At 69.1% G+C, this 56,891-nt stretch carries 53 protein-coding genes and 2 pseudogenes (1 of these 55 running past the window's edge); 43 read left to right on the top strand and 12 right to left on the bottom strand.

Annotated elements, in window-relative coordinates:
- Positions 1–79, bottom strand: the start of a protein-coding gene (locus F788_RS0112130; protein ID WP_019570649.1) for a DoxX family protein. Its footprint begins 314 nt before the window's first position; only the first 79 of its 393 coding nucleotides appear in the window; its start codon is at positions 77–79; its stop codon lies off the left edge, out of view.
- A 34-nt stretch (positions 80–113) separates the two neighbouring features.
- Positions 114–1,046, bottom strand: a complete 933-nt coding sequence (locus F788_RS0112125; protein WP_019590329.1) for a phosphate/phosphite/phosphonate ABC transporter substrate-binding protein — start codon at positions 1,044–1,046, stop codon at positions 114–116.
- A gap of 287 nt (positions 1,047–1,333) precedes the next feature.
- Here F788_RS0112125 and F788_RS0112120 point away from each other — a divergent pair, with 287 nt between their 5' ends.
- Positions 1,334–2,416 (top strand): hypothetical protein, encoded by a 1,083-nt coding sequence (locus F788_RS0112120; protein ID WP_019590328.1) that lies wholly within the window; start codon positions 1,334–1,336, stop codon positions 2,414–2,416.
- Positions 2,413–3,222: an OmpA family protein gene (locus F788_RS0112115; protein WP_019590327.1), complete on the top strand. Its 810-nt coding sequence runs from the start codon at positions 2,413–2,415 to the stop codon at positions 3,220–3,222. The genes F788_RS0112120 and F788_RS0112115 overlap by 4 nt, the downstream gene beginning before the upstream one ends.
- On the opposite strand, the gene glnD is transcribed toward F788_RS0112115, so the two are convergent.
- Both glnD and map read right to left on the bottom strand, forming a co-directional pair.
- A complete protein-coding gene (gene glnD / locus F788_RS0112110) occupies positions 3,155–5,860 on the bottom strand; it encodes a [protein-PII] uridylyltransferase (protein WP_019590326.1) in 2,706 nt (901 codons plus the stop codon). The two genes, F788_RS0112115 and glnD, sit on opposite strands and share 68 nt — an antisense overlap.
- A gap of 26 nt (positions 5,861–5,886) precedes the next feature.
- Complete coding sequence (gene map, locus F788_RS0112105) at positions 5,887–6,672, bottom strand: type I methionyl aminopeptidase (protein WP_019590325.1); 786 nt, start codon at positions 6,670–6,672, stop codon at positions 5,887–5,889.
- A 213-nt stretch (positions 6,673–6,885) separates the two neighbouring features.
- Here map and rpsB point away from each other — a divergent pair, with 213 nt between their 5' ends.
- From rpsB to lpxA, 13 genes are all read left to right on the top strand, one after another.
- Positions 6,886–7,650 carry a 30S ribosomal protein S2 gene (rpsB, locus tag F788_RS0112100; RefSeq protein WP_019590324.1) on the top strand — a complete coding sequence of 255 codons (765 nt, stop codon included), beginning with the start codon at positions 6,886–6,888 and terminating at the stop codon, positions 7,648–7,650.
- A 63-nt stretch (positions 7,651–7,713) separates the two neighbouring features.
- A complete protein-coding gene (tsf, locus tag F788_RS0112095) occupies positions 7,714–8,583 on the top strand; it encodes a translation elongation factor Ts (protein ID WP_019590323.1) in 870 nt (289 codons plus the stop codon).
- Between the two features lie 104 nt (positions 8,584–8,687).
- The gene (gene pyrH, locus F788_RS0112090; protein WP_018870731.1) at positions 8,688–9,422 is read left to right on the top strand and encodes a UMP kinase; all 735 of its coding nucleotides are present in this window, start codon (positions 8,688–8,690) and stop codon (positions 9,420–9,422) included.
- Entirely contained in the window at positions 9,419–9,976 is a 558-nt protein-coding gene (gene frr, locus F788_RS0112085) for a ribosome recycling factor (RefSeq protein WP_018870730.1), read from the top strand. Before pyrH ends, frr begins: the two co-directional genes overlap by 4 nt.
- Positions 9,977–9,988: 12 nt before the next feature.
- Entirely contained in the window at positions 9,989–10,741 is a 753-nt protein-coding gene (gene uppS, locus F788_RS0112080; protein WP_019590322.1) for a polyprenyl diphosphate synthase, read from the top strand.
- A complete protein-coding gene (locus tag F788_RS0112075; protein WP_019590321.1) occupies positions 10,734–11,561 on the top strand; it encodes a phosphatidate cytidylyltransferase in 828 nt (275 codons plus the stop codon). Before uppS ends, F788_RS0112075 begins: the two co-directional genes overlap by 8 nt.
- A 41-nt stretch (positions 11,562–11,602) precedes the next feature.
- Positions 11,603–12,805 (top strand): 1-deoxy-D-xylulose-5-phosphate reductoisomerase, encoded by a 1,203-nt coding sequence (gene ispC / locus F788_RS0112070; protein WP_019570659.1) that lies wholly within the window; start codon positions 11,603–11,605, stop codon positions 12,803–12,805.
- The gene (rseP, locus tag F788_RS0112065; RefSeq protein WP_018870726.1) at positions 12,802–14,166 is read left to right on the top strand and encodes an RIP metalloprotease RseP; all 1,365 of its coding nucleotides are present in this window, start codon (positions 12,802–12,804) and stop codon (positions 14,164–14,166) included. Before ispC ends, rseP begins: the two co-directional genes overlap by 4 nt.
- Before the next feature lie 39 nt (positions 14,167–14,205).
- Positions 14,206–16,539, top strand: a complete 2,334-nt coding sequence (gene bamA, locus F788_RS0112060; RefSeq protein WP_018870725.1) for an outer membrane protein assembly factor BamA — start codon at positions 14,206–14,208, stop codon at positions 16,537–16,539.
- A gap of 53 nt (positions 16,540–16,592) precedes the next feature.
- A complete protein-coding gene (locus tag F788_RS0112055) occupies positions 16,593–17,108 on the top strand; it encodes an OmpH family outer membrane protein (protein WP_019022791.1) in 516 nt (171 codons plus the stop codon).
- Positions 17,101–18,117 carry a UDP-3-O-(3-hydroxymyristoyl)glucosamine N-acyltransferase gene (gene lpxD, locus F788_RS0112050; RefSeq protein ID WP_019590320.1) on the top strand — a complete coding sequence of 339 codons (1,017 nt, stop codon included), beginning with the start codon at positions 17,101–17,103 and terminating at the stop codon, positions 18,115–18,117. The genes F788_RS0112055 and lpxD overlap by 8 nt, the downstream gene beginning before the upstream one ends.
- 61 nt (positions 18,118–18,178) lie before the next feature.
- A complete protein-coding gene (fabZ, locus tag F788_RS0112045; protein WP_019022789.1) occupies positions 18,179–18,637 on the top strand; it encodes a 3-hydroxyacyl-ACP dehydratase FabZ in 459 nt (152 codons plus the stop codon).
- Complete coding sequence (lpxA, locus tag F788_RS0112040; protein ID WP_019022788.1) at positions 18,634–19,416, top strand: acyl-ACP--UDP-N-acetylglucosamine O-acyltransferase; 783 nt, start codon at positions 18,634–18,636, stop codon at positions 19,414–19,416. Before fabZ ends, lpxA begins: the two co-directional genes overlap by 4 nt.
- Positions 19,417–19,544: 128 nt before the next feature.
- Here lpxA and lpxB read toward each other — a convergent pair whose 3' ends face one another.
- The 3 genes from lpxB to F788_RS0112025 are packed head-to-tail and all read right to left on the bottom strand — an operon-like array spanning position 19,545 to position 22,827.
- On the bottom strand, positions 19,545–20,726 hold the full coding sequence (gene lpxB / locus F788_RS0112035; RefSeq protein WP_019590319.1) for a lipid-A-disaccharide synthase: 1,182 nt from the start codon (positions 20,724–20,726) through the stop codon (positions 19,545–19,547).
- Positions 20,723–21,820, bottom strand: coding sequence for a DegT/DnrJ/EryC1/StrS aminotransferase family protein (locus F788_RS0112030; protein ID WP_019590318.1), 1,098 nt, complete (start codon positions 21,818–21,820; stop codon positions 20,723–20,725). Before F788_RS0112030 ends, lpxB begins: the two co-directional genes overlap by 4 nt.
- On the bottom strand, positions 21,817–22,827 hold the full coding sequence (locus F788_RS0112025; protein WP_018870718.1) for a Gfo/Idh/MocA family protein: 1,011 nt from the start codon (positions 22,825–22,827) through the stop codon (positions 21,817–21,819). Before F788_RS0112025 ends, F788_RS0112030 begins: the two co-directional genes overlap by 4 nt.
- A gap of 121 nt (positions 22,828–22,948) precedes the next feature.
- On the opposite strand from F788_RS0112025, the gene rnhB reads away from it, so the two are divergent.
- From rnhB to F788_RS0111940, 17 genes and pseudogenes are all read left to right on the top strand, one after another.
- Positions 22,949–23,572, top strand: coding sequence for a ribonuclease HII (rnhB, locus tag F788_RS0112020; protein ID WP_018870717.1), 624 nt, complete (start codon positions 22,949–22,951; stop codon positions 23,570–23,572).
- On the top strand, positions 23,569–27,132 hold the full coding sequence (dnaE, locus tag F788_RS0112015) for a DNA polymerase III subunit alpha (protein ID WP_019590317.1): 3,564 nt from the start codon (positions 23,569–23,571) through the stop codon (positions 27,130–27,132). Before rnhB ends, dnaE begins: the two co-directional genes overlap by 4 nt.
- Before the next feature lie 90 nt (positions 27,133–27,222).
- Positions 27,223–28,188: an acetyl-CoA carboxylase carboxyltransferase subunit alpha gene (locus F788_RS0112010; RefSeq protein WP_019590316.1), complete on the top strand. Its 966-nt coding sequence runs from the start codon at positions 27,223–27,225 to the stop codon at positions 28,186–28,188.
- Positions 28,163–29,446: a tRNA lysidine(34) synthetase TilS gene (tilS, locus tag F788_RS0112005; protein WP_019590315.1), complete on the top strand. Its 1,284-nt coding sequence runs from the start codon at positions 28,163–28,165 to the stop codon at positions 29,444–29,446. Before F788_RS0112010 ends, tilS begins: the two co-directional genes overlap by 26 nt.
- A gap of 152 nt (positions 29,447–29,598) precedes the next feature.
- Positions 29,599–31,269, top strand: a complete 1,671-nt coding sequence (locus F788_RS0112000; RefSeq protein ID WP_019022781.1) for a CTP synthase — start codon at positions 29,599–29,601, stop codon at positions 31,267–31,269.
- A 14-nt stretch (positions 31,270–31,283) separates the two neighbouring features.
- Positions 31,284–32,126 (top strand): 3-deoxy-8-phosphooctulonate synthase, encoded by an 843-nt coding sequence (gene kdsA / locus F788_RS0111995; RefSeq protein ID WP_018870712.1) that lies wholly within the window; start codon positions 31,284–31,286, stop codon positions 32,124–32,126.
- A 62-nt stretch (positions 32,127–32,188) separates the two neighbouring features.
- A complete protein-coding gene (gene eno / locus F788_RS0111990; protein ID WP_019590314.1) occupies positions 32,189–33,466 on the top strand; it encodes a phosphopyruvate hydratase in 1,278 nt (425 codons plus the stop codon).
- Positions 33,467–33,505: 39 nt separating this feature from the next.
- Positions 33,506–33,895 carry a cell division protein FtsB gene (ftsB, locus tag F788_RS0111985; protein ID WP_019590313.1) on the top strand — a complete coding sequence of 130 codons (390 nt, stop codon included), beginning with the start codon at positions 33,506–33,508 and terminating at the stop codon, positions 33,893–33,895.
- On the top strand, positions 33,888–34,631 hold the full coding sequence (gene ispD / locus F788_RS0111980) for a 2-C-methyl-D-erythritol 4-phosphate cytidylyltransferase (RefSeq protein ID WP_018947819.1): 744 nt from the start codon (positions 33,888–33,890) through the stop codon (positions 34,629–34,631). Before ftsB ends, ispD begins: the two co-directional genes overlap by 8 nt.
- On the top strand, positions 34,628–35,128 hold the full coding sequence (gene ispF, locus F788_RS0111975) for a 2-C-methyl-D-erythritol 2,4-cyclodiphosphate synthase (protein WP_026331440.1): 501 nt from the start codon (positions 34,628–34,630) through the stop codon (positions 35,126–35,128). Before ispD ends, ispF begins: the two co-directional genes overlap by 4 nt.
- On the top strand, positions 35,125–35,505 hold the full coding sequence (locus F788_RS0111970) for a VOC family protein (protein WP_019590312.1): 381 nt from the start codon (positions 35,125–35,127) through the stop codon (positions 35,503–35,505). Before ispF ends, F788_RS0111970 begins: the two co-directional genes overlap by 4 nt.
- 40 nt (positions 35,506–35,545) lie before the next feature.
- Positions 35,546–37,336, top strand: a complete 1,791-nt coding sequence (locus F788_RS0111965; protein WP_018870706.1) for an ABC transporter transmembrane domain-containing protein — start codon at positions 35,546–35,548, stop codon at positions 37,334–37,336.
- Positions 37,337–37,371: 35 nt separating this feature from the next.
- On the top strand, positions 37,372–38,874 hold the full coding sequence (glpK, locus tag F788_RS0111960) for a glycerol kinase GlpK (protein ID WP_019590311.1): 1,503 nt from the start codon (positions 37,372–37,374) through the stop codon (positions 38,872–38,874).
- A gap of 32 nt (positions 38,875–38,906) precedes the next feature.
- Positions 38,907–39,002, top strand: a pseudogene (locus tag F788_RS14080) (addiction module protein); the annotation flags it as partial.
- A 145-nt stretch (positions 39,003–39,147) separates the two neighbouring features.
- Positions 39,148–39,369, top strand: a complete 222-nt coding sequence (locus tag F788_RS0111950) for a hypothetical protein (RefSeq protein ID WP_019590309.1) — start codon at positions 39,148–39,150, stop codon at positions 39,367–39,369.
- A gap of 151 nt (positions 39,370–39,520) precedes the next feature.
- Positions 39,521–40,432, top strand: coding sequence for a hypothetical protein (locus F788_RS0111945; protein ID WP_231372054.1), 912 nt, complete (start codon positions 39,521–39,523; stop codon positions 40,430–40,432).
- 185 nt (positions 40,433–40,617) lie between these two features.
- Positions 40,618–40,830 carry a hypothetical protein gene (locus F788_RS0111940; RefSeq protein WP_019590308.1) on the top strand — a complete coding sequence of 71 codons (213 nt, stop codon included), beginning with the start codon at positions 40,618–40,620 and terminating at the stop codon, positions 40,828–40,830.
- Between the two features lie 116 nt (positions 40,831–40,946).
- Here F788_RS0111940 and F788_RS0111935 read toward each other — a convergent pair whose 3' ends face one another.
- The 5 genes from F788_RS0111935 to F788_RS0111915 all read right to left on the bottom strand — a co-directional run bounded on the left by F788_RS0111935 (position 40,947) and on the right by F788_RS0111915 (position 44,973).
- Positions 40,947–41,795, bottom strand: a complete 849-nt coding sequence (locus tag F788_RS0111935; RefSeq protein WP_019590307.1) for a pirin family protein — start codon at positions 41,793–41,795, stop codon at positions 40,947–40,949.
- Between the two features lie 87 nt (positions 41,796–41,882).
- Positions 41,883–42,242 carry a hypothetical protein gene (locus F788_RS0111930; RefSeq protein WP_019590306.1) on the bottom strand — a complete coding sequence of 120 codons (360 nt, stop codon included), beginning with the start codon at positions 42,240–42,242 and terminating at the stop codon, positions 41,883–41,885.
- A gap of 3 nt (positions 42,243–42,245) precedes the next feature.
- On the bottom strand, positions 42,246–43,076 hold the full coding sequence (locus F788_RS0111925) for an ABC transporter ATP-binding protein (RefSeq protein ID WP_019590305.1): 831 nt from the start codon (positions 43,074–43,076) through the stop codon (positions 42,246–42,248).
- 1 nt (position 43,077) lies between these two features.
- On the bottom strand, positions 43,078–44,049 hold the full coding sequence (locus tag F788_RS0111920) for an iron ABC transporter permease (RefSeq protein WP_019022768.1): 972 nt from the start codon (positions 44,047–44,049) through the stop codon (positions 43,078–43,080).
- Positions 44,050–44,055: 6 nt separating this feature from the next.
- Entirely contained in the window at positions 44,056–44,973 is a 918-nt protein-coding gene (locus F788_RS0111915) for a cobalamin-binding protein (RefSeq protein WP_019590304.1), read from the bottom strand.
- A 575-nt stretch (positions 44,974–45,548) separates the two neighbouring features.
- Between F788_RS0111915 and bluB the strand changes: the two genes are divergently transcribed.
- The 11 genes and pseudogenes from bluB to F788_RS0111860 form a co-directional block, all read left to right on the top strand.
- Positions 45,549–46,331, top strand: a complete 783-nt coding sequence (gene bluB, locus F788_RS0111910; protein WP_019590303.1) for a 5,6-dimethylbenzimidazole synthase — start codon at positions 45,549–45,551, stop codon at positions 46,329–46,331.
- Entirely contained in the window at positions 46,328–47,257 is a 930-nt protein-coding gene (gene cbiB / locus F788_RS0111905) for an adenosylcobinamide-phosphate synthase CbiB (RefSeq protein WP_019590302.1), read from the top strand. The genes bluB and cbiB overlap by 4 nt, the downstream gene beginning before the upstream one ends.
- On the top strand, positions 47,244–48,302 hold the full coding sequence (gene cobD, locus F788_RS0111900; RefSeq protein ID WP_019590301.1) for a threonine-phosphate decarboxylase CobD: 1,059 nt from the start codon (positions 47,244–47,246) through the stop codon (positions 48,300–48,302). Before cbiB ends, cobD begins: the two co-directional genes overlap by 14 nt.
- A complete protein-coding gene (locus F788_RS0111895) occupies positions 48,295–49,803 on the top strand; it encodes a cobyric acid synthase (RefSeq protein WP_019590300.1) in 1,509 nt (502 codons plus the stop codon). The genes cobD and F788_RS0111895 overlap by 8 nt, the downstream gene beginning before the upstream one ends.
- Complete coding sequence (gene cobU, locus F788_RS0111890; RefSeq protein ID WP_018870691.1) at positions 49,800–50,327, top strand: bifunctional adenosylcobinamide kinase/adenosylcobinamide-phosphate guanylyltransferase; 528 nt, start codon at positions 49,800–49,802, stop codon at positions 50,325–50,327. The genes F788_RS0111895 and cobU overlap by 4 nt, the downstream gene beginning before the upstream one ends.
- A 28-nt stretch (positions 50,328–50,355) precedes the next feature.
- The gene (gene cobT, locus F788_RS0111885; RefSeq protein WP_019022762.1) at positions 50,356–51,429 is read left to right on the top strand and encodes a nicotinate-nucleotide--dimethylbenzimidazole phosphoribosyltransferase; all 1,074 of its coding nucleotides are present in this window, start codon (positions 50,356–50,358) and stop codon (positions 51,427–51,429) included.
- Positions 51,426–52,037 carry a histidine phosphatase family protein gene (locus F788_RS0111880; protein WP_019022761.1) on the top strand — a complete coding sequence of 204 codons (612 nt, stop codon included), beginning with the start codon at positions 51,426–51,428 and terminating at the stop codon, positions 52,035–52,037. Before cobT ends, F788_RS0111880 begins: the two co-directional genes overlap by 4 nt.
- Positions 52,034–52,822 carry an adenosylcobinamide-GDP ribazoletransferase gene (gene cobS, locus F788_RS0111875; protein WP_019022760.1) on the top strand — a complete coding sequence of 263 codons (789 nt, stop codon included), beginning with the start codon at positions 52,034–52,036 and terminating at the stop codon, positions 52,820–52,822. Before F788_RS0111880 ends, cobS begins: the two co-directional genes overlap by 4 nt.
- A gap of 237 nt (positions 52,823–53,059) precedes the next feature.
- Positions 53,060–54,598 carry a sulfotransferase gene (locus tag F788_RS0111870; RefSeq protein ID WP_019590299.1) on the top strand — a complete coding sequence of 513 codons (1,539 nt, stop codon included), beginning with the start codon at positions 53,060–53,062 and terminating at the stop codon, positions 54,596–54,598.
- A 184-nt stretch (positions 54,599–54,782) separates the two neighbouring features.
- Complete coding sequence (locus F788_RS0111865) at positions 54,783–56,027, top strand: flagellin (RefSeq protein WP_019590298.1); 1,245 nt, start codon at positions 54,783–54,785, stop codon at positions 56,025–56,027.
- Between the two features lie 346 nt (positions 56,028–56,373).
- A pseudogene (locus tag F788_RS0111860) lies at positions 56,374–56,891 on the top strand (flagellin); the annotation flags it as partial.

Here is a 56,891-nt window from a genome sequence, read left to right as displayed (position 1 = left end):
CGATCCCGTGCAGCAGGATGAGGATCCCCAGCGCGAGGCGCAGGACCAGTTTTCCGGTGTCGTCGAGCATGCTGTCCATGGTGTCCCCCGTTGTGGTTCGAGTGGTGGCGGATTCAGTGGTCCGTAACCGCCGGGTCGTCGCTGTCGGGAAGGACAAAGCCCGGATCCGGCAGCGGCATCATGTCCGGGATGGCGTCCGTGTCGAAGGCTTCAAAGCCCCGATGGCCGATGCGCCCCAGGCGCTCGCGCCCCTCCGGCGTGTCGCTCAGCGCGGTCAGCTGTCCGGCCAGGTCAACGGTGGCCGGCAGGCGGTCCTCGCGCGCCAGGATGACCGCACCCGGGAAACGCGGCGTGCGCATCAGCATGCGCACCAGCTGACCGTCCCGCAGGGAGATCAGGCGTTCCCGGTCCGGGTCACGCGTTTCAGGACGTGTGGAACCCGCCTCGTCATCCACCACCATGATCGCAGCATCCGCAAGCCCGCGCTGCAGCGCATCCAGGGCGGTCTCGTGATGGGAATAATAGAGGTACTCCGGCGGATTGTCCGCCAGTGGCAGATCCAGCAGATAACGCACGGCCACGGTGCCCATGCTCAGGCGCGGCGGGGCGGCGATGGTGTGCCCGGCCAGGTCCTGCACGGAGTTGATCGGGGAATCGACCGGCGTCACGATCCGCGCGGAGAGGCGGTGGGTGGCCGCGACCAGCGGGCGGTAGTCGCCGTGCGTGCGGGCGCGCCGGGCCAGGTGGGACCCGGTGAGCACCAGATCGTAACGGCCCGCATCGGTTCGCCCGAGGAAGGTTTCGAAATTGCGTGCGGTCTCGATGCGCACTTCGCGGTCGAGGGTCTGCGACAGCCAGTCCCGCAACGGTGCATAGCGCTGAAACAGGCTCTTGGGACTGGCGAACGGAAGGATGCTCAGGGTCACGGGTTCGGCATCCGCCGCGGGGCCCTCCGCCGTCTGCGCGGTTGCGGGGAGTGCGGCGGCCATGCTCCCGAGCAGCAGGACCAGGGTCAGGATCAGGGGCAGGTTGGTGCGGCCTGGCATCGGGCCCTCCCGGGGCAAATCAGTCCCTCAGGGTAGCGTTTCTGGCGGCGCTTTGCCGTCCGCCGGCGATCGGCGCCCCACGGCATGACGGATTGTTGACGGTGCGGGCTCGGGATGGAGCCGCGGGCGCCTCCGACGGTGTCGGAAGGTCGACGTTTGTCGGGACGACGTCCGTGCGCGCGGGGCCTGCGACGGGTGGCCCTGATATTGCTTCCTGATCCGGGGAGTCGGCATGGCCATGGCGCCGCGGGCGTTTCCCGGGCGCCGACACCCGGACAGGAGCAAGCATGACACAGTGGTTGAACGGACTGGCGAGCGCCCTGCTGGGGACGCTTGAGGCGCTGACGCCGATGACCGTGATCGGAGCGTTTTCCCTCGGCCTGCTGGTCCTCGCCGGCCTGGCGCTGGCGGGCATGGCGCTGGGCCGGATGACGCGGCTGCAGGCGGCGGCCCCGGCACTGCTGACCACGCTGGGGATCCTCGGGACCTTCCTCGGGGTGGCGATCGGGTTGCTGGACTTCGATGCGGCGCGGGTCGAGGCCTCGGTGCCGGCGCTGCTGGAAGGGCTGAAGCTGGCCTTCGTCACCAGTATCGTCGGCATTGCGCTGGCGGCCCTGTTGCGCCTGCTACAGGTGCTGCGGCCCGAGCCCGCCGCCGCGGATGATCCGGACGCGGCCGGGGGCACGGGGGCCGCGGGCGGCAACGGGTTGCCGCAGGACCCGGCCCTGGTGCCGGATCTGCTGCGCGAACAGCGCGATGCGATGCAGGCGGTGGCGCAGCGGCTGGAGGCCATGGACCGCGGCCTGGAGGAGCGTCAGCAGCGCCTGCATCGCGAGACCCTGGAGGCACTGGACGGGCTTGCGGAGCGCATGAGCGAGATGAGCAGCGGCCATCTGGTGGCGGCGCTGGAGCAGGTAATCCGTGACTTCAACACGCGCCTGGGCGAACAGTTCGGCGAGAACTTCCGCCGCCTGGATGCCTCGGTGGGTCGCCTGCTGGAATGGCAGGGGCAGTACCGCGACCAGATGGAGGAACTGCGGCGGGCGTTCGATCAGGCGCGCGAGGGCATGGAGCACTCCGGCGCCAGTCTGGAGAAGCTGACCGATCAGGCCTTCCGCATCACGCGGCACGTGGAGGATCAGGATGCGACGCTGTCCAGCCTGCGCCGCGAGACGGTGGAGCTGGAGGCCCTGCTGGGATCCATCGCGACGCTGCGGGATCGTGCGACCGAGGCCTTCCCGGCGATGGACGCGCGTCTGGAGGGCATGCTGGAGAGCCTGGAGAACGCGATCGAGGCGGGACAGGCCGCGCAGGCGCGCTGGTCCGCCACCGAAGGGCGCAGCATGGCGGCCGCCGGGGGGCGCTCGTGATCCTGCGGCGGCTGTTTGCCCGGCGGGTGCGGGCTGCGGGGGAAACGCCTTCCGAGCAGGGTTCGCAATGGCTGGCGGTGGCCGACCTGATGGCCGCGCTGATGATGATCTTCCTGTTCATTGCGGTGCTGCACATGGTGCAGGTGGAGCGCTCGCAGGCGGCCCACGAGGAAACCCGCAGCGAGGCGCTGGCGCTGCGCGACGCGATCCACGCCGCGTTGCTGGACGAATTCGAGGAGGACCTGGAGCGCTGGAACGCGGAGCTGGACCGCGAGGATCTGACGCTCAGCTTCCGCGAGCCGGAGGTCCTGTTCGAGCAGAGTTCGGCGGCGATCCGGCCGCGCTTCGAGGCCATCCTGGAGGATTTCATGCCGCGTTATGCCGAGCGTCTGCGGCCGTTCGCCGGGGTCATCCGCGAGGTGCGCATCGAGGGCCATACGTCCAGCGAATGGGCCGGGGCGGAAGACGCGCGCGAGGCCTATTTCGCCAACATGGACCTGAGTCAGCGGCGTACGCGTTCGGTGCTGGAATACGCCTGGGGTCTGGAGCGCGTGCGCGGCGAGGACTGGTTCCGCGAGCGCGTCGCGGCGGTCGGCATGTCGTCCTCGCGCCGGGTGCTGGATGAGCGCGGACGCGAGGATCGCGAGGCCTCAAGGCGGGTGGAATTCAGCGTGCTGACGGATTTCGAGTCGCGCCTGCTGGGCGAGTCGGGCGCGCCGGGAGCCCCGGACACGGGAGTCATGCCGGTCCCGCGTCCCCTGCATTCGGGCCCGCATTCGAACTCGGGGGCTCCGACTCCCGGATAGCCTCCAGCAGGGCCGTGCGCAGGCGCTCGCGTTCGGCCGCGGTGAGCGGCCGGCGGTCGCTGCCGGTGAGGGTGAAGCTGTCCTCGACCTGTTCCCCGGCGGTGGCGATGCGCGCGGTGCGGATGTCGGTGTCGTGCTCGGCCAGCACATGGCCGACAGTGGACAGCAGGCCCGGGCGGTCCAGCGCGCGGATGCGCATGCGCGTGGCACCGCCCGGCGAACCTTCCTCGAATTCCACCCGGGTGTCTACGTCGAAATGCTTCAGCCGCCGCGGCAGCTGGCGCTGCACCGGGGCTGCGCCGCCCGCGCCTTCGCGCAGCGCCCGGTTGAGGGTCGCGCAGATTTCCTGGGTGCGGTAGCCGGATTCGACGGTCTGGCCGGCGTTCTCCAGCACCAGAAAGGTGTCCAGGCTGTGACCGTCGGCGGTACTGATGATGCGGGCGTCGACGATGTCCAGACCGAGCTGGGCGAGGGCGGCGGTGGTCCGCGCGAACAGGCGCGGGTGGTCCTCGGCATAGACGAAGACCTCGGTGCTGCCGCGCGAGGTGCGCGGGCGGACCAGCACCAGGGGCAGATCCTCGAGGTCGTTGTTCAGCAGGGCCTGGGTGTGCCAGGCGATCTCGTCGGGCGAATGGCGCAGGAAGTATTCGTCATCCAGGCGGCCCCACAGCACGGCGGCATCTTCCCCGCCGATGCCCTGCGGCGCCAGCAGTTCCAGGGCTTCGCGGCGGGTCTGGCGGATCTGTTCCTCCATGTCGGGCGGTCGGTCGAGCCCGCGGTCAAGGACGTTGCGCGTGGCGTGGTACAGCGTCTGCAGCAGGGAGTCCTTCCAGCTGTTCCACATCTCGGGATTGGTGCCGCGGATGTCGGCGATGGTCAGCAGATAGAGGAAATCGAGGCGCTCCGGCGAGCGCACCTCGCGCGCGAATTCCATCACCACGTCGGGGTCGGAGATGTCGCGGCGCTGGGCGGTCAGCGACATCAGAAGGTGCGAACGCACCAGCCAGGCGACCAGCGCGGCGTCCTCCTCCGACAGCCCGTGCTGCTGGCAGAAGTGCAGCGCGTCCTGTGCGCCCAGCTCCGAGTGATCGCCGCCGCGGCCCTTGGCGATGTCGTGGAACAGCGCGGCCAGCACCAGGCGCTCGGGGCGTTCCAGGCCGGCGTGGATCTCGCTGGCCAGCGGGTGCTCGTGGGCGAATTCGGGCAGCGCCAGGCGGCGTGCGTTGCGCACCACGTTCAGGGTGTGTTCGTCGACCGTGTAGACGTGGAACAGGTCGTACTGCATGCGCCCGATAATGCGGCCGAAGGCGGGCAGGTAGTTGCCCAGCACGCCGTAGCGGTTCATCCGCCGCAGCTGGCTGGTGATGCCGCGCGGGGCGCGCAGGATCGCCATGAACAGCTCGCGGTTGAGGCGGTTGCGGCGGAAGTGGCCGTCGATCAGGTGCCGGTGGGCGCGGATCAGGCGCACCGTGGAGGCGCGGATGCCCTGGATCTCCGGGTGCTGCTGGAGGATACGGAAGACTTCCAGCAGGGCCGGCGGGTAGATCATGAAGACCTGGTCGTGGGCGACTTCCAGGTAGCCGCCACGGACCTGAAAGCGGGGATGGATGCGTTCGGGCTGCTGGAGCTGCTTCGGGTCATCCAGGATCGCCTCGTTGAAATGCTGCAGCAGCAGTTCGTTCAGGCGCTCCAGGTCGTTGATCGTGCGGAAGTAGCGCTGCATGAACTGCTCGACCGCCCGGTTGTGGTTCTGGTCGACGAAGCCGAAGGTGCTGGCGAGCTGACGCTGCAGGTCGAACAGCAGGCGGTCCTCGCGCCGGCCGGTGAGCATGTGCAGGGCAAAGCGCACCCGCCAGAGGAAGTTCTGTCCCTCCACCATTTCCCGGAACTCGCCCTCGCGCAGAAAGCCGAGCGAGACCAGCTCCTCGATCCGTTCCGCGCCGAAGTGGCGCTTGGTCACCCAGCCGATCATCTGGATGTCGCGCAGTCCGCCGGGGCCTTCCTTGACGTTGGGTTCCAGACGATAGGCGGTTTCGCCAAAGCGGCGATGGCGGGCCTGCTGTTCGGCCAGCTTGGCGGCGTAGAAGCTGCGCGAATCCCATACGCGATCGGCTTCGATCGCGGCGCGAAAATCGTTGAAAAGGGTCAGGCTTCCGCTCAAATAGCGCGACTCGATCAGGTTGGTGACCACCGTGATGTCGTCGCGGGCCTCGCGGGTGCAGTCCTCGATGCTGCGTACGCTGTGGCCGACCTCGATGCCGATGTCCCAGAGGAAGGTGACGAACTCGCCGATGCGTTCGGAGCGCGTGGCGTCATGTTCGCCCGTCACCAGGATCTGGATGTCGATGTCGGAGGCCGGGTGCAGTTCGCCCCGGCCGTAGCCGCCGACCGCCACCAGACACAGGTTCGGGTCGGCGGCGAGGCCGAACTGGGCCCAGATCAGGCGCAGGAGGTCGTCGATCCGGCGGGCGTGGCCGAAGATCAGATCCTCGATCGCCACCCCGTCATGGAAGCCCCGGTACTGCTGTTCCACGATCCCCCGGCGATATTCGCGGAACCGCGCGATGTCACCGGGATGGCGGCTGAGCTCCTGGTATTCCTCGCCACGGTCGTTCAGGGCGGGCTCGGGGGTGGCCATGCGCGTCTCCGGGTTCGGGATCGGTGTCAGGCCGCCACCTCCTGGGGTGGCGTCTCGTCCTGACGCAGGGTCAGGATCTCGTAGCCGTCGTCGGTCACCAGCAGGGTGTGTTCCCACTGGGCCGAGGGACTGCGGTCCTTGGTGACCGCGGTCCAGCCGTCGGCCAGTATTTTGGTGTGGCGCTTGCCGGCGTTGACCATGGGTTCGATGGTGAAGCACATGCCGGGCTCCAGCACCATCCCGGTCCCGGGCTTGCCGTAGTGCAGCACCTGCGGATCCTCGTGGAAGCCGCGCCCGATGCCGTGGCCGCAGAACTCGCGCACCACCGAGCAGCGCTGCTTCTCGGCGTAACTCTGGATTGCGTGGCCGATGTCGCCCAGGGTCGCGCCGGGGCGCACCTGCTGGATGCCCAGGTACATCCCGGTGCGGGCGACGTCGATCACCCGCTGCGCCTGGATGCTCGGCTTGCCGACGGTGAACATGCGGCTGGTGTCGCCGTGGAACCCGTCCTTGATCACGGTGACGTCGATGTTGACGATATCGCCGTTCTTGAGTGTGCGATCCCCGGGAATCCCGTGGCAGACCACGTGGTTGACCGAGGTGCACACCGATTTGGGGAACCCGCGGTAGTTCAGCGGTGCGGGCGTGGCCTGCTGCTCGTTGACGATGTAGTCATGGCAGATCCGGTCGAGCTCGCCGGTGGTGACGCCGGGAACGACATGGGGCTCGATCATCTCCAGCACTTCGGCGGCCAGACGGCCCGCCACGCGCATGTACTCGATTTCTTCCGGGGTCTTGATGGTGACGGACATGGGGTCTCCGGACGCGGCATGACGGGCCGCGCGTGCTTGGTTCGAATAAGCGTTCTATGCTATAAAGCGCGCGCTTCGCTGGCAATTGAGCGGAGACTTGCAACCTTAATCCACACACGTATCGACACGGTCTGTCGGGTGCTGGTTCGCGCGAGCGGGCCGGTTTCAGGCCGGGATGCGTGGAGGCCCAACCCGTACAACAGGAGAACACTCATGTCCCTCGTGACCATGCGTCAGATGCTGGAGGCCGGCGTCCATTTCGGCCACCAGACCCGTTACTGGCATCCCAAGATGGCGCCGTACATCTTCGGCGAGCGTAACAAGATCCATATCATCAACCTGGAAAAGACCCTGCCGATGTTCAACGACGCGTTGAACTTCCTCGGCAAGGTCGCGGCCGACGGTGGCCAGATCCTGTTCGTCGGCACCAAGCGCTCCGCGCGCGACGTGGTCGCCGAGGAAGCCCGCCGCGCCGGCATGCCCCACGTCACCCACCGCTGGCTGGGCGGCATGCTGACCAACTTCAGCACCGTGAAGCAGTCGATCAAGCGTCTCAAGGATCTCGAGACCATGGACACCGACGGCTCCTTCGACGTGCTGAACAAGCGCGAGGCGCTGTCCCGCCGTCGCGAGAAGGACAAGCTCGATCGCAGCCTGGGCGGCATCAAGGACATGAACCGCATGCCGGATGCCATGTTCGTGATCGACGTCGGTTACGAGCGCATCGCGGTCAACGAGGCGAAGAAGCGCGGTATCCCGGTGGTCGCCGTGGTCGACTCCAACAATCCGCCGGACGGCGTGGACTACGTGATCCCGGGCAACGATGACGCGATGCGCGCGATCCAGCTGTACGTCGCCGCAGTCGCGGACACCATGATCGAGGCCAAGGGCACGATGACTACCGCCGCCGGCGAAGAGGCGTTCGGCCAGGCCGAAACGGCCGAAGCTGCCGAGGCTTCGGCCGCCGACCAGGCTTGATGAAACCGGTCGGCCGCGATCCGCGCGGCCGGCCCCGCAAGAATTCTTCAGGAGTTGATTCCGATGGCAATCAGTGCTGCCCAGGTTAAGGAACTGCGCGAACGCACCGGCGCAGGCATGATGGAATGCAAGAAGGCCCTCACCGAAACCGACGGTGACCTCGAGGCCGCCGTGGAGGCCATGCGCAAGTCCGGCATGGCCAAGGCCGACAAGAAGGCCGACCGCGTGGCCGCCGAGGGTCGCGTGGAGATCGTCAGCGAAGGCAACCGCGCGGTGATCGTGGAAGTGAACTGCGAGACCGACTTCGTCGGCAACGACGACAACTTCCGTGCGTTCGCCACGCGCTGCGCGCAGACCGCGCTGAACACCGAGGCCACCGACGTGGATGGCCTGATGAACGAAGAAGTCGAGGGCGAGAAGCTGGAAGAGCATCGCACCCAGCTGGTGGCCAAGGTCGGCGAGAACGTGCAGGTCCGCCGTTTCGAGCGCCTCAACGCCGAGGGTTCGCTGGGCGCCTACCAGCACGGCGCACGCATCGGCGTGCTGGTCGCGCTGGACAAGGCCGACGACGAGCTGGCCAAGCACATCGCCATGCACATCGCCGCCCAGCAGCCGGTGTGCGTGGACGAGGACGAAGTCCCGACCGAGATGCTCGACAAGGAACGCGCAATGTTCAAGGCCCAGGCCGAGGAATCCGGCAAGCCGGAGAACATCGTCGAGAAGATGATCGAAGGCCGCATCCGCAAGTATCTGGGCGAGATCACCCTGGTGGGTCAGGCGTTCGTGATGAACCCGGACCAGACCGTGGGCGACCTGCTCAAGGAGAAGGGCGCGAAGGTCACCGGCTTCGTGCGTTACGAAGTGGGCGAGGGTATCGAGAAGAAGAGCGAGAACTTCGCCGAGGAAGTGATGGCGCAGGCCCGCGGGGCCTGAGCCGGCCGGGCCGGATCCTGCGGGGTCCGGCCTGCCCGTAACAAGCAGCATTTCAGGATTAATACCACTCCGATCCCGTCAGCCAGCCCGAGAAAAGGAACCCGATGAGCCAGGACACGCAGCCCGCCTACCGACGCATCCTGCTGAAGCTGAGCGGGGAGGCCCTGCTGGGGGAACATCATTACGGTGTCGATCCGGCGGTGCTGTCGCAGGTGGCCGAAGAGGTCTGCGAACTCTCGCGGCGCGGGGTCGAGGTGGGTATCGTCATCGGGGGCGGCAATATCTTTCGTGGCGCCGGGCTGGCCGAAGGCGGCGTGGACCGCGTGACCGGCGACCACATGGGCATGCTGGCCACGGTGATCAATGCCCTGGCGCTGCAGGACGCGATCGAGCGGGCCGGGCGCTTCTGCCGGGTGATGTCGGCCATCCGCATCAACCAGGTCTGCGAGGATTACATCCGCCGGCGCGCGGTGCGGCACCTTGAAAAGGGCCGGGTGGTGGTGTTTGCCGCCGGCACCGGTAACCCGTTCTTCACCACCGATTCCGCCGCCAGTCTGCGGGCGATCGAGATCAACGCCGATCTGATGATCAAGGCCACCAAGGTGGACGGGGTGTACGACGCGGATCCGTTCACACAGACGGACGCACGGCGTTTCGACAAGCTCACCTACGACGACGCGCTGGAGCGGCGTCTGGGCGTGATGGACACCACCGCACTGGTGATGTGCCGCGACAACGAGCTGCCGATACGAGTCATGAACATGTTTGCGAAGGGGGACCTGCAGCGCCTGGTGATGGGCGAGGCGGTGGGAACCCTGGTCGAGGGGTCCAGGCAATGACAGATGCGACGATCAAGGATGCGCGCGAGCGCATGGACAAGACGCTGGAATCGCTGCGCACGGAACTGGGCAAGATTCGCACCGGGCGCGCTCACCCCAGCCTGCTGGATCACGTGCACGTGGAGTACTACGGTACCGAAGTGCCGATCAACCAGGTGGCCAATGTGAACGCGGAGGATGCCCGCACGCTGGCGGTGCAGCCGTACGAAAAGGACATGATCGGCAAGATCGAAAAGGCGATCATGACCTCCGATCTGGGGCTCAACCCGTCGTCCCAGGGCATGGTCATCCGCGTGCCGCTGCCGGCGCTGACCGAGGAACGGCGGCGCGAACTGGTCAAGGTGGTCAAGTCGGAGGCCGAAGGGGCGCGCGTGGCCGTGCGCAACATCCGGCGTGACGCCAACAATACCTTCAAGCAGCAGGTGAAGGACAAGGCGATCTCCGAGGACGACGAAAAGCGCGCTCAGGACGAGATCCAGAAGCTGACGGATGATCACATCGCGCGCATCGACAAGATGCTCGCCGACAAGGAAAACGAGCTGATGGAGGTCTGACGGCCTCCGATCATGCCGGATCCGCACCCGAACATGAGTGCCGAAGCCGTGCTGCCCGCCCATGTGGCGGTGATCATGGACGGCAACGGCCGCTGGGCCGAGGCGCGTGGCCAGCCCCGGGCCGCCGGGCACCGTGAAGGCCTCGGCGCGACCCGGGAGGCGGTCCGCTATTTCGGCGAGCGCGGGGTCACCGCGCTGACCCTGTTTGCCTTCAGCAGCGAGAACTGGCGCCGCCCGCGGGACGAGGTGGAGGCGCTGTTCGAGCTGTTCATCACGGCGATCGAGGGTGACCTCCCGGAACTGCTGGAGCGCGGCGTGCGTCTGCGTTTCATCGGCGAGCGCGCGCGTTTCCCCGAGGAACTGCAGCAGCGCATGCAGGAGGCCGAGCGCCGGACCGGTGACAACCGGGGTCTGGAACTGGTGATTGCGCTGGGCTATGGCGGACGCTGGGACGTGCAGCAGGCGGCGCTTCGCTGGGCGCGCGAGCAGGGTGATGCCGCACGCAGCGACGACGAGATCGGTCTGGAACGCTATCTCAGTACCGCAGGCCTGCCCGACGTGGATCTCCTGATCCGCACCGGCGGCGAGCAGCGGATCAGCAATTTTCTGCTGTGGCAGGCGGCCTACGCGGAACTGCTGTTCATCGATACCCTGTGGCCGGACATGACCCGCGAGAATTTCGCCGCCGCGCTGGAATGGTATGCCGGCCGGCAGCGCCGTTTCGGGGGCGTTCCGGGGACGCAGGGCGAGGCGGTGGATGCTTAAGCAGCGCGTGATCACGGCCAGTGCGCTGGGACTTCCGGCGCTGGCGCTGATTGCCTGGGGCCCGGCGTGGGCGGTGCTGATCCTGGTCGCCGCGACCCTGGGCCTGGCGGCCTGGGAGTGGGGCGTTCTGGCGCGGCTTCGGGGTGCCGCAATGCTGGTGCCCTGGACCGTGCTGGCGGTGGCCGGGATTGCGCTGCCGACCCTGGCGGGCAGTGAGCACCTCGAGCTGACGGGGGTGATCCTGGGCGTGGCGCTGTGGGCGGCGGCGGCCTTTGCGCTGCCGTTCTATCACGCGGATACGGCGTCGGAGGCGGTCTGGCGTCCCTTGCTGCGGGCCAGCGGGTTGCTGATGGTCGTCGCCGCGGGCGTGTCCATCCTGGCGCTGCATCGTCTCGAACCGTTGCTGGTGGTCTATCTGATCGTACTGATCGGGCTGGCGGATACCGGGGCGTATTTTGCGGGTCGGCGCTTCGGCCGCACCGCGCTGGCGCCCGAGATCAGTCCCGGGAAGACCCGCGAGGGCCTGATGGGGGGCATGGGCCTGGTGTTCGTGTTCGCGGTGATCGTGGCCGGGGCCGCCGATCTGGATCCGATGGATGCCCTCCCGTTCGTGCTGCTGTCCATCGTGACCGGGCTGATCTCGGTGGTGGGCGATCTGTTCGAAAGCATTCTCAAGCGCCGTGCCGGGGCCAAGGACAGCGGTTCCTTGCTGCCGGGGCACGGCGGTATTCTGGATCGTGTGGACAGCCATCTTGCGGCGGCACCAGTGCTGGCGGGCGGGCTGTACTGGCTGCAGCTGTGGCCGGTACCCGCAGCCTGATGGTTTCCGGGGCATCACGCCCCGACCTCCGGGAGCATTCCATGAACAAGCAACAGATCACCATCCTCGGCTCCACCGGCTCCATCGGACTCAGCACCCTGGACGTGGTGGCGCGCCAGCCGGAACGCTTTTCGCTGTACGCGCTGACCGCGCACCGCAATGTCGAGCGGATGGAGGCGCAATGCCTGGAGTTTCGCCCGCGGGTGGCGGTGATGGTGGAGCCGGAGGCGGCGGAGAGCCTGCGCGACCGACTGACCGCCGCCGGCTGCGAGACCGAGGTGCGCGGCGGTGCGGAGGCGCTGGTCGAGGTCTGTCGCGCACCCGAGGTGGATGCGGTGATGGCGGCGATTGTCGGCGCCGCGGGCCTGCTGCCGACCCTGGCGGCGGCGGAGCACGGCAAGCGGGTGCTGCTGGCCAACAAGGAAGCGCTGGTGATGTCGGGGGCGTTGCTGATGGATGCCGTCGGGCGCTCGGGCGCGCGGCTGTTGCCGATCGATTCCGAACACAATGCGATCTTCCAGTGCCTGCCCAACGGCTACACCTGCGCCGATCCGGTGAGCCCGCACGGGGCCAGCCGGATCTGGCTGACGGCCTCCGGCGGGCCGTTTCGCGAGCGCTCGCTGGAGACCTTCGGCGAGATCACCCCGGACGAGGCCTGCGCCCACCCCAACTGGGACATGGGTCGCAAGATCTCGGTCGACTCGGCCACGATGATGAACAAGGGGCTCGAGCTGATCGAGGCCTGCTGGCTGTTCGCGGTGCCGCCGACGAGCATCCAGGTGGTGCTGCATCCGCAGAGCATCGTGCACTCCATGGTGGCGTATGAAGACGGCTCGGTGCTGGCGCAGATGGGCAACCCCGACATGCGCACGCCGATCGCCCATGCGCTGGCGTGGCCGGAACGCATGTCCTCCGGTGTACAGGCACTGGACCTTCTCAGCATGGGGGCGCTGGAATTCTCCGAGCCCTGCGAGACCCGTTATCCGGCCTTGCGCCTGGCGCAGCGCGCGCTGGAGAAGGGGGGCACGGCCACCGCGGTGCTGAACGCCGCCAACGAGATCGCGGTTGAGGCCTTCCTCGCGGGCGAGCTGGCCTTTGATGCGATCCCGGCCCTGATCGAGGCGACCCTCGAGGGGGTAGAGCCGGAACCCGCGGAGACGCTGGAAGTCGTACTGGGTGCCGACGCGCGGGCGAGAGCGCACGCGCGGGACTGGCTGGACATGCGGAGGCGTGAAGCGGTGTGACGGGATTTCTGACCAGTCTGCTGGCCTTTGTCGTGGCGATCGGGGTGCTCGTCACGGTGCACGAGTACGGCCATTTTCTGGCGGCCCGCCTGATGGGGGTGAAGGTCCTGCGTTTTTCCGTGGGCTTCGGCCGGCCGTTGTGGTCGCGGCGTTTCGGGCGTGATCGGACCGAATTCGCGATCGCCTCCATCCCTCTGGGCGGCTATGTGAAGATGCTCGACGGTCGCGAGGGCGAGGTGCCGGCGGACGAGGAACACCGCGCGTTCGATCGCCAGGGACTGGGGGCGCGGACGTTCGTGGTGTCCGCCGGCCCCGCGGCGAACTTCCTGCTGGCGATCGCGGTGTTCGCGGTGATGTTCATGATCGGCGTGGGCGGCGTGCGCCCGGTGGTGGGCGAGATCACCCCGGGATCGCCGGCCGCGGAAGCGGGCCTGGAGCGGGGCGAGGAGATCGTGCGCATCGCCGGGCGCGAGGTCGGGGACTGGGAACAGGCCAACCTGCGGCTGCTTGACCACGCGGTGCGGGGTGATACGGTGCCGCTGATCGTCCGCGATGCCGACGGTCGCGAGATCGAACGCAGCCTGGATCTGTCGGCCCGCGCCGAACTGCTGGGCGAGGGACAGTTCCTCGACCGCCTGGGCGTGGCGCCGTACCGGCCGCAGCTGGAGCCCGTGATCGGCCAGGTCGAATCCGGTTCGCCGGCCGATCGCGCCGGGCTGCAGCCCGGGGACCGGGTGGTCGCGATGAACGGCGACGGCGTCGCGGACTGGAATGCCTGGGTCGAGCGTATCCGGGCCAGCGCCGGGAGCGAGCTGTCCGTCACGCTGGAACGCGACGGGGTGCGGCAACAGGTGACGCTGACCCCCGAGCCGGTAGAGGCCGAACAGGGTACCATCGGGCGGATCGGGGCCGGCGTGGATCCGGATCAGCCGGCGATGCGCGAGCTGAGCGTGATCGTGCGCCAGGGGCCGGTGGAGGCTGTCGGTTCCGGCGCGGTGCGGACCTGGGAGGTCACGACCCTGACCCTCGGGATCCTCTGGCGCATGGTGACCGGCGAGGCCTCGGTCAAAAATATCAGCGGACCGGTTACCATAGCCGAGTTTGCCGGCACGTCCGCGGTCATCGGGATCTCCGCCTTCCTCGGTTTTCTCGGGATCGTCAGCGTGTCGCTGGGGATTATCAATCTGCTGCCCATCCCGATGCTCGACGGCGGGCACCTGCTGTACTACGCGGCGGAAGCCGTGAAGGGCAGCCCGGTGTCGGAAAAGACCCAGATCGTGGGCCAGCAGATCGGGTTGCTGATGATCGCGGCATTGATGATCCTCGCCTTCTACAACGACTTGACACGGTTGTTCGGCTGACCGGAAACGGGACCGGACGCCCTCCACTTGGCGGACAGCATGGCGCGACAAAGCTTGAAAGGATGGGCCCTGCTCGGCCTGGTGACCCTCGCGGGGCCGGCCTGGGGGCAGGCCTATCAGATCGAGGACATCGAGATTGAAGGGCTGGAACGCATTACCGCGGGGACGGCTCTGAGCTATCTCCCGGTGGAGGTGGGTGACACCTTCGATGACAGCCAGACGCCGGAGGTGATCCGCGAGCTCTTCCGCACCGGCTTTTTCGATGACGTGGAGCTGGCGCGGCGCGGTGACGTCCTGGTGGTGATCGTTTCCGAACGGCCGGCGATCAACGAGATCCGCTTCTCCGGGAACAACGACATCCCCGACGAGGCGCTGGAGGAGGCACTGGAATCGGTGGGCCTGCGCAGCGGGCGGGTGTTCAACCGGACGCTGCTGGAGCGCATCGAGAACGAGATCCGCGAACAGTATTTCGCCCGCGGACGCTACAACGTGCGCATCGACGTCGACATCGTCGACCTGGCGCGCAACCGGGTGGATGTCGACATCGACATCACCGAAGGGCCGCAGGCGAAGATCCGGGGCGTGAACCTGGTCGGCAACCAGGCGTTCGACGACGGCGATCTCAAGGGTGATTTCGAATCGGGGATCCCGCGCTGGTGGCAGTTTTTCTCCAGCCGCGACGACTATTCCCGCGAGAAGCTCTCCGGCGACCTGGAGACCCTGCGCTCGCGCTACCTGGATTCCGGCTTTCTCGAGTTCGACGTGGATTCCACCCAGGTCACGCTGTCGCCCAATCGCGAAGACCTGTACATCACCATCAATGTCGACGAGGGCGAACCCTATACCCTGACCGGCACTTCGCTGGCCGGTGATTTCGTCATCCCGGAGGAGGAACTCGAGGGTCTGATCGAGGTGGATCTGGGCGCGCCGTTCTCGCGCAGCCAGGTCACCGAGTCGGCGGAGCGCATGGCGGAACGCCTGGAGCGCGAGGGTTATGCCTTTGCCAACGTCAATCCGGTGCCGGATGTCGACGAGGACAGCCGTGAAGTCACGGTGACGTTCTTCGTGGACCCCGGTCCCCGGGTGTACGTGCGGCGGATCAACATCTCCGGCAACGAGAACACCCAGGAGAGCGTCTACCGCCGCGAGCTGCGGCAGATGGAGTCGTCCTGGTACAACGGGGCGCTGATCGAGCGCTCGCGGATCCGCCTGCAGCGGCTGCCGTTCGTTGCCAGCGCGAACGTGGAAACGCGGCGGGTGCCGGGCTCGGACGACGAGGTCGATCTCGACATCAGCGTGACCGAACGCCAGTCCGGCGCGCTGTCCATCGGCGCCGGGTATTCGCAGAACCAGGGGTTGCTGCTGTCCGGCTCGATCTCGCAGGACAACTTCCTCGGCACCGGCAACCGGTTTTCCACGGAGATCAGCACCTCCGACGTGAACCGGGTTTTCCGCATGAACCTGACGAACCCGCATTACACGCCGGCCGGGGCCAGCCGCGGTTTCTCGGTGTTCTACCGCGAAGTGGACGCCGAAGCGGCGAACATCTCGCGTTATTCCACCGACCGCTACGGGTTCAACGTGACCTACGGGATCCCGCTGTCGGAGGTGGACCGGGTGCGCATCCGGCCGGGATTCGAGCACATTGCGGTCAATACCGTGGACCACACCGGCGGGCGTACGGGCACGCCGGTGGAGATCCGCGACGAACTGGACGAGTTCGGTGACACGGCCAACCTGGTCAAGCTGGAGACCAGCTTCATCCACGACACGCGGGATTCGACGACCTTCGCCAGCGAGGGCCGGCGGCACCGGATCGGGATGGAGCTGGCGATTCCCGGCAGTGATCGCGAGTTCTACAAGCTGACCTATTCCGGCGAGGAGCTGTTCCGCCTGAGCGAGCGTTTCAGCTTCTCCGTTTCCGGAGGCATCGGTTACGGCGACGGGTTCGGCAGCGACGAACTGCCGTTCTTCGAACGGTTCTTTGCCGGCGGGATCCAGTCGGTGCGCGGCTACGAGGCCAACCGTCTGGGCGACCTGCGGCCGCTGCGCAACGGGCAGCCGGCCACGCGCGACAGCAACGATGATCCCTATGGCGGGCGCCTGCGGACCACGGTGTCCGGCGAGCTGTTCTTCCCGGCCCCGTTCGCCGCGGATAATGATGCGATCCGCATGAGTACCTTCGTGGACGCCGGCAACGTGTTCAACGAGCCGGGCGATTTCGACGTGGGAGAGCTGCGCGCGGCGGCGGGACTGGCGCTGACCTGGTTCTCGCCGGTGGGGCCGCTGAGCTTCAGCGTGGCCGAGCCGCTGAACGACGAGCCGGGTGACGATACCCAGAGCTTCCAGTTCCAGCTGGGCGCGGGCTTCTGAACGAGCACAACCGCAGTGACAAGCACGGGGGCGGCAATGCCCCGGGAGGCGGCATGAAGGCCTGGATAACGGCCGGTATCGGTTTCGCACTGGTAGTGGCGGGCTGGACGGCAGTCCCCGCGATGGCCGGTGCGCAGACCGTGGGTTACGTGACCATGAACCGGATCCTGGAGGATTCGCCGCAGGCCGAACAGGCGATGCGCGAGCTGGAGGAGGAGTTTTCCCCGCGCGATTCCGAGCTGGTGGCCGAACGCGAGGAACTGCAGCGGCTGCGCGATCGCCTGGAGCGCGAGGGCGACATGATGGACCCGTCCGAACGGGCCGCGCTGGAGCGCGAGTTCTCGGCCCGTTCGCGCGAGTTCCGGCGCGCCCAGGAGAGCTTTTCCGAGGACCTCAACGTGCGCCGCAACGAGGAACTGTCGCGCCTGCAGCGGCGCATCAACGACGCGATCGCCGAGCTGGCGCGCGAGCGCGACATCGACGTGATCCTGACCGAGCGCAACGTGCTCTACGCCTCGGATCGCGTGGACATCACCGACGACGTGCTGGCCGCGATGCAGCGTGAGTGATCCGGACGGCATCGAGACCGCGGCCCTGGCGCGTCGGGTCGGGGGCGAGCTGGAGGGCGACGGTGCGCGGCGTATCCGCGGACTGGCCTCCCCGGCGCGTGCGGCACCGGATCAGCTGGCGTTCGTGGTGCGCGCCGATGCATTGCCGGACGGGCTGGCGGATTCGCGCGCCGGGGCCCTGCTGATTCCCGCCGATCTGCCTGCCGCGGTCCTGCCGGCGGGGGCGGTGCGCATCCGCGTGGCGGCGGTTTATCCGGCCTATGCGCGCGTGAGCCAGATGCTGGCCGAAACGCGCCGCGCGCGTGAGCCGGGCATTGCGCCTTCGGCGGTTGTCGATCCGTCGGCACGGGTCGATCCCGCCGCGACGGTCGCTGCCGGCGCGGTGATTGGCGCGGGTGCCCGCCTGGAATCCGGTGCCGTGGTGGAGGCGCAGGCGCATGTCGGCCGCGACGCGGTGATCGGCGCGGGCAGCTTCCTGCATCCCGGCGTGCGCGTACTCGACGGCGTGGTGCTGGGCGAGCGCTGTCTGGTGCACGCCGGCACGGTCATCGGGGCCGACGGTTTCGGCTTCGCGCCGGAAGACGGCACCTGGCTCAAGATCGAGCAGCTGGGCGGGGTCCGCGTGGGTGATGATGCGGAGATCGGGGCCAACTGCACGATCGATCGCGGGGCCGTGGAAGACACGCGGATTGGTCACGGCGTGAAGATCGACAACCTGGTTCATGTTGCCCATAACGTCGAGATTGGAGACCATACGGCGATTGCCGGCTGTGTCGGTATCGCGGGCAGTGCCCGCATCGGCCGGCATTGTGCCATCGGCGGCGGGGCGGGGATCCTCGGCCATCTGAGCATCGCCGACCACGTGACGATCCACGCGATGACCCTGGTCACCCGCAGCATCGAGCAGGCCGGGCATTACGCCTCGGGCGTTCCGCATCAGGAGGCCCGACTGTGGAACCGGACCCTGGCCCGCCTGCGGCGCCTGGGCCGACGCGCGCGCGACACATGAGCAGCAGGGCATCCGGCGGCCCGAAACAACATCACCAGGACAAGAAAACAGGATACGCCCCGTGGATGCCCTCGACGTTCAGCAGATCATGCAGTACCTCCCTCACCGTTACCCGTTCCTGCTGGTGGACCGGGTGGTGGAATGCGAACCCGGCGAGCACCTGGTCGGGCTGAAGAACGTCAGCATCAACGAGCCGTTCTTTCAGGGGCATTTTCCGGTCAAGCCGGTGATGCCGGGGGTGCTGATTCTCGAGGCCCTGGCGCAGGCGACCGGGCTGCTGGCGTTCAAGACCGAGGAGGCGCGCGGCGAGAATCAGGACAAGCAGCAGCTCTATCTGTTCGTGGGCATCGATCAGGCGCGCTTCCGCCGCCAGGTGGTGCCTGGTGACCAGCTGGACCTGCGGGTGGAGCTGACCCGAACGGTGCGCGGGATCTGGCGCTTTGACGCCGAGGCGAAGGTGGAAGACGAGATCTGCGCCACCGCCGAACTGATGTGTGCGGGCAAGGAAATCGAGGCGTGATCGACTCGCGGGCGGACATCCATCCGAGTGCCGAGCTGGACAGTTCGGTGGAAGTGGGGCCGTTCTCGGTGATCGGCCCGAACGTGCGCATCGGCGCGGGGACCCGCGTGGGGCCGCACGTGGTGATCAACGGGCCGACCGAGATCGGCCGCGACAACCGCATCTTCCAGTTCTCGTCGATCGGCGAGGAGCCGCAGGACACCAGCTATCGTGGCGAGCCGACCCGCCTGGTGATCGGCGACCGCAACGTGATCCGCGAGTCGGTGACCCTCAGCCGCGGAACCGCCAAGGGACTGGGCGAGACGGTGATCGGCCATGACAACCTGATCATGGCCTACGTGCACATCGCCCATGACTGCACCATCGGCAGCGAGATCATCTTCTCCAACGCCACCTCGCTGGCCGGCCACGTGGAGATCCACGACAAGGCCACTCTGGGCGGCTTTACCCTGGTGCACCAGTTCTGCCGCGTGGGGACCTTCGCGTTCACCAGCATGGGCTCGGCGCTCAACCGCGATCTGCCGCCGTACTGTCTGGCCAGCGGCAACTACGCGCGGCTGATCGGGATCAACAAGATCGGGCTGCGCCGCAACGGGTTCAGCGACGAGGCGATCCAGGGGCTGCATCGGGTGTTCATCCGCGGCATGCGCGGGCGCGCCGGGCGCGAATCGCATCTCGACGCGATGCTGGCGGAGACCGATATCCCCGAGGTGCGCGATCTGATCCACTTCGTCCAGGGGTCGCGGCGCGGCATCCTGCGGGGTGGCCGCCAGCACTGACCGCGGTTTTCGCGCGCAAGCGCCAAGCGCGCTCCTGCGGGGGTACCGCACGGGGCGCACGGGGCATGGGTCGGGCCCCGGCATCCCGGCAGCATCCAGGGGCAAACGCGCTGAGCCCGCACGGTGCGTCAGTCGGCGGGCAGCAGCTGTCCGTGCTCCAGCATCTCGGCGGCCGCCGCGGCCACTCGGCGATCCGCGCCGCCGTCGCCCAGTCTTTCCCGTACCCGTGACAGGCGCTCGCGCATCGCCTCCAGGCGTTGCGGTTCCCGCAGCAGGGCGTCGGCGTCGTCGGTGAGGCGTTGCGGGTTCGCGTCGTGCTGCAGGTATTCGGGGACGACCCCTTCCTCGGCGACGATGTTGACCAGCGCGATGTGCTCCAGGTGCACCAGGCGGCGGAACACGAAATGCGACAGTGCGCCCATGCGGTAGAACACCAGCATCGGCGCCCGCAGCAGGCCGGCCTCCAGGGTGGCGGTGCCGGAGGCGGTCAGCAGCAGGTCGGCGCCGGCCATCACCGCGTGGGTCCCGTCCTCGCCCTCGACGTAGTCCAGCGGCGGTGTGCCGGCGCTCGCGTCGTGCCCGGCGGGCGGCGGGGCCAGCCCGGCCAGGCGCTCGGCGGTGACCCCGGGGGCGAGACCCACCGCGAAGCGCAGATCCGGATGTCGATGGTGCAGGCGGCGGGCGGTTTCCAGCAGCAGGGGCCAGTGGCGCTTGAGCTCGCCGCCGCGGCTGCCCGGCAGCAGGCCGATGATCCGGGTATCGGGCCCGACGCCCAGGCGTTGGCGCAGGGGCGGTTCCGGCGCCTGCACGCGGTCCACCAGCGGGTTGCCGACATAGCGTACCGGGACGCCGGCGCGTTCATAGATCGCGGTCTCGAACGGGAACAGCACGGCCATGGCGTCGACATGGCGCCGGATGCGGCGGATGCGGCCGCTGCGCCAGGCCCACAGCTGCGGGCTGACGTAGAACAGCACCGGGATGCCCAGGCGTTTGGCATGCGCGGCAAGGCGCAGGTTGAACTCGACGTAGTCGACCAGCACCAGCAGCGCGGGGCGGGTGGTCTCGAGGTGGTCGCACATGCGGCGGAACAGCCGTCGCAGGCGGGGGTAGTTGACCAGCACGTCGACCAGCCCGACCACCGCCAGTTCTTCCACGTCGATGCGGGTATCGACGCCGGCGGCGCGCATGCGTTCACCGCCCATCCCGGAGAAACGCAGGTCGTCGGCGTGGCCGGCAAGTTCCCGCACCAGTCCCGCCCCCAGGGCGTCGCCGGAGGTCTCCCCGGCGCAGACGACGACCTCGCGGGTCATGCCAGTGTGCGGCGGATCCGCTCGACGATGCGATCGACCTGGGCGTCTTCCAGCTCGGGGAAGATCGGCAGGGACAGGCAGCGCGCGGCCACCGATTCGGTTACCGGCAGGGATTCAGGCTCGCCGTCGGGTTCTGCGAACGCCTTCTGCTGGTGCAGCGGCACCGGGTAGTAGATCGCGTTGGCGATGCCGTCCTCGGTGAGTGCGCTCATCAGCGCCTCGCGGTGATCGGTCAGCAGGGTGTACTGGTGGTATACGTGGACGCCGATCCCGTCCTCGTGCGGGGTCTCCAGCGGCAGGTCCTTCAGCCCCTCGCTGTAGCGCGCAGCCACGCGCCGGCGCTCGGCGTTGTAGTGGTCGATGTGCGGCAGCTTGCAGCGCAGGATCGCCGCCTGCATCTCGTCCAGGCGCGAGTTGTAGCCGATCTCGTCGTGGTAGTAGCGGACGCTGGAGCCGTGGTTGCGCAGGCGGCGCAGGGCCTCGGCCGAGGACGGACAGGAGGTGGTCACCAGCCCGCCGTCGCCGAATGCGCCGAGGTTCTTGCTGGGGAAGAAGCTGAACGCCCCGAACGCGGTGGTGGAGCCGGTCTGCGCGCCGTCGATGCTGGCGCCGAAGGACTGCGCGCAGTCCTCGATGACCAGCAGCTTGTGGCGCTCGGCGATCTCGCGGATGCGCGGCAGATCGGCCGGCTGGCCGAACAGATGCACCGGCAGCACGGCCCGGGTGCGCGGGCTGATGGCCGCCTCGATCTGTTCCGGGTCCAGATTGAAGGTCCGCGGGTCGATGTCGATGAACACCGGCTCGGCGCCCAGATAGCGGATGGCCTCGGCGGTCGCGATGAAGGTGAACGGCGTGGTGATGATCTCGTCACCGGGCCCGACGCCCGCGGCATGCAGCGCCAGTTGCAGGGCGTCGGTGCCGGAGGCGCAGGTGATGGCGTGTTCCACGCCGAGGTAGTCGGCCAGCTCCTCTTCCAGCGCCTGGACGTTGGGTCCGAGGATGAAACGGGCGCCGGTGAGGACTTCCTGCAGGGCGGCATCGATCTCGGTGCGCAGCGTCTGGTACTGACGCTGCAGGTCGACCATGGGGATCACGGGCGGGCTCCTGTTGCGGATTCGATTGCGGAGTGCGGGCCGTCGGCGCGGCCCATCACGTTGAGATTGGCCTGCACCAGTTCGGTGATGCGGCTGGCGGTCTCCAGCGCGCGCTGGCCGTCGCGGCCGCTGACCAGGACCGGGGCGTCGCCGCGCGCGGCGGCCACGAACGCGCGGATCTCGGCGAGCAGGGCATCGGCCTCGTCGAACACGCGCTCGTCGCGGTGGATCTCGGGCGCCCCGGTCTCGGGATCGACGTCACCCAGGTGGTTGAACGACAGGATGCGGTTCTGGAAGTCCACCGAGGCGTAGGCATGCGACTGGAAGATGCGCATGCGCCGCTCGGATTTGGTGCTGATACGGCTGGAGGTGACGTTGGCCACGCAGCCGTCCTCGAACTCCAGGCGCGCATTGGCGATGTCGATGTCGCCGGTCAGGACCCGGGCGCCGGAAGCGCGGATCTCGGCCAGCGGCGAGTCGACCAGGGCCAGGATGATGTCGATGTCGTGGATCATCAGGTCCAGCACCACCGAGACGTCGGTGGCGCGCGGCTTGTACGGCGCCAGTCGGTGCGACTCGATGAAGCGCGGGTGCAGCGGATTCTCGGTCAGCTGGCGCAGGGCCGCGTTGAAGCGTTCCAGATGCCCGACCTGCAGTACCACGCCGCGTTCTTCGGCCAGCCGGTTGAGGGCCTCGGCCTCGTCCAGTGTCGCGGTCACGGGCTTCTCGACCAGCACGTGGCAGCCGGCCTCGATGAAATCGCGGGCGATCGCGTAGTGCAGGGTGGTGGGCGCGGCGATGGAGACCGCATCCACCCGGCCGATCAGGGCGCGGTGGTCGGTCTCGGCCGCGCAGCCATGTTCGGCGGCGACACGGCGGGCGGTTTCGGGGTCGGCATCGGCCACCGCCACCAGTTCGGTGTCGGGCAGTGCCGCGTATTTGGCCGCATGCCAGCGGCCGAGATGGCCAACACCGACGGCGGCGCAGCGCAGGGGATTCTGGGACATGGTCGGGATGCTCGGTCCGGAGGGGGCTGTGCTAGGATTTCGGCGCCATTGTAACGGATCCCCCGGATGGCGTGCGGGGGCTCGCCCGGGAAAACGGCGTGCGGACATCGGGAGCGGCTTCATGAGCGGCAAGACAGGCGGGGCAGACGGGGTCGCGGGCGTCGACGAGGTGGGTCGCGGGCCGCTGGCCGGGCCGGTGGTGGCCGCGGCGGTGATCCTGCCGGAAGGCTTCGATGCCCCCGGTCTGACCGATTCCAAGAAACTCACCGCGCGCCGGCGCGAGGCCCTGGACGAGCGGATCCGCGACGGTGCCCTGGCCTGGGCCCTGGGGCGCGCCGAGGCGGCCGAGATCGATCATCTGAACATCCATCGCGCGACCCTGCTGGCGATGCAGCGGGCGGTGCAGGCCCTGGATCCGGCGCCGGTGCATCTGCTGGTGGACGGCCGTTTCACCCCGGAGGGCCCGTGGACCGCCGAGGCCCGGGTGGGCGGTGATGGCAGCGTGGCCGCGATCAGCGCCGCTTCGGTGATCGCCAAGGTGGCGCGCGATCGCGAGTTGCGCGCGCTGCACGAGCAGTGGCCGGAATACGGCTTCGACCGCCATGCCGGCTACCCGACCGCCGCCCATCGCGCGGCCCTGGAACGCCACGGGCCGTGTCCCGCGCATCGGCGCAGCTTCGGCCCGGTGGCGCGTGCGCTGGCGGCTGCTGCGCAACCGGCTGCGGAAGAACGGGGGCACGCATGACCGTCACCCCTGCCACGACCGCCGATGCCGGGCTGCATGATCCGGGGTTCGTGCACCTGCGGGTGCACTCGGAGTATTCCCTGGTCGATGGCCTGGTGCGTCTGAAGCCGCTGGTGCAGAGCGTGGCCGCGGCCGGGATGCCGGCAGTGGCGGTCACCGATCACTGCAACCTGTTCGGGCTGGTCAAGTTCTACAAGGCGGCGATCGGCGCCGGCGTGCAGCCGATCGTGGGCGCGGACGTACTGGTGCGCGACGCGCGTGCCGACGGCACTCCGGCGCGCATGACCCTGCTGGCGCAGAACGATGCCGGCTATCGCAACCTGACCCGGCTGATCTCGCGCGCCTGGCAGGAGGGTCAGGAGAAGGGCGTGCCGCGGATCGACTGCGCCTGGCTCGACGGCGGCGCGGCGGAGGGGCTGATCGCCCTGTCCGGGACCATCGACGGGCTGTTCGTCAGTGGCAGCGGGGTCGCGCAGGCCCTTGCCGAGCCCGTGCTGCAGCCGTGGCTGGAGCGTTTCCCCGGGCGCTTCTATCTGGAGCTCACGCGCACCGGGCGGCCGGGCGAGGAGGCCTGGATCGAGGCCGCGATCGGCGCGGCCGAGAGCCACGGACTGCCGGTGGTCGCCACCAACGACGTGCGTTTTCTCAGCGGCGAGGACTTCGAGGCCCACGAGGCGCGGGTGTGCATCCACGACGGCCACACCCTGGACGACGCGCGCCGGCCGCGGCGCTACTCCGAGCAGCAGTACCTGCGCACGCCGGAGGAGATGGCCGCGCTGTTCGAGGACATCCCCGAGGCCCTGGCCAACAGCGTGGCCATCGCCCGGCGCTGCAGCGTGCGCCTGACGCTCGGGGAATCGGTGCTGCCGGATTTCCCGGTGCCGGAAGGGCGCACGGTGGAGCAGCATCTGCGCGAGATCTCCGATCAGGGGCTGCGCGCACGCCTGGAGCGCTTCCAGTTCGCCGACACCGCGGACTACGAGGCGCGGCTGACGCGCGAGCTGGACGTGATCTGCCAGATGGGCTTCCCCGGCTACTTCCTGATCGTGGCCGACTTCATCCAGTGGGCGAAGGACAACGGGATCCCGGTGGGGCCGGGGCGCGGTTCCGGTGCCGGCTCGCTGGTGGCCTACGTGCTGGGAATTACCGACCTGGATCCATTGCGTTACGAGCTCCTGTTCGAGCGGTTTCTCAATCCCGAACGGGTCTCCATGCCCGACTTCGACGTCGACTTCTGCATGGAGAAGCGCGACGACGTGATCGAATACGTCGCCGAGCGCTACGGCCGTGACAAGGTCTCGCAGATCATCACCCACGGCACCATGGCGGCCAAGGCGGTGGTACGCGACGTCGGGCGCGTGCTGGGGCACGGCTACGGCTTCGTCGACCGCATCGCCAAGCTGATCCCGTTCGAGCTGGGCATGACCCTGGAGAAGGCCCTGACCGAGAGCGAGGACCTCAAGGCGCAGTACGACGAGGACGAGGAGGTCCGCGCGATCATCGATCTGGCGATGAAACTGGAAGGACTGACCCGCAACGCCGGCAAGCACGCCGGCGGGGTGGTGATCGCGCCGTCGGCGCTGACCGACTTCTCTCCGCTGTACTGCGAAGATGACGGCGGCTCGCTGGTGACCCATTTCGACAAGGACGATGTCGAGGCGGTGGGCCTGGTCAAGTTCGACTTTCTCGGGCTGCGCACGCTGACCATCATCGACTGGGCGGTGCAGAACCTGAAGCGCATGGATCCGGAGATCGAGATCGATCTGGAGGGCGTGCCGCTGGACGACCCGGAGACCTTCCGTCTTCTGAAAGGCTATCAGACCACCGCGGTGTTCCAGCTGGAATCCGGTGGCATGAAGGACCTGATCCGGCGTCTGCAGCCGGACAGCTTCGAGGACATCATCGCGCTGGTGGCGCTGTACCGCCCGGGGCCGCTGCAGTCGGGGATGGTGGACGACTTCATCGACCGCAAGCACGGACGCTCCGAGGTGGAATACCCGCACCCGGATCTGGAGCCGGTGCTCAAGCCGACCTATGGCGTGATCCTGTACCAGGAGCAGGTGATGCAGATCGCCCAGGTGCTGGCCGGCTACACCCTGGGCGGTGCGGACCTGCTGCGCCGCGCGATGGGCAAGAAGAAGCCCGAGGAGATGGCCAAGCAGCGCGAGATCTTCGTCAATGGCGCGGTGGAACGCGGGGTGGAGGAGCACACCGCGACCTATATCTTCGACCTGGTGGAGAAGTTCGCCGGCTACGGCTTCAACAAGTCGCACTCCGCGGCCTATGCCCTGGTGGCCTACCAGACCGCCTGGCTCAAGGCGCATTATCCGGCGCCGTTCATGGCGGCGGTGCTGTCCGCGGACATGGACAACACCGACAAGGTGGTCGGCCTGATCGAGGAATGCCGCAGCATGGAGCTGGCGGTGCTGCCGCCGGACGTGAACCAGTCGGACTACCGCTTTACCGTGCAGGACGCGCGCACGGTGGTGTACGGGCTGGGGGCGATCAAGGGGGTCGGCGAGTCGGCGATCGAGACCCTGCTGAAGGCCCGCAACGAGGGCGGGCCGTTCCACGGGCTGGTGGACCTGTGCCAGCGGGTGGATCTGGGCAAGCTCAACAAGCGGGTGCTGGAGACCCTGGTGCGGGCCGGTGCGCTGGATTCCCTCGGCGCCAACCGCGCGACCCTGCTGGCCGATATCCCCACCGCGGTGGCCGCGGCGGAACAGACCGAACGCAACGCCAGCCTGGGCGTGGTGGATCTGTTCGGCGATCCGGCGGCCGCGGTGGTGCCGGAGAGCGAGACGCAGCCGGAGATGGAGGACGATGACCGGCTGCGCGGGGAGAAAGAGACCCTCGGGCTGTATCTGACCGGGCACCCGGTGGAGCGCTATCGCGGGGAGCTGCGCAGCCTGACCGGCACCAGCCTGGCCGAGCTGGAGGCGAAACTGGAACAGCGCCCCGACGAGGGCGAGAACCGCGGGCGCGGACGCCAGGAGACCGTGCGCATCGCCGGGCTGGTGGTGGGCGTGCGGGTGCGCAACACCAACAGCGGGCGTATGGGCGTGGCAACCCTGGACGACCGCAGCGGGCGCGCCGAGCTGGTGCTCTTCAACGACGATTTCAACCAGTATCGTGAGCGCCTGGAGCCGGACACCCTGCTGGTGGCCGAGGGTACGGTGACCCTGGACGACTACGCCGGCGGGGTGCGCATGCGTGCGCGCCGGGTCCTGACCCTGGACGAGGCGCGCGTGCAATGGGCCCAGGCGCTGTGTCTGGACCTGCGCGAGGTCCGGCCGGAGCAGATCGCCGGGCTGCACGGCCTGCTGCAGGAGCACCGGCCGGCCGGGCGCGGCAACGGCAATGGCGGGACGCCGGAGGCGGACGAAGAGGGTGCCCCGCCCGGCTGCCCGCTGCGCCTGCGCTATCGCCGCGACGGCATGGAGGCGGAACTGAAGGTGCCGCCGGACTGGCGCATCCTGCCGAACGAGGCCCTGCTGCGCGGCATCCAGCAGACCCTGGGCCCTTCCTGCGAGGCGCGGCTGCTCTACCAGCGGGGCTAGGCCCGGCCGGCGGGGCCCGCTGCCGGCCAGCGTAGATCGCGCCGATTCGTTACACTCGCCACCCCGAACGTGACTGACTGGAATCCTTGCATGAACCCGGAATTTCTCGACTTCGAACAGCCGATCGCCGAACTGGAGGCCCGCATCCGCGACCTGCAGTATGTGAGCGACGACACCGAGGTCAATATCCAGGAAGAGGTCCAGCGGCTGCAGGACAAGTGCCAGTCGCTGACCGAAAGCATCTTTGCCAAGCTCACGCCCTGGCAGATCGCCCAGCTGTCACGTCATCCCCGCCGTCCGTATCTGCTCGACTACATCCCGGCGCTGTTCGAGGAATTCGAGGAACTGCACGGCGACCGCGCCTATGCCGATGATCCCGCGATCGTCGGCGGCATCGCCCGCTTCGACGGGCGGCCGGTGATGATCATCGGCCACCAGAAGGGGCGCCAGACCCGGGACAAGGTGCAGCGCAATTTCGGCATGCCGCGTCCGGAGGGCTATCGCAAGGCCCTGCGCCTGATGGAGATGGCCGAGCGCTTCCGCATGCCGGTGTTCACCTTCATCGACACCCCGGGCGCCTACCCCGGCGTGGGGGCCGAGGAGCGGGGCCAGAGCGAGGCGATCGCGCGCAACCTGCGGGTGATGGCGCGGCTGGACACTCCGATCATCGCCACGGTGATCGGCGAGGGCGGCTCCGGCGGTGCGCTGGCGATCGGCGTGGGCGACGCGACGCTCATGCTGCAGTACTCGACCTATTCGGTGATCTCGCCGGAAGGCTGCGCCTCGATCCTGTGGAAGAGTTCGGAAAAGGCCTCCGAGGCCGCCGAGGCGCTGGGGATCACCTCCGGGCGGCTGAAGGAGCTGGGTCTGATCGACCGGGTGATCGACGAACCGCTGGGCGGCGCCCACCGCGATCCGGAGACCATGGCCGAGCATCTGCGTGCGGCGCTGGCCGAGACCCTGGGCGGGCTGGAGCGGCTGGACCCGGGCAAGCGCCTGGAGCGGCGTTACCGCCGGCTGATGGACTACGGTGCCTTCCAGGAAGCCGGCGCCTGATCCCGTTGACGTCGCGCTGCGGCGGTTCCTCGAGGAGTGTCCCGCGGGCGGCCCGCTGCGCGTCGCCTTCAGCGGCGGTCGCGATTCCAGCGTCCTGCTGCATGCCCTGACCGCGACCTGTCGAGCTGTCGGGCATCCCGATCCCGAAGCCTGGCACGTGGACCACGGGTTGCACGCGCAGTCCGCGGCCCAGGCGGAACACTGTCGTGCGGTGGCGCATTCGCTGGGTCTGCATTTCGAGCACCGCGCGGTCGGTCCCCTCGAGACCCGCGCGGACGGGGTGGAGGCCGCGGCCCGGCACGCCCGCTATGCGCTGCTGCGCGAGGGCCTGGGGCCGACCGGGGTAGTGGTCACCGCGCATCATGCCGGGGACCAGGCCGAGACCTTCCTGCTCGCGGCCCTGCGCGGCAGCGGTCCGCTCGGCCTGCGTGGCATGCCCCCGTGGCGCCGCGAAGGCGAGGGCTGGCTGGCGCGCCCGCTGCTGGACGTGGCGGATGCAGCCGTGGCGACGCGGGCGCGGCGCGAGGGGCTGACCTGGATGGAGGACCCCACCAACGCCGATCCGGGGTTCGACCGCAACTTCCTGCGCCGCGAGATCCTGCCCCGGCTTAATGAACGGTTTGCGGCCTCGGCCGGGCTGGCGCGGGCCGCGCGCTGGCAGGCCGGGGTGGCCGACGGGGAGGACGCCGATCTCGCGCGCCACCTGGCGGGCGCCGGGGCCGGTGAGTGCCTGCCGCTGTCCGTCCTGCGGCCGCTGGAACCGGGACGCCGGAGCGCCCTCCTGCGTCACTGGATCCGGGAACACGGCCTGCGCCCGCCGGGCCACAGGCGGCTGGCGGAATTCCTGCGTCAGGCGCAGGCGGCCGGCGAGGATCGCCAGCCGCGGCTGGACTGGGACGAGGGCTGCCTGCGGCGCTACCGCGATGCGCTGTATCTGGATCCGCCGGAGACGGAGCCCGCGTCGCCCATCCCGTGGCCGGCCGGCCAGCAGCGGCTGCGTCTGCCCGATGGCCGGGTGCTGACCCGCGAGCATCCGGCGTTCGCCGATCCGCTGCTGGCCGGGGCGGTGGAGGTGGTGTTCCGGCAGGGTGGTGAACGGGTGCCGGCGGGCGGCCGGCACCGGCGGCTGAAGTCGCTGATGCAGGAGCGCGGGATTCCGCCATGGCGGCGTGCGCGCATCCCGCTGCTGCGCCCGCCGGGGGGCGAGGTGCGTGCCGTGCTGTGGCCGCGCGGACCGGATGACGGCGGCCCCCCGTGAGCTGCGTCGCAGGTTCGGGCCGAGGCGCCGCAGCCCCGCCATGACGGGCCCGCAGGCGCACCGCGGGGCGCGTTCGCGATTGAGCGAAAACGGGGGGTCTGGTACCCTTTGCGGGCATTTTGACCCCCGTCGGTCCCGGCCAGGTTTCCCGCATGACGCGATTCGTGTTTATCACCGGAGGCGTGGTTTCGTCTCTGGGCAAAGGTATTGCATCCGCCTCTCTGGGGGCGATCCTCGAGGCGCGTGGCCTGAAGGTCACGCTGATGAAGCTGGACCCCTACATCAACGTCGATCCGGGGACCATGAGTCCGTTCCAGCATGGCGAGGTGTTCGTCACCCATGACGGGGCCGAGACCGACCTGGATCTCGGGCACTACGAGCGCTTCGTGCGCATCCGCACCTCGCGGCACAACAATTTCACCACCGGCCAGATCTACGAGAACGTGATCCGCAAGGAGCGCCGCGGCGACTATCTGGGCGGCACGGTGCAGGTCATTCCGCACATCACCGACGAGATCAAGCGCTCGATCCGCGAAGGGGCGGATGACGCCGACATCGCACTGATCGAGATCGGCGGCACGGTGGGCGACATCGAGTCCCTGCCGTTCCTCGAGGCGATCCGCCAGATGGGCGTGGAGCTGGGGCGCGACAACGCGCTGTTCATGCACCTGACCCTGGTCCCCTATATCGACGCCGCCGGCGAGATCAAGACCAAGCCGACCCAGCATTCGGTCAAGGAACTGCGTTCCATCGGCATCCAGCCGGACATCCTGCTGTGCCGCTCGAGTCAGGCGATCCCCGAAGGGGAACGGCGCAAGATGGCGCTGTTCACCAACGTCGAGGAAAAGGCGGTCATCTCTGCGGTGGACGTCGACAACATTTACAAGATCCCGCTGTGGCTGCATTCGCAGAAGCTCGACGAGATCGTGCTGCGCAAGCTGCACATCGAGGATCTGCCGGTCGCCGACCTGTCCGACTGGAAGCACGTGGTCAACGCCATGGAGTTCCCCGAGTCGGAGGTTACGGTCGGCATGGTCGGCAAGTACGTCGAGCTGACCGAGTCGTACAAGTCGGTCAACGAGGCCCTGACCCATGCGGGCATCGAGGTCGGCACCCGGGTGCGCATCCGCTACCTGGATTCGGAAAAGCTGGAGGGCGACACCCCCGAGGCACGCGCGGAGCTTGAAGGGCTGGATGCGATCCTGGTGCCGGGCGGCTTTGGCGAACGCGGCGTCGAGGGCAAGATCGAGGCGGTACGCCATGCGCGCGAGGAGGGCATCCCGTATCTGGGCATCTGCCTCGGCATGCAGGTGGCGGTGATCGAATACGCCCGCAACGTGGCCGGCCTCAACGGGGCACATTCCACCGAGTTCGCGCCCGATACTCCGCATCCGGTGATCGCGCTGATCACCGAATGGCAGGACCGCGAGGGGCGGATCGAACATCGCGATGCCGAAAGCGATCTCGGCGGCACCATGCGCCTGGGTGCGCAGACCGCCTGCCTGACCGAGGGCTCGCGCATCGCCGCGGCCTACGGCACCAGTCGCATCGAGGAGCGCCACCGCCACCGTTACGAATTCAACAACGCCTACCGCGCGCGTCTGGAGCAGGCCGGGCTGGTGATCTCCGGGCTGTCCGAGTCCGGGGAACTGGTGGAGGCGGTGGAGCTTCCGGAACATCCGTGGTTCGTCGGCTGTCAGTTCCACCCCGAGTTCACCTCCACGCCGCGCGACGGACACCCGCTGTTCGCCGGCTTCGTCCGTGCGGCGCGGGACTACCAGAACGAGCGCGCGCCGGATGTGGGCGCGGCGCTGACCGATTGACGGGAGGCAGGTTGATGGAACTGTGCGGTTTCTCCGTGGGCCTGGACCGGCCGTTCTTCCTGATCGCCGGTCCCTGCGTGATCGAATCGGAGGCCATGGCCGAGGAAACCGCGGGGCAGCTCGCCGAGCTCACGCGCGAGCTGGGGATTCCGTTCATCTACAAGTCGTCCTTCGACAAGGCCAACCGGTCCTCCACCCGCAGCTATCGCGGCCCGGGCATGGAGGAGGGGCTGCGTATCCTCGAATCGGTGCGCGAGCGCATGGGCGTGCCGGTGCTGACCGACGTGCACGAGGACACCCCGCTGGCGGAGGTCGCCGCGGTGGTGGACGTGCTGCAGACCCCGGCGTTTTTGTGCCGCCAGACCAATTTCATCCAGAACGTGGCCCGTCAGGGGCTCCCGGTGAACATCAAGAAGGGCCAGTTCATGGCCCCCTGGGACATGGGCAACGTGGTGGACAAGGCGCGCGAGGCCGGCAACGAGTCGGTGATGGTCTGCGAGCGCGGGGTGTCCTTCGGCTACAACACCCTGATCTCCGACATGCGCGGCCTGGCCGACATGCGCCGCACCGGTGCCCCGGTGGTGTTCGACGCCACCCACTCGGTGCAGCAGCCGGGCGGGCAGGGTGCCAGCTCCGGCGGGCAGCGCGAATACGTGCCGGTGCTGGCGCGTGCGGCCGTGGCCAGCGGTATCTCCGGGCTGTTCATGGAGACCCACCCCGATCCCGCGAACGCGCTGTCGGATGGCCCCAATGCCTGGCCACTGCCGCGCATGCGCGAGCTGCTGGAAACCCTGAAGGCGCTGGACGAGGCGACCAAGTCGCGTCCGCTGGCGGAAGCCGAATACGGCCTGGGCTGACCCCGGGCTGACCCCGGGGGCGGCCGGCCCCGAATCGAACGAGTCAAGGAGAGAGTACGAGCATGTCCCAGATTGCCGAGATCCACGCGCGCGAGATCATCGACTCCCGCGGCAACCCGACGGTGGAAGCCGACGTCGTCCTGGCCTCCGGTGCGACCGGGCGGGCGTCGGTGCCGTCGGGTGCTTCCACCGGGGCGCGCGAGGCCCTGGAACTGCGCGACGCGGCGGCCCGCTATGGCGGCAAGGGCGTGGAGAAGGCGGTGGGTCACGTGAACGGCGAGATCCGCGACGTCCTGCGCGGCATGGAGGCCGACCAGACCGCGGTCGACCAGCGCATGCTGGAGCTGGACGGCACCGAGAACAAGTCGCGCCTGGGCGCCAATGCCCTGCTGGCGGTCTCCATGGCCGTGGCGCATGCCCGCGCGGCGGACGCCGAGCGCCCGCTGTTCGAGACGGTCGGCGGGCCGGATGCGCATCTGCTGCCGGTGCCGATGATGAACATCGTCAACGGCGGTGAGCATGCCGACAACAGCGTCGACATGCAGGAGTTCATGATCCTGCCGGTGGGCGCCCCCAGCGTGCGCGAAGCGGTGCGCTACGGCGCCGAGGTCTTTCACGCGCTGAAGAAGGTGCTCAACCAGCGCGGTCTGGGCACCGGCGTGGGCGACGAGGGCGGGTTCGCGCCCAACCTGGAGTCCAACTCGGCGGCGGTGGAGACCATCCTCGAAGCGATCCATCAGGCCGGGTTCAAGGCCGGGCGCGACATCTGGCTGGGCCTCGACTGCGCTGCCTCCGAGTTCTACCGCGATGGCCGCTACCACCTGGATTCCGAGGGCAAGTCGTTCAATGCCGAGGAATTCTGCGACTACCTCGCGCACTGGGTCGATCAGTACCCCATCCTCAGCATCGAGGACGGGCTGGCCGAAGACGACTGGGAGGGCTGGAAGATCCTGACCGAGCGTCTGGGCGAGCGCGTGCAGCTGGTGGGCGACGACCTGTTCGTGACCAACACGCAGATCCTGCGCGAGGGCATCGACCGCGGCGTGGCCAACTCCATCCTGATCAAGCTGAACCAGATCGGCACCGTGACCGAGACCCTGCAGGCCATCGAGATGGCGCGCGACGCGGGTTACACCTCGGTGATCTCGCACCGTTCGGGCGAGACCGAGGACGTGACCATCGCCGATCTGGCGGTGGCCACCGGCGCGGGGCAGATCAAGACCGGCTCGCTGTCGCGCTCCGATCGCGTGGCCAAGTACAACCAGCTCATGCGGATCGAGGAGCATCTTGGCGGGCAGGCCCGCTACCCGGGCATGGACGCCTTCCGGGTCCGGCCCTGACTCCGGGGAACCGGGGTGTCCCGGCCGGAGGCCTGAGCGATGCGCTGGCTGCTGCCGGGCGGTCTGTTGCTGCTCGTGCTGGCGCTGCAGTGGCCGTTGTGGTTCGGCGAGGGCGGCTGGCCGGATGTCCGCGAACTGCGCAGCGAGACCGCCATGCAGGAAGCGGAAAACCAGCGCCTGCGCGAACGCAACCGGGCGCTGGAGGCCGAGGTCCGCGATCTGCGCGAGGGCTCCGCGGCGGTGGAAGAACGCGCCCGGCGTGACCTGGGCATGATTCGCGAGGACGAGACCTTTTTCTTCATCGTGGATGAAGAAGACGAAGCCCCGGGCGAAGTCCCGGGGCTGATGCCCGAGGACGCGTCCACCGGGGCCGCGCCGGAGCGTTTCGAGGAGGACACGACGATCGTGGAGGATCCGTTCGATGAGTGATGCCGACTCCCCCGAAGGTTCGGGAGTCTTCTGGGCGCTGATCCCCGCAGCCGGGATTGGTCGTCGCATGGGGACGGATCGTCCCAAACAGTTCCTCACCCTGGGGCCGCGCAGCGTGCTGGCCCATACCCTGTCGATCTTTCTGGAGCATCCGCGGATTCGCGGCGTGATCCTGGTGCTGGGCCCGGACGTGGATCCGGACGCGCTCGACCTGCCGCTGGCCGGCGGGCGTCTGTTCCGCGTGGCCGGCGGCGACGAGCGGGCCGACTCCGTGCAGAACGGCCTGGACTTCCTCGAGGAACGCGCCGGCCCCGAGGACTGGGTGCTGGTGCACGACGCCGCGCGTCCCTGCCTGCCGCCGGACGATCTCGACCGCATGCTGGACGAGCTGCGCGACGATCCCGTGGGCGGGGTACTGGCGGCCCCGTCCACCGATACCATCAAGTGGGCGGATGCCGACGGTCGGGTGGAATCCACGCTCGATCGCGAGCGGGTGTGGCGGGCCCTGACCCCGCAGATGTTCCGCCTGGGTACGCTGCGTGACGCCAACGCCCGCGCGCGTGCCGCCGGACACCCGGTGACCGACGAGGCCAGCGCGATCGAATGGGCGGGACTGCGGCCGCGGCTGGTGGAGGGCTCGCTGATGAACATCAAGATCACCCGCGCCGAAGACCTCGAACTGGCCCGTCTATACTTGCTGGAACAGGGACGACTCGACGGGGGGTACCGGGGATGACAGCGATGCGTGTGGGCCAGGGTTTCGATGTACACGCCTATGAGGCGGGGGATCATGTGGTGGTCGGCGGGGTGCGGATCCCGTTCGACTACGGCGTGCGCGCGCATTCCGACGGCGACGTGCTGCTGCACGCGCTGTGCGACGCGCTGCTGGGGGCGGCCGGTCTGGGCGACATCGGGCGCCACTTTCCCGACAGTGATCCGGCGTTCTCCGGTGCCGACAGCCGCGACCTGCTCGAAGAGACCCTGCGCCGGGTGCGCGAGGCGGGCTGGGTGCCGGTGAACATCGACGCCACCATCATCGCCCAGCGTCCGCGCATGGGCCCGCACGTGGACACCATGCGCGCCAACATCGCCGCGGATACCGGTTTGCCGGCGGACGCGGTCAACGTGAAGGCCACCACCACCGAGCGGCTGGGCTATACCGGCCGCGAAGAGGGCCTCGCCGCGCAGACCGTGGTGCTGCTGCAGACCCCGGGAGACGGGGAGGTCGCATGAGCGACGGCGTGGTGCGCGGGGTGCACCACGTGAGCGTGGTGGTGTCGGATCCGGAGCGTGCCGCTGCGTTCTACGGCGATCTGCTCGGGCTGGCGCCGTTGCCGCGTCCGGATCTCGGGTTTCCCGGGCGCTGGTTCGATCTGGGTGACGGGCGCGCCCTGCATCTGCTGGGGGTGCCCAACCCGGACCCGGTGGAGCGCGGGGTCGCCGGTGGCCGCGACCGCCATCTGGCCCTGGTGGTGGACGGCCTGGAGACCCTGCTGGGCCGCCTGGAGGCGGCGGGCTTCCCCGCGCAGCGCAGCCGTTCCGGGCGTCCCGCGGCCTTCGTGCGCGATCCGGACGGGAACACCGTCGAATTCGTCGCAGCCGGCGAATGACCCTGTCCGCACTCGCATTCCCTCACCGTCGGAAGCGGGCATGAACTGGGACGACGCCGACACCCCGCGCCCCGCGGCCCGCAACCTGCGGGTCCTGATGCCGCTGCTCGCATTTCTGCGGCCGTACCGGCGGCGGATCGTGTTCGGGCTGGTGGCGCTGGTGGTGGGCTCGGGGGCGATCCTGGCCTTTGGCGGGGTGCTGCGCCTGCTGGTGGATGCGGGCCTGGGTCCCGAGGACCCCGCCGGGCTCAATCGCGCGCTGGTGCTGCTGCTGGTTGTGGTGACGGTGATGGCCATCGGCGTCGGTGCGCGCATCTATCTGGTGACCTGGCTGGGCGAGCGGGTGGTAGCGGACCTGCGCCGCGCGGTGTTCGCCAACGTGATCCGGCTGGATCCGGCCTTCTTCGAACAGACCCGCACCGGCGAGGTGATCTCGCGCCTGACGGCCGACGCGACGCTGATCCAGACCGTGGTCGGCACGACCCTGACCATTGCCGCGCGCAACCTGCTGCTGATCGTCGGCGGGCTGGTCCTGATGTTCCTGTCCAGCCCGCCGCTGGCGGCCCTGCTGGTGGCCGGCCTGCCGGCGGTGGCCGTGCCGGTGTGGCTGCTCGGCCGTCGGGTGCGGCGGCTGTCGCGCCGGACCCAGGACCGGGTCGCGGACGTGGGCGCGCGCACCGACGAGACCCTGTACGCGATCGAGACGGTGCAGGCCCACGGTCAGGAAGACGCCGAACGCGGCCGGCATGCCTCGGCGGTGGAAGCCGCCTTCGGCATGGCCACGCGTCGGGCCGCCACCGGCGCACTGCTGGCCGCTGCGGTGATGCTCTTGATGTTCGGCCTGATCGCCGGGGTCCTCTGGATCGGTGGCCACCGCGTACTGGACGGGGTGATGACCCCGGGCGAGCTGGCCGCGTTCCTGTTCTATGCGGCCCTGGTGGCGGGCTCGATCGCCGCGCTCAGCGAGGTGACCAACGAACTGCTGCGGGCGGCCGGGGCCGCGGAGCGCCTGCTGGAGCTCGCGGAGGTCCGTTCCGGCCCGCCCTGGCCACGGCACCCCGAAGACCTGGCGGAACCGGTACGCGGCGAGATCGCGCTGGAGGACGTGGTTTTCGCCTATCCGACGCGCCCGCAGCCGCCGGCACTGGATGGGGTCTCCCTGCGGGTGCGCCCGGGCGAGTCGGTGGCGCTGGTGGGACCGTCGGGTTCCGGCAAGTCGACCCTGTTCCGGCTGCTGCTGCGCTTTCATGACCCGGACGCCGGACGCGTCCTGTTCGACGGGCACGACCTGCGTCGCCTGCGGCCGGATGAACTGCGCCGGCACATCGCGGTGGTGCCGCAGGAACCGGTGCTGTTCTCCGGCACCGTGCGCGAGAACGTGGCCTACGGCGTGCCGGATGCATCCGACGCGTCGCTGCAGGCGGCCGCGGAGGCGGCGCATGCGCGGGGGTTCATCGAGGCGCTGCCGGAGGGCTGGGACACCGCGCTGGGCGAGCGCGGCGTGCGCCTGTCGGGCGGTCAGCGGGCGCGTCTGGCGCTGGCCCGCGCCCTGCTGCGCGAGCCGGCCGTGCTGCTGCTGGACGAGGCCACCAGCGCGCTGGACGCCGAAAGCGAACGCGAGGTGCAGGCGGCGCTGGCCGGAGTGCGCGGTCGCTGTACGGTGCTGACCATCGCCCACCGGCTGGCCACCGTGCAGTCGGCGGACCGGATCGTGGTGCTCGACGGCGGACTCGTGGTGGGCGAGGGCACGCACGCCGAACTGATGGCGCAGGGCGGGCTGTATGCGCGGCTGGCGGCGCTGCAGTTTGCGGATGCGGACGCGCTCGCCTGAAACTCGGGGTGAGGGGGATCAAGCGGGAGGAGATCATGGCCAACGGATACATCCTCGCCCTGGACCAGGGCACCACCAGCTGCCGGGCGATCCTGTTCGATCTGGAGGGCGGCATCGCCGGGGTCGCGCAGAAGGAGTTCGCCCAGTCCTACCCGCACTCCGGCTGGGTGGAGCACGACGCGATGGAGATCTGGGGCACCCAGATCGGCGTGGCGCGCGAGGCGCTGGAGCGCAATGGCATCAAGCCCGCGCAGCTGGCGGCCATCGGCATCACCAACCAGCGCGAGACCACGCTGGTGTGGGATCGTCACAGCGGCCGCCCGATCCATCCGGCCATCGTGTGGCAGGACCGGCGCACCGCGGATCTCTGCGACCGCCTGCGCGACGAGGGTCTGGAAGGCCATATCCGCGCGACCACCGGGCTGCTGCCGGACGCCTATTTCTCCGGCACCAAGATCCGCTGGATCCTCGATCACGTGGACGGCGCGCGCGAGAAGGCCCGCAACGGCGACCTGCTGTTCGGCACCATGGACAGCTGGCTGGTGTGGAACCTGACGCGCGGCGAGCGCCATGTCACCGACGTGACCAACGCCTCGCGCACCATGCTGTTCGACATCCACCGCCTGCAGTGGGACGACACCCTGCTGGAAGCGCTGGACATCCCGCGCGGCATGCTGCCCGAGGTGGTGTCCTCCAGCGAGGTGCTGGGCCACACCGGCACGGAGATGTTCGGCGGCGCGCGGGTGCCGGTGGCCGGCATGGCCGGGGACCAGCACGCGGCCCTGTTCGGCCAGGCCTGTTTCGAGCCGGGCATGGCCAAGAACACCTACGGCACCGGATGCTTCCTGCTGATGAACACCGGCACCCGCCCGGTGACCTTGGAGCACGGCCTGCTGACCACCATCGCCTGGGGCCTGGACGGGCAGGTGGAATACGCCCTGGAGGGCTCCATCTTCATCGCCGGTGCCGCCGTGCAGTGGCTGCGCGACGAGATGCACCTGATCGATACGGCCGCGGACTCGGAGTATTTCGCCAGCCGGGTCGAGGACGCCGGCGGCGTTTACGTGGTGCCGGCCTTCGCCGGGCTGGGGGCGCCGTACTGGGATCCGCATGCGCGCGGGGCGATCTTCGGCCTGACCCGGGGCACGCGCAAGGAGCACGTGACGCGCGCGACGCTGGATGCCCTGGCCTACCAGACCCGCGACGTGATCGAGGCCATGCAGGCCGATTCCGGCCTGGCGCTCAAGACCCTGCGCGTGGATGGCGGCGCGGTGGCCAACAATCTGATGGTCCAGTTCCAGGCCGACCAGCTGGGGGTACGCGTGGAACGCCCGGCCATCACCGAGAGCACCGCACTGGGTGCCGCCGGCCTGGCCGGTCTGGCCACCGGCCTGTGGAGCCGTGACGACCTGCGCGCATTCAGCCGCATCGAACGCGTGTTCGAGCCGCAGCTGGACGCCGCCACTCGCGACCGCCAGTACCACGGCTGGAAGGAAGCCGTGCGCCGCTGCATGAACTGGGAACGTGACGCGCGGTAGGCCCGCGTCGCCATTTACGCGAGAGGTGACCTATGAGGATCAAGGACCTGATTGACGAAGCCGAGGCACTCCCGGTTGAGGAGCGTGCGCTGGTGGTCGATTCGCTTGTGCGCAGTCTCAATCCCCCCTGAATTCACAGAATAACTGCAACGCCTGAACCCGGTGTTTTTCGAACGAAGGCGAACTGCCCGAGATGGTCTTCGTTCAGGAAGAGGAACGCCGCGACGTCTATCGGCAGGATGTTCTCTCGGGGCTGCTTGGAATGGTGCGGAAATGAACAAGTTATCCAAAGACGATGAGTTGGCTCTAGCGGCGCTGCGCCGGGCGGTAGCCAACGCCCTGGAGCGCAAACGTCGGCTGGGTCACTACGCGGTCGTCTGGCGCGATGGCCAGACGGTCCGGCTGTCCCCGGAGCAGATTGGCAGCGCGGAGGAGTATGTATCGGAGGCCTCCGCCCCGCCATCCGCTGTACGAGAGCCGGGGCCGGATGATTGATCTGCCCCCGCGCTCACGCAATGAGGCACTGGCATCCATCAGGCATGAAATGCACGCGATACAAAGGGGCGATATGGGAAAGTCAGGTCACAATGGTAACGGCTCCGGGACCCCGCCCATCGATGATATCCGCCGGGCGGTGGAGCAGATGATGAACACGGGCCAGGCTCCCAGCCGGGAAGCAGTGGAGCAGATCCTCACCGAGGAAATGGCGGCGTTCGAGGCCGAAGCCGTTGATGACTTCCATGGCCTCAACAGCGATCAGATGCATCGATTGCTCTACCACCCCTTCGACTCGCCGGAGCTGGTCACCTTCGGCGACGGGCTCCGGGAACGGCCCGATTCTCCCGCCTTCCGGCTACTGGAGGTGATTGCCGAGGCGTGCCGGGGCAACGGGATCAAGCTCACACCCAAGGGCAATCTGCCCCGCGCCATCGTGAGCGAGGCCCGGGAGGCCCTGGACGAGAGCGGTTTCGCCTATCGACGCTCCTTCTATCCCGGCAAGATCCGTAACGAGGAGGATCTGGACGAGCTGCATACCCTGCGGATCGTCGCCGACATCGGCCGTTTCACCCGCAAGTACCGGGGGCGCCTGAAGCTGGTGCGTGCGGTGGAGAAGCAGTTCGACACCGGTGACTGGGCCGGGCTGTTTACGCGACTGCTGCGGGTTTACTGCCAGGAATTCAACTGGGCCTACCGCGACGGCTATCCCGAACTCGCGATCGTGCAGATGAGCTTCCTCTTCACGCTTTACCTGCTCCATGTGCACGGCCACGAACCCCGACCGGTGAGCTGGTACGAAGAGCAATTCCTCAACGCCTTCCCCATGGCCGAAGACGAGGTGAACGAGCAACCCCCATACTGGGATCAGGATCCCGCGACGTATGCGGAGCGCCAGGCAAAAAAGGCCTGGTCGCTGCGTTCCATCGAACGTTTCGCTTGCTTCTTCGGGCTGGTGACACTCGAGACTGACCCCGAAACGCGCGATCCCCTGGCACCGCTGGGAGACTACCGGGTCCGGGCGCTGCCCTTACTCGATCAGGTGATCGGCTGGAAGCTGTAGATGGGCTGAGATTCAAGCGGATGTGGTCGCAGAGCGGGTCATGCGGCGGTTGCGGCGCGTTCGCCCCGGACCCTGCCGGTTCGCGTGCGAGTACGCTCCCGTCATCGCGAGTCGCGCAGCGACGTGGCGACCTGCATCCGCAGCCACCTGTTCCTGCGTGCAGCCAGTTTCGGACGATTGCCGCGTTGCCTGCGGCTCCTCGCAATGACGGGGGCGAGGGCTTCGTCTTCGCCGGACTGGCCACCGGCCTGTGGAGCCGCGATGACCTGCGCGCGCTGAGCCGCATCGAACGCGTGTTCGAGCCGCAGCTGGACGCCGCCACCCGCGACCGCCAGTACCACGGCTGGAAGGAAGCCGTGCGCCGCTGCATGAACTGGGAACGCGACGCGTGGGGGTAGGCCCGTGTCGCGGAGTATTCTGGTGAAGTACCGTCCGGTGCCGGAGCCTCGCGGGCGGTTGATGTACGCGTGACCCCGACGGAGCCGGGAAGGCGGTCGGGCGCCGCGCCCCGGTGTCAGTCGATGCTGGCGGGGCGGGCGGCGAGGCGGCCGGACTGGTAGTCGGAGATGGCCTGCTGGATCTCGGCGTCGCTGTTCATCACGAACGGGCCGTAGTGGGCGATGGGTTCTTCCAGCGGGCGGCCCTTGAACAGCAGGACGCGGCTGTCCTGGCGGGCGATCAGATGGATCATGGTGTGGCCGTGCCAGACGCCCAGTTCGCCGGCGTTCAGGCCGGTGAGCGCGCCCTCGAAGACGTAGCCCAGCACGCGCTCGTCCAGCTGCACGGCCAGTGACAGGCGATAGCCGGCTGGCAGGCTGAGATCCGCCATGCCCGCGCCTTCGCCGATCTGGCCGAGCGGGCCCTCGGTGTCGCCGGCGCTGGTCTGCCAGGAGCCGGCCACGGCCTTGAAGTCCAGCGGGGCGTCTTCCTCCGGCAGGTGGCGCATGGCGTCGGTGCCGACGTCGCGATAGCGCGGGGGTTCCATCTTGCGCGCGGCCGGCAGGTTCACCCACAGCTGGAAGCCGTGCAGCCCTTCCGGCTCGGGATGCAGGGTCTCGGAATGGATCACGCCGCGGCCGGCGCTCATCCATTGCGCGCCGCCGGCCTGCACCTGTCCTTCGTTGCCCATGGAATCGCGATGGCTGACGCCGCCGTGCACCAGATAGGTGAGGGTCTCGAAGCCGCGATGCGGATGGTCGGGAAAGCCGCCCACGTCTTCGTCGCCGGGGGCGGTCTTCAGCTCGTCCAGCATCAGGAACGGGTCGAGGCCGCCGCCGAAGTCATGGATGCGGCGGATCTTCACGCCCGCGCCGTCCTGCGTCGGGTGCGAGTGGCGGATGCTGTCCGGTGGCGTGGGATTCATGGCGTTCTCCTTCGCGTCGAGTCTGCACCATACCGACCGCAAAACGAAAAGAAAATTGCATGGTCCGATCCGGCGCGATATTGCCGGTCAGGGGAGCTGCCACGCGTCGGCGAAGGCCTCCAGGCTCTCGATGAAGTCGGGCTCGTGTTCGCGCCGATGCATGGTCAGGTGCAGCACGATGGCCGATTCGTCGGGCGGGTGGCCGGTGGTCAGGGTCCAGGCCACGCCGTTGGGGCAGTCCGGCAGGCTGAAGCGCACGCCGCCGTGGATGAGCTCGCGGTTCACGCGGAACTCGCCCCACAGGCAATAGATGACACCCTGATCGGCCCCCCGATCCTCGACCAGGTTGTCGATCAGGTCGCAGGCGGCGGGAAGGTCCGGAACCGTCAGGCGTCGCTGCAGACTGTCCGGGTCGGTCGTCTGGTCGAGGATGCGGTGAAACTCCATGGGCTACTCCACGCGGGGCAGGAATACCGGGTGGCCGTCCACCTCGCCGACGCTGAGGGCCTGGTTGTACAGCCGTTCCAGGGCGGCGGGCACCAGCATGGTGCGGGTGGGGCCCCAGCAGGCGCCGCCGTCGGGGAACATCAGCAGGAGGTGGTCGCAGAAGCGGGCGGCCAGATTGACGTCATGCAGGGCCATCACTGCGGCGCGGCGTTCACCGCCGGCGATTTCGCGCACGCGCTGCAGCACGCTGACCTGATGGTGCAGGTCGAGCTGGCTGGTGGGTTCGTCCAGCAGCAGGACCTGCGGGTCCTGGGTCAGCACGGTGGCGAGTGCCAGGCGCTGGCGTTCGCCGCCGGACAGGGTATCCACCTGCCGGCCCTCCATGCCGTCGAGATCCACGGTGGCCAGCGCGGCACGGGCGGCGTCGACGTCCTCGCGGGTCTCGATGTCCCAGGGGCGCAGGTACGGGTGGCGGCCGATCAGCGCGGTTTCGAGGACGGTGGCAGGGAAGCCGTCATGGTGGTTCTGGAACACCAGACCCAGGCGCCGTGCCAGATCCGGCCGCGACAGGCTGCCCAGGGGCTGCCCGGTCAGTTCGATCCCGCCGGCGCGCGGGGGGCGCAGGCGGGCGAGGGTGTGCAGCAGCGTGCTCTTGCCGGCGCCATTGGGCCCGAGAATGCCCCAGCACTGGCCGGGGTTCACGGTCAGGTGCAGCGGCGAGGAGTCCGCGCGTTCGGGGATGTCGATCACCAGGTCGCGGGTGGCCAGCAGGGTGTCGGCGGTGGGGGCCTCGTGCACGCTGAGGGCATCGGCATGTGCGTCGGCGCGGCTCATCTCAGCGGCTCCGGTACAGCAGGAACAGGAACACCGGCACGCCCAGCATTGCGGTGATCACGCCCACCGGCAGCTGCTCCGGGGCGATGATGGTGCGCGCCAGGGTATCCGCCAGGGTCAGCAGGATGCCACCGGCCAGCGCCGAGGCGGGCAGGATGACGCGCTGGTCGTTGCCGAATACCAGACGCAGCATGTGCGGCACGATCAGGCCGACGAAGCCCACTGCGCCCACCTGGGTGACCGCGGTCGCGGTGATCAGCGACGCGGCGATGTAGATCGACCATTCCACCGGCCGCACCGACACGCCCAGCGAGGCGGCCTGCATCGGGCCGCGCGCGAGGACGTTCAGGGTGCGGCCCAGCGGCATGGCCGCCAGCACCACGAACACCAGCACGCCCCAGGCCGGGCCCGGATGGCGGGCGTGCGAGACGTCGCCCATCAGCCAGTAGAGCATGCCCGGCAGTTCGGCGGTAGGGCTGACGGCGAGCAGGAAGCTGATCAGCGCGCCCCAGCCGGCGGCCACCACCACTCCGGTCAGGAGCAGGCGGGTGGCGGTCCAGGATCCGGTGCCATGCGCCAGGCCGAACACGATGAGCGTGGAGAGCATGGCCCCGGCAAAGGCCGCGGCGGATACCGAGAACATCGACAGCCCGGCGAGCATGGCCAGCAGTGCGCCCACCGAGGCGCCGCCGGAGAGGCCCAGTACGTAGGGGTCGGCCAGCGGGTTGCGCAGCAGCACCTGCATCAGCGCGCCGGCCACGCCCAGCAGCCCGCCCGCGGCGAACGCGGCCAGCGCGCGTGGCAGGCGCAGTTCGGTGATCAGCGTGGCGTGCAGCGCCGAGGCCTCGCCGGTGAGCACCCGCGGGAGCTCGCCGAGCGGGATGGCCACGCTGCCCCAGGCCAGGGCCACCACCAGCGACAGCAGCGAGGCGGGCAGCAGCACGCCCGCCGCCAGCAGGAAGGATCGGGTCACGGGGGCTTACGGCGATTCGGGACGCCGGTCGCGGGCGGTCTGCAGGTCCTCGCACATGAGGGCGGTGCCCTCGGCGATGCGCGGGGTGTGGCGCTGCAGCAGCGACGGCGGCAGGAAGAACAGGTTGTCGCGGCGCACCGCGAGCATGTTGTCCCACTCGCGCCAGGCCTCGACCCAGGCGGGGTTGTCCTCGCCCATGCCGCCACCGATGATGACCTCGGGGTCGGCGTGGATCACCGCTTCGCGGTCCATGCGCGGTACCAGGCGGTCGAGGTGGCCGAACACGTTCTCGCCGCCGCAGACCTCGATGGCCTCGGCGATCAGGTGTTCGTTGTTCACCGTCATCAGTGGCTGGTCCCAGACCTGATAGAACAGCGGGACGGGGTCGCGATCCGCGTATTTCTGACGCAGCGCCTCGATCCCGTCGAGAAAGCGTTCCGCCTCGGCGCGGCCCTGATCGCCCGTTCCGGCCAGTTCGGCCATGCGCTCCATGCTCGAAGCCACGCCGTCGAACCCTCGCGGTTCGGAGGTGTAGACGGTCAGGCCCAGTTCGCGCAGGCGCTCGATGTGCGAGCGCGAGTTGCCGCTCTCCCAGGCCACCACCAGGTCGGGTTCCTTGGCGAGGATGCGTTCCAGGTCGAGACTGGTGTAGCCCCCGACCCGGGGGATGTCCGCGGCCGGTTCGGGGTAATCACTGTGGTCGGTCGCGCCGATCACGCGGTCGCCGGCGCCGATCGCGAACAGCACCTCGGTGATGTGCGGGGCCAGGCTCACGATCCGCTCGGCCGGGGCGTCCAGCCGGACTTCCCGATCCGTGTCGTCGATCACGGAAATGGGGTCGTTGTCGGCGGCGTGGCCGGCCGGGCTCAGCAGCAGGGCACTCGCTGCGAGCAGGGCCGGCAACAGGTTCGAACGATATGACATGCGCACAGGTTCCTGAATGCCCGGGGGTTCCCGGAAAGGCGGAATACTATAACAGGACCACCCGGTATTCCGCTGCAGGCCCCGCAAATCGCGAAGCCCTCACCCCTGTCATTGCGCGGCGCCGCAGCTCTCACCCCGTCATCGCGAGTCGCTGCAGCTCTTACCCCCGTCATCGCGAGTCGCGCAGCGACGTGGCGATCTCCGTACGAAACCCCCCGTTCCTGTGTGCGGACAGCTTCGGCCGATTGCCGCGTCGCCTCCGGCTCCTCGCAATGACGGGGGTGAGAACTGTGGCTCCTCGCAATGACGGGGTGAGAACTGTGGCTCCTCGCAATGACGGGGGTGAGAACTGTGGCTCCTCGCAATGACGGGATAAGAGCAGCGGCGACTCGCGATGACGGGGAGGGCTGCCGCTCCTCGCAATGACGGGGTGGGATCTTCGGCCTCGCAATAGCGTGGGTCAACTGGAGAGAGCGGGTGCGAACGCGTATCATCCTGCCTTCCCGTCCGGCCATGCGCCGGATCCTCGCGACACCCTTGCACCCATCTCGCCCGCTGCCGGGAGACGTCTTCGCATGTCCCGCAACACCCCGTCATCCGCCGAACCTTCCAGCCCTTTCCCGGCCGCCCCGGAGTCGGGTTTTCCGCCGGAAGAAGCCGCCGCGGTCTACCGCGCGATCAACGAGCGCCGCGACATGCGGCATTTCCGTGCCGGCACCGTGGTGGACCCGGAGGTGCTGGGGCGCCTGCTGGAGGCGGCGCATCGTGCCCCCAGCGTCGGCTACATGCAGCCCTGGCGCTTCGTAAGGGTGGCCGATCCGGCGCTGCGCGAACGCATCCACGGCCATGTGGCCGCCGAACACGAGCGCACCGCCGAAGCCTGCGGCGAGCGCGGTGCCGAGGTCCAGCGGCTGAAGCTGGAGGGCATCCGCGACGCCGGGGAGATCCTGGTGGTCGCCCTGACCGACGGGCGCGAACGCTACGTGCTGGGCCGGCGCACCCTGCCGGAGATGGACCTGTGTTCGGCCGCCTGCGCGATCCAGAACCTGTGGCTGGCGGCGCGCGCCGAGGGCCTGGGCATGGGCTGGGTGTCGCTGTTCGAGCCGGAATGGCTGGCGCGCACCCTGGAGATGCCGGAGGGGGCCCACCCGATCGCGATCCTGTGCCTGGGCGAGGTGGACGCGTTCTACGACGAGCCGATGCTGGAGACCGAGGGCTGGGACACCCGGCGTCCGCTGGAAGAACTGGTGTTCGAGGACCGCTGGGGGCAATCGGCTTCGACGCCCGTGTCCCATTCGCAGGACGACCCCCCGCAGGACGCATCCCGGGACGTTTCCCGAAACAGGAGTGTCTCATGACCGCCTTTCTCGTCCTGCTGGGCGCGCTGACCCTGGACCGGCTGTTCGGTGACCCGCGGCGCTTCCATCCGCTGGTGGGCTTCGGCCGTCTTGCCCAGGGGCTGGAACGGCGCTTCCACGCGGACAGCCGGCTGCGCGGGGCCCTGTTGCTGACGGTGCTGGTGCTGCCCTGGGTGGTGCTGGCGGGCTGGGCGGCCAGCCTCGCCTGGGGCTGGGTCGTCAGCCTGCTGGTGCTGGTGCTGGCACTGGGCTGGCGCTCGCTGGACGAGCACGCCGAACGGGTGGCGGCGTCGCTGGAGCAGGGCGACCTGGATGGCGCGCGCGCCGGGGCGGGGATGCTGGTGTCGCGCGCGACCGACGAGATGGATGCCGACGGGGTCAGCCGCGCGACCGTGGAATCGGTGCTGGAGAATGGCAACGACGCCCTGTTCGCCACGGTGTTCTGGTTCCTGGTGGCCGGTGCGCCGGGGGTGGTGGCTTATCGGCTGGTGAACACCCTGGATGCGATGTGGGGCTATCGCACGCCGCGCCACCGCCATTTCGGCTGGGCCGCCGCGCGCCTGGACGACGTGTTCAACTACATCCCCGCGCGCCTGACCGCGCTGGCCTATGCCGCCGCCGGGCGCATGGGCAGCGCGCTGCGCTGCTGGCGCGAACAGGCCGCCGCGTGGAAGAGCCCCAACGCCGGGCCGGTGATGGCCGCCGGCGCGGGCGCGCTGGGCGTGCGGCTGGGCGGCTATGCGTACTATCACGGCCGGCGCGAATGGCGTCCGGTGCTGGGGCAGGCCGCGGAGGCCACCGGCGACAAAGACGAGGGGGCGGTCGGGGCCGCACGCATCCGCCGGGCGATGGCGCTGGTGGACCGCGCGCTGGCGCTGTGGATGGCAGTGATCGTGATCGGGGTGTCGTTCGTTGTCCTCGCCTGACGTCCGGTCCGGATCCCGGGACGGCGGGACGCCGGAGTCGCGCCATGGCGGGGGCGTTCGCGCGGCGGCCCGGCGCTGGGGGCATCCGGTCGAGGACTGGCTGGACCTGTCCACCGGCATCAACCCGCGGGGCTGGCCGGTGCCGCCGCTGCCGCCGCAGGCCTGGACGCGGCTGCCGGAGGCCGATGACGGGCTGGAGGCGGCGGCCGCCGCGTATTACGGCAGCGACGCCCTGCTGCCGCTGCCCGGGTCCCAGGCCGCGATCCAGTCCCTGCCGGCGCTGTGGGGCGAGGGCACCGGCCGCGAGCAGGCGCGCGTCGGCGTGCTGCACCCCGGCTACAACGAGCACGCCCGCGCCTGGAGCGCCAGCGGCCACGCGGTGCAGCCGGTGGAGCCCGAGGCCGGCGCCATCGAGGCCGTGCTGGATGCGCTCGACGTGCTGGTGCTGATCCACCCCAACAACCCCACCGGCACGCGCTTCGAGCCCGCGCAGCTGCGCGAGTGGCATGCGCGGCTGGCGCGGCGCGGCGGCTGGCTGGTGGTGGACGAGGCCTTCGTCGACAGCCAGCCGCACCTGAGTCTTGTGCCGGAGGGCCCGCGCGACGGGTTGGTGGTGCTGCGCTCGCTGGGCAAGTTCTTCGGCCTGGCCGGGGCCCGGGTCGGGTTCGTGTTCGCGCCGGAGGCGCTGCGCCGGGCGCTGAGCGCGCGCCTGGGGCCGTGGAGCGTGCCGGGGCCGTCGCGGCAGGTCGCGGCCGGGGCGCTGGCGGATCATGGCTGGCAGTCGGCGCGGCGCATGCAGCTGGCGGGCGAGGGCGAACGCCTGGCGGGCCTGCTGCGCGCGCACGGACTGGCCCCGGATGGCGGTACCGCGCTGTTCCAGTGGGTGCGCAGCGCACGTGCCGAAGAGATCCAGGACCGGCTGGCGCGCGCGGCCATCCTGGTGCGGCGCTTCGACGAGCCCGCCAGCCTGCGCTTCGGGCTGCCCGGCGACGAGGCGGGCTGGCAACGTTTGGAGACCGCGCTTACGGAGCTGAGTGATGACTGATACCGGCGGCACGCTGATGGTCCAGGGCACCACCTCGGATGCCGGCAAGAGCGTGCTGGTGGCCGGGCTGGGGCGCGTGCTGCTTCGGCGCGGTATCGCGGTGGCGCCGTTCAAGCCGCAGAACATGGCGCTCAACAGCGCGGTGACCGCGCAGGGCGGCGAGATCGGGCGGGCCCAGGCCCTGCAGGCCGCCGCCTGCGGGCTGGAGCCGCATACCGACTTCAACCCGGTGCTGCTCAAGCCCTCCAGCGATCGCGGCGCCCAGGTGATCGTCAACGGCCGCGCGGTGGAGGAGCTGGACGCGCGCGCCTACCATGACTACAAGCCGGTGGCGCGCGAGGCGGTGCTGGCGGCCCACGGGCGTCTGGTGGCGCAATATGACTCGGTGCTGGTGGAAGGGGCCGGCTCGCCGGCGGAGATCAACCTGCGCGCGGGCGACATCGCCAACATGGGGTTCGCCGAGGCGGTGGACTGCCCGGTGATCCTGGTCGCCGACATCGACCGCGGCGGGGTGTTCGCGCATCTGGTGGGCACGCTGGCGCTGCTGGCGGAAAGCGAACGGGCGCGGGTGGCCGGCTTCGTGATCAACCGCTTTCGTGGCGATCCGGCGCTGCTGCAGTCCGGGCTGGACTGGCTGGAGGCCGAGACCGGCAAGCCGGTGCTCGGCGTGCTGCCGTATCTGTCCGGGCTGCAGCTGGATGCCGAGGACGCGCTGCTGCGCGAGGCGGCCCCGGCGAGTGACGCGTGGGCGAGCGGCGGGGACGAGCCCCTGCGGGTGGTGGTGCCGGCGCTGCCGCGGATCTCCAACCACACGGATTTCGACCCGCTGCGCCTGCACCCCGGGGTGTCGCTGCGCTTCGCCGGGCCGGGGGAGCGGCTGCAGCCGGCGGATCTGGTGCTCCTGCCGGGGTCCAAGGCGGTGCGCGACGACCTGGCCTGGCTGCGCGAACAGGGCTTCGAACGCGAACTGATGCGCCACCTGCGCTACGGTGGCCGGGTGCTGGGGATCTGCGGCGGCTACCAGATGCTGGGGCGCGCGGTACACGACCCGGAAGGCGTCGAGGGCACCCCGGGCTCCTCGCCAGGGCTGGGCCTGCTGGACGTGGAGACCACGCTGCGCCCGGCCAAGCAGCTGCGGCAGGTGACCGGCGAGGGCGTGATGGAGCGGGCGGCGCCGGTGCGCGGCTACGAGATCCACGCCGGGCACACCGCCGGGCCGGACTGCGAACGCCCGGTGCTGCAACTGGCCGCGGGGCCGGACGGTGCACGCTCGACGGACGACGCAGTGGCCGGCACCTACGTGCACGGGGTGTTCGACGAGCCGGCCGCCGCCGGGGCATTGCTGGCCTGGGCGGGGCTGGAGGCGGACGGTGGCGCCGTGGATCTGGACGCGCTGCGCGTGGCGAGCCTGGAGCGTCTGGCCGACGCACTGGAGGAACACATGGACATTGACCGACTGCTGGACCTGCTGCACCTGCCACAAGGGGGCACCAGGTCATGAGAACCCTGATCCTGGGCGGCGTGCGTTCGGGCAAGAGCCGCATGGCGGAGCAGCTGGCGCTGGGTTCCGGCCAGCCGGTGACCTACGTGGCCACCGCGCGCGCCGACGACGACGAGATGCTGCGGCGGGTGGAACAGCACCGCCGTCGCCGGCCGGCCGGCTGGGACCTGATCGAGGCCGGCGACGACCTGGCCGTGCGGCTGCAGGAGGCCGCGGCGCCGGATCGCTGCCTGCTGATCGATTGCCTGACCCTGTGGCTGACCCAGCTGCTGTGCACCGAAGACGAGGCGCACATCGAGCGCGAGCGCGAGGCACTGATCGCCACGCTGCCGACCCTGCCGGGTACCATTATCGCGGTGAGCAACGAGACCGGGCTGGGGATCGTGCCGCTGGATGCGCTGTCGCGGCGCTTCGCCGACGAGGCCGGCGCGCTGCACCAGCGCCTGGCCGCCGACCTCGACCGCGTGGTGCTGACCGTGGCCGGGCTGCCGCACGTGCTCAAGGGCCCGGTGGTGAACGCCTGATGACCGCATCGACCCGCGAGGAACGCGCGTGACCGAAGACTGTGACTGGCTGAACGTCCCCGCCGCGCCCCTGGATGCTGGCGCGACCGCGCGCGCTCGGGCGAGGCAGGAACGCCTGACCAAGCCGCCGGGCTCGCTGGGTCGCCTGGAGCCCCTGGCCGAGTGCCTGGCGGGGCTGCAGGGCCGCGAGTGCCCGCACCCGCCGCAGCCGTGGATCACCGTGTTCGCCGGCGACCATGGCGTGGTCGCCGAGGGCATCTCGCGCTTTCCGCAGGCTGTGACCGGGCAGATGGTCGCCAACTTCGCCGCCGGCGGGGCGGCCATCGCCGTGCTCGCGCGCAGCCTGGACGCGGGGCTGGAGATCATCGACCTGGGCACGCTGCCCGGCGGTCCCGAGCCCGAGGGTGTGATCCGCGCGGACCTGGGCCCGGGCACCGCCAACTTCGCGCGCGAGCCGGCGATGACCCCGGCGCAGCTGGAGCGCGCGCTGAACACCGGACGCCAGGCGGCCGAACGGGCGCGCCAGGGCGGGGCGGGGCTGTTCATCGGCGGCGAGATGGGCATCGGCAACACCACCGCCGCGGCGGCCGTGGCCTGCGGTGTGCTGGGGGCCTCGCCGGACGCGCTTGCAGGACCGGGCACCGGGCTGGACCCGGCCGGGGTGCGGCACAAGGCCGAGGTGATCGAACGCGCGCTGGCCCTGCACGCCGAGGCCGGGGATTCGGCGCTGGAGTGGCTGCGGCGGGTCGGCGGCTTCGAGATCGCCGGGCTGACCGGTGCGTTCCTGGCCAGCGCGCAGATCGGTCAGCCGGTGCTGGTGGACGGCTTCATCGCCAGCACCGCGGCACTGGTGGCGACCCGGCTGTGCCCGGGGGCCCGGGACTGGTTCTTCTACGCCCACCGCTCCGCCGAGCCCGGGCACGACCGCGTGCTGGAGGCGCTGGGCGCGCAGCCGCTGCTGGATCTGGGCATGCGCCTGGGTGAGGGCAGTGGCGCGGCGACCGCGGTGCCGCTGCTGCGCATGGCCTGCGAGCTGCACGCCGGCATGGCGACCTTCGATGAGGCCGGGGTGGCGGACGACGACTCCGGAGCGGGCGCGTGAGTACGGGCGCGTCCGTCAGCGCCGGGGCGCGGGTCGGGCTGCTGCGTCACGGCGAGACCACCGGCGAGGGCTTCTGCGGCGCCGGCAGCGACGTGCCGCTGACCGCGCGCGGCCAGGCGGCGATGGAGGGGGAGCTGGCACGCCGGCGCCCGCCGGGTCTGGCCTCCGGCGAACCGGCCTGGGACCGCATCGTGACCTCGCCGCTGCAGCGCTGTCAGGGGCCGGCCTCGGCCTGGGCCGAGCGCTGGGATGTGCCGCTGGTGGTGGAACCGCGCCTGAAGGAACTGCACTTCGGCACCTGGGAGGGCCGCAGCGCCGCCGCGCTGATGGAGACCGATGCCGACGCGCTGGGCCGCTTCTGGCAGGACCCGGAAGGCTGCCCGCCGCCCGGGGGCGAGGCGCTGGGCGCGTTCCGCGGGCGCGTGCTGGCCGGCTGGCGCGAGAGCGTGGCCACGCCCGGCACCGCGCGCACGCTGGTGGTCACCCACGGCGGCGTCATCCGCGTATTGCGTGCGCACTTCGAGGGCATCCCGCTGGCCGAACTGCTGAACATTGAGGCCCCGCTGGCGGTGCTGCACCGGGTCGATCCCGCGCGGGTGCAGGCATGAGCCGGCCGGCCACGCTCGCCCCGCTGTGGCTGGCGCTGGTGTTCCTCACCCGGGTGCCGCTGCCGGCGCGCCTGCTGCCGGAGGCCCCGCGCCCGGAAGACGCCGGGCGCTCGCTGCTGTTCTACCCGCTGGTGGGGCTGGTGCTGGGCCTGTTGCTGGCCGGCGGCGGCATGCTGCTGAGCCTGCTGCCGGGCGCCGAACCGCTGTTGCTCGCCGCGCTGGTACTGGCCGGCTGGGTGGCGATCACCGGCGCGCTGCATCTGGACGGGCTGGCCGACACGGTGGACGCCCGCGTGGGCAGTCACGGCGACCCCGAGCGCGCCCGCACCATCATGAAGGACCCGACCTCCGGCCCGATCGCGGTGGCCACAGTGATGCTGGTGCTGCTGGTCAAGTTCGCCGCGCTGGTGCCGCTGGTGGCCGCCGCGCAGTGGCTGGCGCTGGTGATCGCCGCGGTCCTCGGCCGCGCCGCGCTGGTGCTGCTGTTCCGCCTCGCCGATTACCTCAATCCCGCCGGCCTGGGCGCCGACATGGCGGCGCACCTGCCCGAACGGGCCGCCGCCGGAGTACTGGTGGCCACCGCCATCGCCGTGGTCATCCTCGGCGTGGCCGGCGGTCTGCCCGGCGCCATCATCGCCCTGATCCTCGCCGGCGCCACCGTGGCCGCCCTGGCCGCGTTCTTCCGCCGCTGGCTCGGCGGCTTCACCGGCGACCCCGCCGGCGCCACCCTGGAGATCGTCGAGACCGTGGCCCTGGTGGTGATGGCCCTGAGCCTCACCGCGTAGGCGCGGCCCCGGCTGCGGGCGGACGGCGTTAAGCACGGGTTCTGCCTCACGCGGTGTGGGGCGCTGCCCGCCGAAACGCCACGCTCAAGTGTGCGACACGCCCGGCGATAACTTAACCTGCGGAAAGATTTCCAGAAGGAGCGCGACAGCATGGCGGCGGGAAAGAGAACCGGGAAGACGAAGAAGGTCGGGAAGAACAGAAAGAGCCGGAAAGGCCAGTCGGAATCGGAAAAACTGTTGAAGAAAGCCTCCGCTGCCTTCGATGAAGGGGACTACGATGAGGTCGAAGCCTTCTGCGGGGAACTGCTCAAGCGGGACCCGAACAGCGCCGATGCGTTGCGGATGCTGATCCGGAGCACGTTTGAACAGACGCGCTACAACACCGCCACGCTGTATGCCTCCAAGCTCGTACAGATGTGTCCCGAGGATCCCGCGAGTTACAACCACCTCGCGAGCGTGCTTCTCATGCGAGGTCGTTATCAAGCGGCGGGAGCCGCCTTGCGCGAAGCCCTGCGGTTCGACCCCGATCAGCTGGCGCTGTACAACTACGCCCGCGTGTTGCAGGCGGAGGGCCGCTGGGATGAGGCGGCAGAGATCCTCGAGTCACTGGTTCGTGTGGTTCCCTACAGGCCGAACGTCTGGTTTTCCTATGCGCACTCGCGGCATTTTCCCGCCGATGTTTCCCCGCGCCGGGAGCTCGAAGAGGTGATTCGCAAGGGGAACTTCAGCCTGCATGATCAGGGCCATCTGCAGTTCTCTCTGGCAAAGCTTCACAAGGATGCAGGGGACGTGGACCAGGCGTTCGCGGCCTTCGAAAAGGGCAACGACCTGCGGGCCAGGTCGATCCAGAAGCAGGTCGACGGCATTCGGGAGGGTCGGGTCCTCCAGACGGTCGGGACCCGGGAAGCGGTCTTCACGGAAGAATGGAAACGTGGCCTCGATGGCCCGGAAGTGTCTCCGCGCCCGTTGAGTGTGATCCTGGGCGCGCCCCGTTCCGGCAAATCGCTGCTGGAGGGGGCGCTGTCCGCGCATTCGCGGACCCGCCACTATGGCGAACTCGGAGGAATTCAGGAGCTCCTCGCGGAGTTGCCCAGGGAGGTGCGCAACAGATACCCCCTGTTTATTCGGGAACTCGGCAGCGAGGCTCTGGGAAGGCTGCGCGCCCGCATGGATTCGATCTGGGGCGAGGCCGTGGACGACCAGGTGGGTGCCTACGTGCTGACCAACCCGAGCAACGTCTGGCACGTGGGCACCCTGATGGCGTTGAACCCCGATACGCGCGTCGTTTTCTGTGAGCGGGACCCGGTGGACAACGCGATGGCCATCTACATGCGTTGGTTCGCGCGAGCCATGCCGTATGCCTGGGCCATCGATACAATCGCGGAATACATTCTGGCTTACCGTCGGCTTGTAGATCACTGGGAGGCACTTTTCCCGGACCGTGTGGAACGCGTGCGCTACGAAGACTATCTGCAGGCACCGGATACCCATGCGTCCAGAATCCTGCGCTTCCACGGGTTTGACTGGGAGTCGGAATGCGCGGATTCCGCCGGCGAATCGGTGGATCCGGCGCGCGTGGGCATGGCGGGAAGCTCGGAACGCCGCAGCCGCGTGAACCCGGAGTTCGCACGCATTGGGGACGAATTTGCGGCCTATCGGCCTGCCTTCGAGCGCGCGGTTGAAGAGGCGCGCAAGCGCGTGTCCGAGTACGAGTTCCCACGAACCACAAACGTTCGTGTGACCGTTGGTGGGGCGAGCCCCCGCGGGGAACAGTGACGGGCGCAAGACCTGAGTATCGAGCGGACATCCGGCGGTGTCGAGCCCGCGAACCTGAGGAAAACGGCTCCATGCCCTAAAGACCCCGGGGTGACGGTCGTTAAGGGAATCGAAGGCGGCATGAGGCCGCCCAGGGATTGCCTCAGCCGGCCCGGCCGGCACTCAAGTTCCGGAGGAAGCAAACATGTCTCAGGTCATCAACACCAACGTTCTTTCGCTGAATGCCCAGCGCAATCTGAACCAGACCCAGGGCGATCTCGCCCAGTCGCTGGAACGCCTGTCGTCCGGCCTGCGCATCAACAGCGCCAAGGACGACGCGGCCGGTCTCGCGATTTCGGAGCGGTTCACGACGCAGATCAACGGCCTCAATCAGGCGGTGCGCAACTCGAACGACGGCATCTCGTTCGCGCAGACGGCCGAAGGTGCGCTGGACACCGTCGGCGACGCACTGCAGCGAGCGCGGCAGCTGGCCGTGCAGGCGGCGAACGACACCAACTCGGCCTCCGACCGTCAGGCGCTGAACGACGAGGTGCAGCAGTTGATGGAAGAGGTCAGTCGTGTGGCGAACTCGGCCGAGTTCAACGGTGGTCGAATCCTGGATGGCACGGTGGAGGACCTGTTCTTCCAGGTGGGGGCCAATCAGGGCCAGACCATTGCCGTGGACGGGGTGGATGCCCGGACCTCCCGGCTGGGGGCGACCGAGGTGGTTGGCTCCGGTGGCTTGACGCAGGAACAGATCGCCCAGATCGATGAGGTGGATGGATTCAGCGGGCCATTCGAAGACATCACCATCAGCAGTGACGATTTCGACGACATTCAGGTCCAGCTATCGGGTGATGATACTCCGGGCGAGGAGGTCGAGCCTGCCGCAACTCTTGAGGATGCGGTCCGCATGATCAATGCAGCCATCACGGAAGCCGCGTCCGCCGGAGACGAAAATGCCAAAGACGTCGCGGATGCCGATCTGGAAGCCGCGCTGAGGGTCAAGAACGACGGTACCACCACGATCGCGATCACCTCGCGTCTGGGCACCGAGAATCTGGATGTGGCGAATGGCGATGTGGACGTTGACGGAGCTCCGGTAGCACTTTTCGATGATGATGGCGGCGCAGACGTCACCCTGAACGATGTCGACGTGGTGACTCGTGAGACGGCGACCCAGTCCATCGGTGCTTTCGACGGCGCCTTGACCAAGGTCAACTCGCTGCGTGCGGAGCTGGGCGCGGTGCAGACTCGTTTCGAGAGCACCATCGCGAACCTGGAGATCGGTTCGGAGAACCTGTCGGATGCGCGTTCGCGAATCCGGGATGCGGACTTCGCCGCAGAGACCGCCGAACTCTCGCGGGCGCAGGTGCTCCAGCAGGCGGGGACCACGGTGTTGTCGCAGGCGAATGCGGTGCCGCAGAACGTGCTGGGTCTGCTGCAGTAAGGCTTCGGCTTCCTCCGGGCCCGTGTTGCGGGCCATCCCAGGGCCCGCCCCGAGTAATCGGGGCGGGCCTTTTTGCGTTTTGGGGGTGTGATCTCGGGGCGGTGGTCCGGGCGGGTGCGAGTTCGCGCGCGAGCGCGCTCCCACGCGGGCATGGTCGGAACCGGGGGGGCGGTTCGGGGCGGTTTTTGCCGTGGTGGCAAGGGGGCGGAAATTTTTTGCCGATCGGGGTTAAAGGTTGCCGGAGGGTGGTCGTTAAGGGGTCTGAGAGGCAATTCCGAACCTGTCATTGCTGCCGGAACGGCAATGACTGGCCGGTCAGCAGAGCGAGCAAAACAAGGAGGGCGTCATGTCCCAGGTCATCAACACCAACGTGCTGTCGCTGAACGCGCAGCGTAATCTCAACGAGTCGCAGGGTTCGCTGTCGCAGTCGCTGGAGCGTCTGTCGTCGGGTCTTCGCATCAACAGCGCGAAGGACGACGCGGCGGGTCTGGCGATTTCCGAGCGTTTCACCAGCCAGATCAACGGTCTGGACCAGGCGGTGCGCAACTCCAACGATGGCATTTCGTTCGCGCAGACCGCCGAGGGTGCGCTGGATACCATCGGCGATGCGCTGCAGCGTGCGCGCGAGCTGTCGGTGCAGGCGGCGAACGACACCAATTCGGCCTCGGACCGTCAGGCGATCAACGACGAGGTCCAGCAGCTGATGGACGAGGTCAGCCGTGTGGCGAACTCGGCCGAGTTCAATGGAGGCGCGGTTCTGGACGGCACGGTGGAGGATCTGTTCTTCCAGGTGGGTGCGAACCAGGGGCAGACCATTGCCGTGGACGGCGTGGATGCCCGGACCTCGGAGCTGGGGACCACCGA

The organism is Thioalkalivibrio sp. ALE10 (genome assembly GCF_000381385.1).
GTDB lineage: Bacteria > Pseudomonadota > Gammaproteobacteria > Ectothiorhodospirales > Ectothiorhodospiraceae > Thioalkalivibrio.
This window is presented reverse-complemented; position numbering and strand designations above follow the sequence as displayed.

Coding starts and splice junctions, on each gene's coding strand:
- F788_RS0111970 (WP_019590312.1), top strand. CDS start 35,125: ATGAGCGACGGCGTGGTGCGCGGGGTGCACCACGTGAGCGTGGTGGTG.
- uppS (WP_019590322.1), top strand. CDS start 9,989: ATGCCGGATCCGCACCCGAACATGAGTGCCGAAGCCGTGCTGCCCGCC.
- F788_RS0111950 (WP_019590309.1), top strand. CDS start 39,148: ATGAACAAGTTATCCAAAGACGATGAGTTGGCTCTAGCGGCGCTGCGC.
- F788_RS0111935 (WP_019590307.1), bottom strand. CDS start 41,795: ATGAATCCCACGCCACCGGACAGCATCCGCCACTCGCACCCGACGCAG.
- F788_RS0112010 (WP_019590316.1), top strand. CDS start 27,223: ATGAACCCGGAATTTCTCGACTTCGAACAGCCGATCGCCGAACTGGAG.
- bluB (WP_019590303.1), top strand. CDS start 45,549: ATGTCCCGCAACACCCCGTCATCCGCCGAACCTTCCAGCCCTTTCCCG.
- rpsB (WP_019590324.1), top strand. CDS start 6,886: ATGTCCCTCGTGACCATGCGTCAGATGCTGGAGGCCGGCGTCCATTTC.
- ispF (WP_026331440.1), top strand. CDS start 34,628: ATGACAGCGATGCGTGTGGGCCAGGGTTTCGATGTACACGCCTATGAG.
- kdsA (WP_018870712.1), top strand. CDS start 31,284: ATGGAACTGTGCGGTTTCTCCGTGGGCCTGGACCGGCCGTTCTTCCTG.
- F788_RS0112025 (WP_018870718.1), bottom strand. CDS start 22,827: ATGTCCCAGAATCCCCTGCGCTGCGCCGCCGTCGGTGTTGGCCATCTC.
- tsf (WP_019590323.1), top strand. CDS start 7,714: ATGGCAATCAGTGCTGCCCAGGTTAAGGAACTGCGCGAACGCACCGGC.
- bamA (WP_018870725.1), top strand. CDS start 14,206: ATGGCGCGACAAAGCTTGAAAGGATGGGCCCTGCTCGGCCTGGTGACC.
- frr (WP_018870730.1), top strand. CDS start 9,419: ATGACAGATGCGACGATCAAGGATGCGCGCGAGCGCATGGACAAGACG.
- dnaE (WP_019590317.1), top strand. CDS start 23,569: ATGACCGTCACCCCTGCCACGACCGCCGATGCCGGGCTGCATGATCCG.
- F788_RS0111945 (WP_231372054.1), top strand. CDS start 39,521: ATGAACACGGGCCAGGCTCCCAGCCGGGAAGCAGTGGAGCAGATCCTC.
- F788_RS0111925 (WP_019590305.1), bottom strand. CDS start 43,076: ATGAGCCGCGCCGACGCACATGCCGATGCCCTCAGCGTGCACGAGGCC.
- pyrH (WP_018870731.1), top strand. CDS start 8,688: ATGAGCCAGGACACGCAGCCCGCCTACCGACGCATCCTGCTGAAGCTG.
- F788_RS0112055 (WP_019022791.1), top strand. CDS start 16,593: ATGAAGGCCTGGATAACGGCCGGTATCGGTTTCGCACTGGTAGTGGCG.
- rnhB (WP_018870717.1), top strand. CDS start 22,949: ATGAGCGGCAAGACAGGCGGGGCAGACGGGGTCGCGGGCGTCGACGAG.
- ispD (WP_018947819.1), top strand. CDS start 33,888: ATGAGTGATGCCGACTCCCCCGAAGGTTCGGGAGTCTTCTGGGCGCTG.
- F788_RS0111915 (WP_019590304.1), bottom strand. CDS start 44,973: ATGTCATATCGTTCGAACCTGTTGCCGGCCCTGCTCGCAGCGAGTGCC.
- F788_RS0111895 (WP_019590300.1), top strand. CDS start 48,295: ATGACTGATACCGGCGGCACGCTGATGGTCCAGGGCACCACCTCGGAT.
- cobU (WP_018870691.1), top strand. CDS start 49,800: ATGAGAACCCTGATCCTGGGCGGCGTGCGTTCGGGCAAGAGCCGCATG.
- glnD (WP_019590326.1), bottom strand. CDS start 5,860: ATGGCCACCCCCGAGCCCGCCCTGAACGACCGTGGCGAGGAATACCAG.
- F788_RS0112075 (WP_019590321.1), top strand. CDS start 10,734: ATGCTTAAGCAGCGCGTGATCACGGCCAGTGCGCTGGGACTTCCGGCG.
- ftsB (WP_019590313.1), top strand. CDS start 33,506: ATGCGCTGGCTGCTGCCGGGCGGTCTGTTGCTGCTCGTGCTGGCGCTG.
- F788_RS0112120 (WP_019590328.1), top strand. CDS start 1,334: ATGACACAGTGGTTGAACGGACTGGCGAGCGCCCTGCTGGGGACGCTT.
- F788_RS0111965 (WP_018870706.1), top strand. CDS start 35,546: ATGAACTGGGACGACGCCGACACCCCGCGCCCCGCGGCCCGCAACCTG.
- ispC (WP_019570659.1), top strand. CDS start 11,603: ATGAACAAGCAACAGATCACCATCCTCGGCTCCACCGGCTCCATCGGA.
- cbiB (WP_019590302.1), top strand. CDS start 46,328: ATGACCGCCTTTCTCGTCCTGCTGGGCGCGCTGACCCTGGACCGGCTG.
- cobS (WP_019022760.1), top strand. CDS start 52,034: ATGAGCCGGCCGGCCACGCTCGCCCCGCTGTGGCTGGCGCTGGTGTTC.
- F788_RS0112125 (WP_019590329.1), bottom strand. CDS start 1,046: ATGCCAGGCCGCACCAACCTGCCCCTGATCCTGACCCTGGTCCTGCTG.
- F788_RS0111865 (WP_019590298.1), top strand. CDS start 54,783: ATGTCTCAGGTCATCAACACCAACGTTCTTTCGCTGAATGCCCAGCGC.
- F788_RS0111930 (WP_019590306.1), bottom strand. CDS start 42,242: ATGGAGTTTCACCGCATCCTCGACCAGACGACCGACCCGGACAGTCTG.
- lpxB (WP_019590319.1), bottom strand. CDS start 20,726: ATGACCCGCGAGGTCGTCGTCTGCGCCGGGGAGACCTCCGGCGACGCC.
- F788_RS0112000 (WP_019022781.1), top strand. CDS start 29,599: ATGACGCGATTCGTGTTTATCACCGGAGGCGTGGTTTCGTCTCTGGGC.
- glpK (WP_019590311.1), top strand. CDS start 37,372: ATGGCCAACGGATACATCCTCGCCCTGGACCAGGGCACCACCAGCTGC.
- eno (WP_019590314.1), top strand. CDS start 32,189: ATGTCCCAGATTGCCGAGATCCACGCGCGCGAGATCATCGACTCCCGC.
- map (WP_019590325.1), bottom strand. CDS start 6,672: ATGTCCGTCACCATCAAGACCCCGGAAGAAATCGAGTACATGCGCGTG.